The following is a 56,631-nucleotide window of genomic DNA, read 5'->3' as shown; positions in this document are numbered from 1 at the left end:
CGGGTACCCGGCGCGGCACCCCGAGTAGGTGGTGATGATGTGGGTACGGCTGCCGGCCGCCGGCTCGGGGGCGTTCTGGGCGGTGCAACCGTTGTTCCGGACGAACCTGTCGCGCAGGGCCCGGCCATTCTGGATGTTGTCATTGACCCCGTGGATGCCCATGTACGCCACCGGCGCGGTGCCGCCGCTGCATCCGCTGATCGTCCCCGGGGCTGCGATCGCCGCGACCGCACGGAACACATTCGGCCGGGAACACGCCAGCGAGTAGCTCATCGCGCCGCCGTAGCTGAAGCCGACGGAGAAGCGCTGGGTCGTGTCGACACAGAGCGCGTTGTCGATCAGGCGGATCATGTCGTCGGTGAACGTCACGTCCTCGCCACCGGAGTTGGCCCAGCCGTTGTTGAGGCCCTGCGGGGCGACGAAGATGGTGGTGTTGTTCGCCTGGGAGAGCATGCCGTAGTAGGCCCAGGGCTGTCCGTCGGTCCCGCCTGTCGCGACCTGGCTGGCGGTGCCACCCAACCAGTGGAACCCGAAGGCCAACCGGTGCGGATAGTTGTTGTCGTAGGTGTCCGGAAGCCGGAGGATGAAGCTGCGGTTCTTGCCGCCGCTCTGGATGGTGTGGTTGCCACTGTTCAGCCCGGGGGCCTTGCCGCATCCGGCGGTGGGCGCGAGGGCATTGGCGGCCAAGGGGGAAGTACCGGCCGACGCCACGTGGGTACCGGTCACAGCCAGGCCGACGACCAGAAGTCCGGCGGCGACGGTGGCGAGCAGTCCCTTGCGTCGAGAAGGGGGTCCAGCACGAAGCACGAGATACTCCAGTCCTGAATTAGTGCGCGATGGGGGTCGCGCCAACCCATTTTGCAAACATCACACGTCTCATGTCAATGACGATCATCGATGTCTACGGCTGACTGCCGCGGTGGTTGCGGGTCGCTTCGGGCCCTGCTGACGCATGGCGTCGGCGGCCACTCGCAGCACCAGGACCTGCGGCGCGCTTCGGCTCGCGATGGCAACACTGGTCGCGGTCAGACTGCGAGCCGATGTCGGTACATAAAGAGCTTCGATGGATCGGGCGGGGTGCCGGCGGCGACTCCATCAACGCCTTCTCACGGGCCCGAAAAGAGAACTCGCGTAACACTTTTCCCGGCCACGCGCACATGCTGTTCGCTGCGACGCGGTCCGAGCCGCTCGGTGGTGTCAATGTGTGCTCACTGCAGGCCCGCCACTCCTCACTGCGGGTCCGCCGCGCGCGGGTGAGCGTGTCGATGCGGTCGTCCAGCCCGCCGAGCCTGGCCCGCAGAACGTCCAGCAGTTGGGGGCAGGGTCCCAGCAAGGATTGAACGCTGATGCACCGTTGCGCCGACACCACCTCGGCGACCGGGGTCTCGTCATCGCCGTCGGCCTGGGCGTATGGGCCAGTCACTGATCGCGGCCTTCCTGCGTGCCGGACACCGGATAGTGCACGCTAACGGGTTGCCCGGTAGCGAGGCTTGGGCTTGATTGCGTCTGTCTCCTACGCTCCGCTTCCGTGAGTTCCCGATACGAATCCTTGGTGTTCGAGGCAGTCCCGGATGGCTGCAAGCGGGCCGCCGACATCGGCTGCGGCAACGGCGGACTCACCCGTGAACGGCATCGCCGAGGCATTTCAGAGATCGTGGGCCTCGATCGGGACGAGCCGACTGTCCAGCGATGCCGGAGCCATCGCGACGCAGCCGATATCCGCTACATCGTCGGGGACCTCCGCCGCACGGGCCTGACGCCGAAAGGATCGCGGCTCTATTGACGTGCGGCGGAATTCGCCGCTGCCCGACCCTCGATCCATGAACATCGCGGTTTGTGGTCGTCGACCTCGGGGCCGCCGAGCAGGTCGATCGACACCTGCAGGTCGCCTGCCCGCGGCGTCGTACACGGCGTCGATGCCCTGCGGTGCGGCCTCGCGGACCCGGTCGGCGAGGCCGGCGCCGTAGACGACCGGGATCGCCCAGCGAGCGCAGGTAGTCGGGAACGGCGGCGCGACCTGCGGCCTCCACCCGTTGCGGATTCTGGGGCGAGCGGGTTGACCCCCGCTGCCATGACCTTCAGCCGTACCTGTCCGCGTCCGGCGTGCGGCTCGTCGACCTCTTCGAGGCGAAGGACTTCCGGGCCGCCGAACTCGGTGTAGGTGATCGCCTTCATGTCTTGCTCCAGTGCTCGTCGCTCAAGGTGAAAGATCAACTTGGCCGGGACCGGTGGTGGCCGTACCGGCACGTCGATTAGTTCCGGCTCGGAGGCGCAGAACCAGTCACGTCTGTGGGCGCGGTCCAGCCGGTGGATCGGATCCACTCGGCCAGGTCGAGGGCGGCCGGCTCGATGGCCCGCAGCATCGCCAGGTTCGACGGGTGTTCCGCCGCCTTCGCGAACTGGCGGAACACCGCCCTGTCGAGGTCGCTGGGAAGCACGCTCAACGGGAGAACCTCGTAACGTGCCGGGAGCCCGGCGCGCGCGCCGAACGCTGCGGCGATCTGCGGGCCCGTCAGCTCGTCGCCGACGAGCTCGACGGCTCCGCCGGGTGCCTGCGCGGTGTCGAGCAGCAGCGCGGCGGCGACCCGGCCGACGTCCCGCACCGAGATCATCTTCAGGGCGACGTTCTCCGGCAGCGGCAGCCTCAGCACGATCTCTCCGTGCTCCAGGCTCGGTGCCATCTCCTCCATGAAGGGGGCTGGGCGAACCATCGTGGCCCTGAGGCCGGACCTCCTCAGGTGCTCCTCGATCGCGTGCTTCGAGTCATGGTTCGGCACACCCCGCTTCCGGTCCGCGCCGAAGACCGAGTTGAACACGACGTGCGGAACGCGTGCCGCGATCGCCGCGTCGACGAGCGCGGTGCCGATACTGATCTCCGTCTCCACCTCTTCGAGGTTGTTCGCCTCCGGGGTCATGAAATCGAACGCCTCGACCCCCGTCAGTGCGGCGGTCAACGACGCCGGGTCGTCGGTCCGGATGGCCGCCAGCTCGACGCCGCGGGCGGCCAGCGCCCGAGCCCGGTCGGATCGCGGGTTGCGGACCAGGGCCCGCACCGGGGCCTTGCGGGCCAGGAGCGCGTCGACCACGGCCCCGCCCTGTCGTCCTGTCGCGCCGAAGACCGCGATCGTGCCGGCCGTCTGTGTGCTCATCGCCGCCACCCTTCGCTCAGGGTGTGTGAGAGGTGATTACGACTCCGGTGTTGATCTCGGCGGTGGGTGGCGGACGACGCGGGCGCGACATCCTCGAGCTTGATCTGTTGTGACATGTCTCCACGATTGTGTCTGCCGCGCCAGGCGCGCCACCGGTATCCCGCCGGGTTTTTCCGATAACCCGCCAGCGGCGGGTAGCCTCGACAGCGTGTCCGACCCCAGCGACGAGCCGAGCTTCTGCACCGACGAGGCGCCGTTGTCGGTGGGGCTGTCCCATGGCGCCGACGTGGCCGCGCACTTCCACGACCACGGCCAGCTCCGCTACGCCGCTCGCGGCGCCCTGGTCACAGCGACCCAGGTGGGCACCTGGGTGGCGCCGGCCAGTCGGATCATGTGGGTGCCGCCGTTCGCGGTACACAGCAGCAAGGCGTACGGCGTGACGGACCTCCGGGTGCTGTCGCTGCCCGTGACGCTGACCGGACAGCTGCCGGCCGAACCGTCGACCTTCGTGGTGAGCGCGTTGCTGCGCGAGGCCTATCTGGCGCTGATGAACGAGGGCGAGCCGCTGGAGAGCCCCCGTGCGCGACTGCTGATCGACGTCGTACTCGCCGAGCTCGCCCGCGCCGTACAGGAACCGCTGCGCCTCCCGGAGCCCAGCGACCGGCGTCTCAAGGCGGTCACCGACCTGCTCCACGCGGACCCGGCAAGCCCAGCGACCCTGGCCGAGCTGGGCCACCGCACCGGCGCCGGCGAGCGCACCCTGAGCCGGCTGTTCGCCGGCGAGTTGTCGATGAGCTTCCACCAGTGGCGCACCCTGCTGCGCATCCAACGGGCGCTGATCGAGCTCAGCGACGGTGCCTCGGTCACCGGCACGGCGATCCGGCTGGGCTGGTCGAACCCCAGCAGCTTCATCGACGCCTTCACCGGGCTGGTCGGCCAGACCCCCGGCAGCTATCGCTCGTCGGCTCGGCCTTCCGCGGCTTCCGCGGGCGAGTGACGCCGCCCGGCCGGGGACGAACGGCGGGATGCGTTACGTGAGGTAGGTGCCCAGAGCGTCCAGCAGGCCTTGGGTGCCGGTCTCGCGGTTCGGTCCGTCGGCCCAGAACTGGTCGAAGAAGACGCCGTGTTCGGCGTGGGTGAACCGGGTGCCCTCGCCGACGGGCTCGAATTCCAGGGACGCCAGTGAGGTCGACATGTGAATGCCGTCAAGCCACATGTCGTACGTCGTGACGATGCGGACGTGATCGACGATGTCGGTGTAGGTGGCCTCGTACCGGGAGATCGGGCCGTGGTGGAATTTTCCCTCGGCGACGTCGCGTCCGCCGACGCGGAAGTCGAACGCCCACTCGCTGGGCTCCATCGCGTCACCCGCACCCCACCAGGCGAGCTTCTGATGCTCGTCGGCGAACGCGGCCCAGACGCGGTCGACCGGCGCGGGGTAGTCACGCGTGAGGGTGAATTCGGCGCGGGCCATTCGGCGTTCGATCGTCATCGGTGGTCCTATCGCGTGAAGGTGACGTGGATGGTCCCGCTCTCGGACGCTTCGGTGGCCATCTTGTGGGTGAGTTCGAGCCCGCGCAGGTCGTCCCAGAGCCGGATGCCGTGGCCGAGCAGGACCGGGGCGATCATGACGTGCAGGTCGTCGACCAGGCCGGCGCGCAGGAAGTCGCGCGCGGTGCCGGTCCCGCCGCCGACGCGTACGTCCATGCCGCCGGCTGACTCGGTCGCCTCGACGAGCACGTCCTCGATCGCGGCGCAGCGGAAATGAAACGTCGTGCCGCCGGCCAGCGAGATCGGCGGGCGCGGGGCGGTGTGGGTCAGTACGTAGACCGGGGTGCCGAACGGCGGCCGGTCACCCCACCAGCCCGTCCAATCGGGGTCGTCGGGGAACGTGTGCAGGCCGAACATGCCGGCCCCCATGATCTCGGCGCCGACGCCCTCGAAGTGCGCAGCGGCGTAGGACTCGTCGACCCCGGTCGTGCCGACGCCGCTGGTATCGCCGAAGACGCGCTCGTGGATCGTTCGGGTCGCGGTCCACGCCGCGGTGAGTCGTCCCCAGTCCGCACCCATCGGTTGCTCCGGGCTCTGATCGGCCGGGGCGTAGCCGTCCAGCGAGGCGAACAGGTCGATGCGTACGCGAGTCATGTCATGTTTCCTTCGGGTTGGTACGGGTCAGGTGGATGCTCAGGCGGTCGGCTTGGCGTTCCGCGGGGGTTCGTTGCTCGTCGAGCCACAGGTGCACGACGTCGAGCGCGCCCGGTCGCAGCGTCACCGTGCGCACGCGTCCGTGCTTGTGCGACACGACCAGTCCCGCGTTCTCCAAGATGCGCAGGTGCTGCATGAGCGACGGCAACGCCATCGAGAAGGGTGCCGCGAGCTCGGACACGATGGCCGGCGACCTCGCCAGGCGTTCCACGACGGCACGGCGCGTCGGATCCGCGAGAGCGCGGAGCACGGCGTCCAGCTCGTCGCGATACTTAGGCATACGCCTCACTATTGCCGACGGGCACGGCTTGGTCAACCGGTCAGGTCAGCCACCCCCGTCGGGAACAACCGCGGACCCACGTTCCGCGGACGACGGCAGACGGGGCGGCGAGAGATCCGCCCCTCCCGTCGGCCTCGAAGGCGGTGTCGGTGAAGCTGTCCGCGTCCTGCGGAGGCGACTCCTTCAGGTGAAATTGCCGGTAGCTGTCGGCATACCGCTACCCGCCTGGCCATGACCCGGATGCGTGCCGAAAAGCCTGAATCGACGCTGTGCTTTCCCTTCATCTGCGTCGATGCGCGTGTGCGAGAATTCCGGCCGTGTTGCACCGAGACGAGGCCGCCCTGGCCGCCTATCTGGCCGACCGTCCCAGTCGGGCTGTGCTGGTGCTCCGCGACACTCCCGACGACGAGACGGCCATGGCCGCCCTGCGGGCCGCAGCCGCCGCCGTCCGAGCCATCCCGCACCCCGGCGAGCCCACCGACCCCCTGCCCAACTGGGTAGACGCCCTTCTGGGCGACGACGGCCCGGCCCTCCACCTGGACCTGCAGGACCACGCCGAGCAGGCCCCGCGAGTGGTCGCGGCGGCCCTGTCCGCCCTCGACGCCAGCGGGGTGCCCGGCTGTCTGGAGCCGCTCCGCCCACCTGCGCCGCCTTACGAATACGACGCGAATGCCCACATCCTGACCGACGTGACATTCCTCGAGTCGCTCGACGAACGCGGCCTTCCACCCGCTTTCCCCGACGGTTTTCCTGGTCCCGCCGAAGCCGTTATGGTGCTGGCCCAGCAGTGCAAGTCAGACACGTGGCAGCACGCGGCCTGGCGCCGCACAAACCCATTCACCGAATACCCCGAAGTGCTGCGAGCTTTCGGTTGCGAATTGGAGCTGGTAACAGCCCGGGACGCCCTCATGACGGCCACCGGCATGACCCGGCACCTGATCCGCCACCCCACCGGCTCCGGCAGCGTCTCCTGCTACCACGAATACGGCGCGGGCAACGACCCCAACCTCTGCTACGTCAGCGTGGTGTGGCGCCCGTCCCGGTAACTCGCCATGCTGGAGTCCTATGCGGATCAGAACAGCGCTCGCCATGGTGGCCATCGGGCTCACCAGCGCCTGCGCCGGGCCGTCGACCGCCGACGAGGAGCCCGGCCGGCTGCAGTTCTCCAACTCGACGGTCGCGCCCGATACACGGCCGGTGGTGAACTACCGAGAGGCGTACGACAACGCTCACCGCTTCGCGACCATCTGGGTCCGCAAGGACCTCGATAGGGCAACTTGGCGATCTCGACTCGCCGAGCTGGCCACGTCGGACCTGCGGGGCCAGATCTACACCGACGCCTTCCCGCAGCCGGTCGCCGCCACCCTCCGCGGCGACCTCGCACCCCGGATCAGCCGGCCCGACCACATCGAGTTCGTAGTCGACACCGACGACGGCGTGACGGCCATCGTCACGGTTCCGGTGGACTCCCACTGGCGGGTCGCCCGCATTCGACCGGCTTGACCTGGGCGGCGGTGCGGGCGGCCCGCACGAAGGCCGCGACGTGCCGTGACCGGCTGCCCTTCGGCCACGCCACGACCAGCGTCGCGGGCGGGGCGTCTCGCACCGCGCGGTACGTCACGCCGCGGTAGGGCCGGTCCCGCGCCGACTCGCCGACCAGGGCCACCACCCGTCCCAGCGCGACGAGTTGCATGAGCTCGCCGGCGTCGCGCACCACCGGACCGGGGCCACGGTCGACTGCCTCCGGCCATTGCGGCATCGTCTCGCCGGCCAGATCCGCCAGACACACGCTGTCATGGGCCGCAAGCCGATGCCCGTCGGCCAGGGCGACCACCCGCCGCTCCACGCTCAGCGCCTCGCTGGCCAACCCCTGGAGGTCGTTCTGCGGATGGTGCAGCAGGCCCACGTCGGCTCGCCCGCTGCGCAGCATCGCCGCGCGTTCGCCCAGCGAGAACGCGAACTGAACCGGCAGGGCATCCGGTTCCGACTCGTACGCGGCCAGGATCCGCGGCAGCAGACCCTCGTCGCCGCCGGGCTTCATCGCGAGTACCAGCGACGGTTGCGCAGCGCCGGCCCGGCGCGATCGGCGTACTGCCGCCGATACCGCATTCAGCGCCACGCGCGCCTCACGCAGCAGCACCTCACCCGCCTCGGTGAGTTGATTGCCGCGGCTCGTACGCTCCAGCAGCTCGACACCCAGGCGATGTTCCAGCCGCCGGATCGCGCGCGACAGCGGCGGCTGCGCGATGCCGAGCCGGACCGCGGCCCGGCCGAAGTGCAGTTCCTCGGCGACCGCCACGAAGTACCGCAGCTCGCGGGTCTCGACGTCGTCCATACCCGCAACGGTATCGGGTCCCACCCGATCGATCTTGGACACGAGTCCCGCCACCCTGCTCGGATAGGGGCATGTCAACAACGAGGATCGCCCTGGTGACCGGGGCCAACCGGGGTATCGGCGCGGCGATCGCGCAGGGGCTGGCCGAGCGCGGCATGACCGTGGTCGTCGGGGCGCGCGACGCCGCCTCCGGCGAGCGGACGGCACAGCGTCTCGGCGGCCGGGCGGTGCCGCTCGACGTGACCGATGACGGCTCGGTGCGCGACGCTGTCGCTCACGTGCAGCAGTGGTACGGACGGCTCGACATCCTGGTCAACAATGCGGGCATCGCCGGCGGCGGGGTGGGTCAGCTCGCCGGCGACGTGGACCTGGCGGTCATGCGTACGGTGTTCGACACGAACCTGTTCGGCGTGGTTCGGCTCACCGAGGCGTTCTTGCCGCTGCTGCGCAAGGCGGACGGCGCCCGCGTCATCAATGTCTCCAGCGGCACCGGGTCGCTGACCTGGCAGTCCGACCCGGGCCATGCGTTCGCCTCGACGGGGGTCGCGCTCGCCTACCCGGCGTCGAAGGCGGCGCTGAACATGCTCACCGTGCTGTACGCCAAGGCCCTGGCCGCCGACGGGATCGCGGTCAACGCCGTGGCGCCTGGCGCAACGGCCACGGACTTCACCGCCGCGCTGGGCCTGTCGTTGGAGCGGACCGCCGAGCAGGGCGCCGCGATCGCCGTACACCTGGCAACCGTGCCGGCCGGCCCGACCGGCGTGTTCTTGCAGGACGACGGTCCGGTCCCGTGGTGAGCGGGTCCTCGCCGGCGAGGCGGGGTTCTTGCCACTCGGCTTTGTCCGCCTCGGTGTGACGAGCGGCGATGGTCGTGCGACGGCCGTGGTGGTGGTCAGTGGGTTTTGCGTGCTCGTGCGGCGAAGAAGATGGGGATTGCGCGATAGACGGGTTGCTGTTGTGCCAGCAGCGTTCCGGCTGTCGGTTCTTTGACGAGTTCGAGGGTGAAGCCACCGGTCAGGATGGAGTTGAGGTAGGTCGCCAGGGTGCGGTGGTGGTTACCGGCCCGGCGGACGCCTCGGGGGTTTCGTGAGGTCCAGAACCGCTCGTGCAGGTAGTCGGTGATGAGCCGGGCCGGTCGGCCGTCGGCGGTCGTGATGGTTCGCGCGTCGGGTGCCAGGAAGCAGGGGTGTCCGATGACGAACACGAACGCGCCGGCGGGCCGCAGGACCCGGTGCACAGCGGTGAGTGTGGCGGTCAGATCGGGGATGTCCATCAGGCCGAGTTGGCATGTCACGAGGTCGAATGCCGCGTCGGGCAGTGCGTGCAGCGTGGCGGCGTCCTCGACGAGGTATTCGATTCCCAGCGGTTCGTCGGCTTCGTGGCGGCGTGCGGCTGCGATCATTTCCGGTGCCAGATCGGCGCCGGTGACCGAACGCGCTCCGGCTCGTGCCAGTGCTCGGCTCGCGTGCCCTTGGCCGCAGGCGATGTCCAGGACGTCGGCGTCGGGCGCGGTTGCCGACAGTCGCAGGAGGGTTTGCACCGCGAGTTCGTGGGGACCGCTGCCGGACTGGAGCAGGTTGTCGTACCAGTCGGCGATGCCGGACCATGTTGCCGCCTGCGGCTCGGTATTCATCGGGTCTCCCTGCTTGGCCGGGCCGAGCGCTGGCACGAGGGACGAACCTCGATGGCCGAGGACACTCGGCTTGGTTGTGAGCGGATGTCGTTGCGGATCGTGTCCAGCAGGGCGCAGACGCGGGGATCGTCCAGGGCGCCGGGTCGGTGGACCGCGTGGAAGGTGACTACGGGCAGGTCGGTGATGGGTCGGACGGTGAGTCCGGGCGCCGGCGTGACACAACCGGCGACGACGGCGAGCCCTACGCCGAGCGTGGCGAAGTCGAGAGTCATGGGTAGCCCCTCGGCCTCCACCGCGATGTTCCAGGCGACCTCGGCGTCGGTGAGGGCGCGTTCCAGGCTGATGCGGTGGGGCCGGGCGGGCGGCGGGACGATCAGGTCGCTGCCGGCCAGATCCTTCAGGCGTACGGCTTTCTTGTTGGCCAGCCGGTGGGACTCGGGCATGAGCAGCATCTGCGGGTAGCTCGCGATCGGGACGGCGGTCAGGTCGGTGGGCAGGACATGCAGGTTGGAGATGCCGAGGTGGGCGCGGCCGGTGCGGACCGCGGTCTGCATCTCGGTCCGGTCGGTGTGTAGCGGGCGCAGACTTCCGGGGCGTTCGGCGAGCATCCGGCGGATCGTCGGTCCGAGTAGATACAGATAGGCGGTGTGCCCGGCGGCGGTCACCAACGGCCGGTCGGCGGGTACGCCGTGCAACTCGGTGAGGAATGCCTCCAGGCGTTGCTGATGCTCGCGGGCGTACCGAGCGACGTTCTCCCCGCCCGGCGTGAGCTCGAGGCGGTTACCGATACGTTCGTACAGCGACAGCCCGAACTCGCGGGACAGGGTGGCCAGTTTCGAGTGCAGCGCCGGCTGGCTGATGTGCAGCTGTTCGGCCGCCCGGGTGAGGTTGAGGCTGTCGGCGAACGCCGCGAACGCGGCGAGGGCATCGGAGGAGACCCGGATGTCACTCATAGAACAACCCTATAGCCAGCGGCCCAAGCCATAGTTCCCGCGAAGTCTTCCGGAAGCGATCATGAAGGTATGACAACACGGGGATGGAACCAGAATCCGGTCTCGATCGCGCAGCTGCGGATCATGCCGTTGCACGCCGTCACCGAGGTGCACGGGACACCGGGCCTGCGGCAGCGGCTCACACTCGAACTCGCCCAGCTGCCGGAGGAGCCGAGGGTGACGGTCGCCGAGGCGGCCAAGTGGGCCGCCACGTTGCACGCGGATCAGGCCCGCACACGGGAGCCGTACGTCAATCATGTGTTGCGGGTGGCCTTACGCATGCTGTGCCACTACCGGGTGACAGATCCGCAGGTGCTGGCGGCCGGATTGCTGCACGACGCGGTGGAGGACCAGCCGTGGGCGGTCGCCGGGATCACCGAGCACGGGCCGCCGCCTGTCAGGCAAGCGCTCACGGCCATCGAAGGACGTTTCGGGTCGCGGGTTGCGCGGCTCGTCGAAGCGGTGACGATGCCCGAGCGGCCGGCCGGCGTCGACCGGATCGAACACTACGTCGAGCATCTCGCGATGGTGCTCGACGTCGAGCCGTGGGCGCGGGTGATCAAGCTGTCCGACTTCACCGACAACGGCGTCGGCCTCATCCATACGATCGGGCCCAAGGTTCTCAAGTCCGCGCGAAAATACGACGCGGCCGTGCCCGTACTCCGCGAACTGCTTGATCGCGAGGACACCCCGCTCGAGTCGGACGTGAAACACCACATCCGCGGCCAGCTCGGCCTCGCCCAGCGCAGGTTTGCCGCCATCCTCGCGGCCTGAGGTCCCAGGTCAGCACCGCCCTGGAAACGTGGCGAATCGAACTGGTGCGGTGCACGCCTCTCAAGCGGACATCACCCCGGCAGGTCTTGCCCGCGGGGTTGACAACCGCCGAGATCGACCGTGGTTGCGACCATCGGTGCAGCTGATCGCTGGACCGCGAAGGCCGAACCGGCGGTGAAGATCCCGGTAGGTCAGCGCCTGCCGGGATCCACTCGCTGCCTCAGGAAGCAAGGGTCACCGAGCCACCTGTCTCAGGGGCAGGGCACCGGTGTGGCGTAGCTGGTCGCGCCCCACGAGTCGGTGTCGTTGTTCCAGACCCGGAAGACGAATCCGATGCTGTCGCCGCTGTGGCAGTACGCGAAGCCCAGCACGTCAGAGACCTGGCTGGCGCCGGCGGGCACGGTGACCGAGGCGGGCGTGTTCGGGCTCCACTGGATGCTTCCGCCGTTGACGGTGAACCCGTCGTCGAACTTGATCTTCACGGAGCTGCCGTGGTTGTTCTGGACCTTCGCGAAGCCGTCGACTCTGTGCCCGCTGCTGTTGTTGGAGTCGCAGGCTTGATATTGAATGCTGACTCGAACCGTCTTCTTCGCGCCGCACTTCGTGGCTGCTTGAGCGGGCGACGCGACGGCAAGGGGAAGTGCGACCACCAGTGAGGCCGCGATTCCCGCCAGGCCGGGACGAACAATTCGTGCGAATTTCCTCATTCGGACTCCCCGTGGGTCGGATTTTCAGCGGCAATCCGGAGCGGTTTCGGCCGGAGCCGAAAATTGCGCCGGGCATGCGCTTTTGTTTCCGTACGGAACCTTATCAATGCGTGTCAAGCCGCCGGATCTGACGGGTACCGTCGACTAAATCATTTTCTGTTCGCCGCCTGATCCTGCCCGCCGTCGGATCACCTGGAAAATCAAGAGCCTCTTCCACCCGGTTACCTGATTCAAACAATATCGAAATAGGCATTCGTCGTCGTGGTGAGTCAGATGCGGTGCCGCAGTGACGATTTCGTCGATCCGGCGGGAGCTGACGGCAGGGCTACCCGAACGGATGCCCGCGATGAGGAACCCGGGTCGTAGTCAGCCGAGACCCCGCTACGCCGCGGCGCGGTCCGGAACGGCGAACGACGTCGGCTGGCCCGTGGCCTCCAGCACGGACATCCACAGGTCGCCGTCGGGGTCGACCTGGTTCCTGGAGGCGACGGCCAGCGGGATCGGCACGTGCACGAACCGGTTCCGCCAGCTGCCGACCACCATCTCGGTGCGGCCGGCCATCGCCGCGTGCACCGCCGCCTGGGCGAGACGCAGGCAATACACGCTGTCGTACGGGTTGGCGGGGACGCTGCGGATCACGTAGCTCGGGTCGATGTACTTGAGGTTGATCTCCTGTCCGGCCGCCGCGAAGTCGGACAGGACACGGCCACGCAAGTAGATGCCGAAGTCGCCGAGGACCCGGTTGCCCGAGGCGTCCGCGCCGTCCGCCGCCAGGTACTCCTGGCCGGCGCCCTCGGCGACCACCACGAGCGCGTGCCCGCGTTCGCGGACGCGCCGGCGGAGGTGAGGCAGGAACCCGTCCAGACCGACCGGCACCTCGGGGATCAGCACGTAGTCGGCGTCGTTGTTGGCCAGGGCCGCGTAGCAGGCGATGAAACCCGAGTGCCGGCCCATCAACTGCACCAGGCCGACGCCGCCGGGCTGGGCCGTGGCCTCGGTGTGCGCGGCTCGGATCGACTCGGTCGCCTTGCCGAACGCGGTCTGGAACCCGAAGCTGTGCCCGATCCACGGGATGTCGTTGTCGATCGTCTTCGGCACGCCGACCACCGCGATCCGCCGGTCGCGGGACGTGATTTCCTGGGCGATCCGCTGGGCTCCGCGCATCGAGCCGTCGCCACCGATCACGAACAGGATGTTCACGCCGAGGTGCTCGAGGCGGTCGACGATCTCGGCCGGGTCCTGGTTGCCGCGTGAGGTGCCGAGGATGGTCCCGCCGTGCTCGTTGATGTGCTGCACCGCGGCCGGCGTCAGGTCGAGGACGTCGTGCCCGTGCCGGGCGACCAGCCCGCGGTAGCCGTTGCGGAACCCGACGATCCGCGACACGCCATAATGCGAGTTCAACTCCAGGACCAGCCCGCGGATCACGTCGTTGAGTCCCGGGCACAGCCCGCCGCAGGTCACGATGCCGACTCGGATGTTCGCCGGGTCGAAGAAGATCTGCCGCCGCGGACCGCTGGGCTCGAACGACGGCGGCGTGCCGATCCGCTCGCCGACCATGGCGAGGGTGTCGTCGAACAGCACGCGATCCGCCTCGTCGACGTAATGCTCGGTGGTGCCACGCCGGTGGAGCAACCCTTGCAAGGGTGAGTCGATCCGGCACTCGCCGAGCGTCCGCACCCGTAGATCCGCCGCCTGCACCATGGTCCGAAGACTAGGCCGCCAACGTTTCCGGTTGATGCCGCGACGGGACGTCGCCGCGTGACCGCCGCCGGCGGCCGATGGCATCGGCCGCCGGCGGTCGGAGTGGCCGGCTACCGTCCGGCGAAGCGGGCGGCGCCGGGACCGTCGTCGATGAAGCCGCGCATGCCGGTCAGCCGGTCCTCGGTGCCGAACAGCCCGGCGAATACCGACCGTTCGACCGCGAGGCCGGCGGCGAGGTCGGTCGCCAGACCCCGGTCGACGGCGGTCTTCGCGGCGTGCAGGGCCAGGGCCGGGCCGTTCTCGAAGCGCCGGGCCCACCGGACGGCGCTGTCGAGGACCTGGTCGGTCGGCTGCACCTGGTCCACCAGGCCGATCTCCAACGCCTCGACGGCGCTGAGCGCGCGGCCGGTGAAAATGAGTTCCTTGGCGCGGGCCGGCCCGATCAGCCGGGGCAGCCGTTGGGTGCCACCGGCGCCGGGGATGACGCCGAGCAGGATCTCGGGAAGCCCGATCCGCGACTCGGCGCCGCAGATGCGGGCGTCGGCGGTGAGCGCGAGTTCGCAGCCACCGCCGAGCGCGGGACCGGTGATCGCGGCCACCACCGGTTTGGGGATGACGGCGACCGCGTCGAAGGCGGCCTGGAGGACGGCTGCGTGGGCGACCATCTCGGCGTGGCTCATGGCGGCCATCTCCTTGATGTCCGCCCCGGCCGAGAACGCCTTCGGCCCCCCGTACACGACCACCGCGCGGACCCGGCTGTCGGCCGCGGCCTGCTCGGCGGCCCGGCGCAGGGCCGCCTGGGTCGCCCGGTCGAGCACATTGAGCGGTGGCCGGTCCAGGCGCAGGATGCCCACCGCGCCGTCGAGGTCCAGCCGTACGGGGGTCCGGTCCGCCCGCACGGCGGAATCGGTCGTCAGGACCACAGCAGCCCCCCGTTGACTTCGAGAACGTGGCCGTTGACGTAGCTGGCTTCCGGGCCGGCCAGGAAGACCGCGGCGTCGGCCGCCTCCTCGCCCGTACCGGGCCGGCCGAGTGAGAGCCGGGTCCGGTATTTGGACCAGATCCGGTCGTTGGCGGTGACCTGTTGTCCCATGCCCTCGTCGAGGATGCCCGGAGCCAGGGCGTTGACCAGGATGCCGCGGGGCGCCAACTCGATCGCGGAGACCCGCGTGAACATCTCCACCGCGGCCTTGGTGGCGCAGTAACCGGCGGCGCCGACGGCGACCCGGGTGGCCATGCTGGACGAGACGGTGACGATCCGGCCGGCGTCGCTGCGCTCCAGGTACGGCACGGCGGCCCGGGTGCACAGGAAGACTCCGGTCAGGTTGGTGGAAACCATGTCCCGCCAGTCGTCCAGGGCCAGCCGGTCCACCCGGCCGTCCCGGCTCACGCCCGCGTTGGCCACCAGGATGTCGACGCCGCCGAACGTGTCGACGGTCTCGGCCATCAGGGCGTCGACGGACTGGTCGCTGGTGACGTCGACCGGCAGGTACGCGCAGCGGTCGGGGTCGAGGTCGATGACCTCCTTGATGTCGTAGGGGTTGCGGGCCGCGCAGACGACCCGGGCACCCTCGCGCAGGTAGCGTTCGGCGATCGCCCGGCCGAGGCCGCGGGTCCCGCCGGTGATCACGGCGGTCTTGCCGCTGAGTCTCATCCCGATCTCCCTGGGCGGTCGGTGGGGTAGGGGAGCAGGGCGTGGCAACCGGCCGTGCCGATCACGTCGAACGGCGAACCGCAGCCGCGGCAGTCGAACGGGACCTTGCACACCGCACCGCCGAAGCTGCCGGCGCGGGCGACGTCGTCGCCGCCGCAGTACGGGCACCGCGGGGTGCTGCCGGCCACCCGGTATCCGCCGTCGCGCAGGGCCTGACGACCGTTCGCGGTGACGGCGGTGGGCTGCCAGGCACCGCGCTCCCAGACGATGTCGATGTCCTCGTCCGGGGCGGCCTCGGCGAGCGCGGAGCGTACCCGCCGCGCGATCTCGCCCTGGGCCGGGCAGGCGAGCCGGGTCGGGGCCAGGTGAACCTGGACCCGGCCGTCGGCCCGCGACACCGAGCGCAGCACACCGAGGTCGCGCAGGCCCACCTCGATTTCCGGATCGCTCACGCCGGCGACCACGTCGGCGAGCTGGTCGGGTGTCAGTGGGGCCGTCACCGGAACACCCCGGCGGCGTAACCGTCGCGGACCGAGCGGCCCCGGTTGAGCGACTCGGCCAGAGCGCTCCCGCCCCGGCCCACGGCGCGCTGCTGCGGGCTCGCCGGCAGGCGCGAGGTGGGTACGCCATCCTGCTCGATCAGCGCGGCGAGGCGTTCGTGCAACTGGGCGACCGGGGCCGGGCCGGTCGGCAACGCGCCCGACGCGATCCCCTGGGGTACGGCGCCGAACAGGTCGCCGCCGTACTCGGTCACCCGGGCGTGGACCAGTCCGAACTCCGCCGCGGTCTCGGGCCAGGTGGTCAGGGCCTGCGCCAGCCGGCGCCAGTGCTCCAGATGGACCTGTTGCTCCTGCCGGATGGCGGCGATGGGGGGCAGGTGCGCCGCGCCCGGCTCCAGTCCCAGGGTCTCGTCGGCGAGCACGGTGACGGCCGCGGCGATCAGCAGGCCGCCGGCCACCAGAGAGGGCCAGTCGAGGACCCGTTCGAGGGCCCGCGACACCTGCCACTGCTCGTGTCGCCGGTCGAAGAACCAGGCGTCCACGGCGGCCTGGTCGAAGCCGCACAACAGCAGGATCGTTCCGGCGTGCGCCACCGCCTCCTGCCCGATCGACCCGACGGCGAGGGCCTCCTCCAGGTCGATGTAGTCGGTGATGTGTGCGCCCAGGCGGTTGCCGAGGACGAACAGGTCGTCGGCGAGGGCCAGCCACAGGTCACTGAGCTCGGGTCCGCGGGCCGCCCCGAGGTCGCGGCGGGCGGTCGTGGCCTCGTCGTCCGGGCGTCGGTGACCGGCTGGATCGTCGGCCACCGCTCGGTCGGCCTGCGGATCGGCGCTCGCGACGGGTGCCGAGGAGCGGTCCCGCCGACGCGCGGTGGGGAAGCCGGGCTGGCGGTGCGGCATGCGGGTCTTGGCGGCGAGCAGGCCGCGGTCCGCCGGCTCGGAGACGATCAGGTCGGCGCGGCGCGTGACCCACAGGTTGACCAGGTCGTCGCGGCGCCCGTAGGTCTCCTTGGCCAGGTGCCAGGCGAATTCCGGCCGCGGCGAGACAAGCGAGCCGACGTGGTTGAGTCCGGTGCTCTGGCCGCTCTGGGCGAAGACCTCGTAGATGTTGGGGTCGTCGGTCGGTACCTTCGGCATTCAGGCCACCCCCCTCAGGGCACGCCGGTATCCGGCGTTGCGGTCGAGAACGCGGCGGACGTAGTCCAGTCGGCGCTGCGACGACGGGCCGCCGTTGGCGATGATCTTCTTGGTGGCGGCCCAGTCGGGCTGGGCGAACTGCCACTCGCCGGACGGCGCCTGGCTCACCAGCGAGGGATCGACGTGCACGCCGAGCTTCCGGAACACCGGAATGATCTTGGTGAGCCAGGCCTGGCGTACGGCGTCGTTGCCGTCCGGCTTCATGCCGACCTGCCACATCCGGTTACCGTGCAGCGTGTCGGTGTCCGGCGGCCCCAGGTAGGCCAGGATGCGCGGCAGCCAGAGCTCGAATCCCTGCTGCACCCGGCGGCGCTGCGTCGCGTCGCCGTGGGTCAGGATCTCGTGGGTCAGGTCCAGCGCGTGCTGGTAGTGGAACGACTCCTCGCGCTCGACCTTGCGCAGCGCCCGGGAGTAGGGCAGGTACACGCCCTTGGCCAGGGACTGAAACTGCTGGATCGCGGCCGAGTTGGTGAGCAGCAGCCCGGGGCCGAGTTCCTCCCAGGTCTGGAAGGAGTAGTGGAAGATGTTGTGGATCTTCAGTCGGCCCTCGAGGTAGTCCACGAGGATCTGTTCGCGGGGCATGCCCAGGTCCTCGGCGACCCGGGCCACCACGTGACCGTGGCCGACCTCGTCCTGGATCTTCGCCATCAGCATCTGCCGCCTGGTGTGGCTGGGCGCGCGGTCCAGCCACTCGACGTACTGGAGCACCCCCACCAGTTCATTGAGCGCCTGCACGGTGGCGAAGCGCCGGGCACCCTCGCGTACGTCGTCGGGCATCGGGTCCCACAGCTCGTAGTAGCGGTGTCCCGCCGTGGTCGCTGTCGGCATGTCTTTCTCCTCTCGCTGTGCTTGCGCGGAATCCGACGGCGGTTCAGTACCAGCGCATGACGAAGGCGCCCGCGGTCATGCCGCCGCCCACGCCGGCCAGCACCACGTGCTCGCCACGCCGGAACGGGCGGCGCTCGTGCTCCGAACTGAGCGTCAGCGGGATCGACGCCGCGGCCGTGTTGCCGAAATGCGGTGCGGTCAGCGGCACCCGGGAGGGATCGAGGCCCAGTTCACGGCCGCACTCCTCGACCATGCGGGTGTTGCCCTGGTGCAGAATCACGCGGTCGACCTGATCCAGCCGGAGCCCGGCCGCGTCCAGCGCCTCGCCGATCACCTTGGGCAGGGTGCGCATCGCGTACTCGAGGACCGGCCGGCCCTTCATCCGGAACTGGTGCTCGCCCGCCTCCTCGGCCTGGGCGTTCATGGGCTGGCGGGTGCCGCCCGCGACCACCTCGACCAGATCCCGGTGCTCGCCGTTGGCGACCAGTCGCCAGCTCAGGATGCCGTAACCGTCGGGTACCGGACCGAGCAGCGCGGCCCCGGCCCCGTCGCCGAACAGGCTGACCGTGCGCCGGTCGGTGCGGTCCATCAGTGTGGAATAGACGTCCGCACCGACGACCAGGGCATATCCGGCGGGCTGTCCGGCGGCGCCGGCCGGCGTCATCGACGCGGCGGCGGCCAGCGCGTACAGGAAGCCGCAGCACACCGCGTTGACGTCGAACGCCGCCATGCCGGGCAGCCCGAGCTTGTCCTGCAGGATCGCCGCGGTGGACGGCTGCGGCTGGTCCGGGGTCGAGGTGCCGACGATGATCAGCCCGAGCCGGTCCGCCGCTTCGGGATGCCCGGCGAGCGCCTCGCGGGCGGCTCGCAACGCGAGATCCGAGGTGGTGGTGCCCGGTTCGCGGTACCGGCGTTCCAGGATCCCGGTCCGCGCGACGATCCAGCTCTCGTCCACACCGGTCCACCCGGCGATCTGTGCGTTGTCGATGACCACCGGCGGCACGTAGCCGCCGAGGCTGAGCAGTCCGAGACCCATCACTCGCTCCTCTCCGGCACCTGGACCACGGCGCTCGACCAGGTCCAGGCCGCCCCGCCGCTGACCACCAGGGCGACGTCGCCCGGCTCCAGCGGAACGTGGTCACGCAGGTCGGCCAGGTTCGACAGGAAGTCTCCGCAGCCCAGGTGACCGGTCTTCGCGCCGAAGCGCAGCTGCTCGGCCTTCAGCGCGTCGCTGAGCACCGGCAGGTAGATGCCGTCCAGCAGGTAGTCGCCGAGCCGCGGCAGCGCGATGTACTTGATCCGGGGGTCGTCGATCTCCAGCCGCGCGTCGTGGATGCTGTCCACGACCACCTTGCGGATCATCGTGGTGGCGATCTCCCCGAACCGCTCCTTGCCGTACGCGTTCATGTAGGACTTCTTGGGTCGCTTCAGGTCGATGTAGGAGCTGTGCCACAGGGGCGTCGGGCTGAACTCGTCGCCGTGGCGCAGCATCAGCTCGAGGTCGGCGGCGGTCGCACTGGCCAGGGACACCAGCGCCCAGTCGTCGGGTTCGCCGTCGCCGTGGTGCAGCAGCGCCGCCGACCCGCCGTCACCGAAGCCCAGGCCGTAGTCACAGTTCCAGCGCTCGAAACCGGGCGGCAGGAAACGGTCGCCGCTGGTGATCAGGGCGGCGCCGATCCCCGGATCGGCCGCCAGATGCATCGCGGCCACCTGCAGCGCCTGGGCGCCGCCGTTGCAGCCCTGCTGGACGGCGTACGCCAGCGCGTCCGGCGTGCCGAGCTGGCTGGCCACGAAATGGGGTGGCGACCACATGTCGTGGCCCTGGTGGTAGATCCAGGTCTGCAGCACCAGGCCCACCCGCGAGGGGTCCCAGTTCGCCCGGGTGAGGGCCGCGCGAGCGGCCTCGACCGCCATTTCCGGACCCGACCACCGGGACGAGACCGACAGCTGGGCGACGCCGATCCGCTCCACTTCCGAGGCGGCCAGCTTGCCCGTCGCGACGGCGTCCTCGACGGTCTCGTGGTCCGGAGGTAGCCACGAGGTCGCGGTTTTGATCCGCAGATCGTCTCCGAATTTCATCGGACTCCTTCGATGCTCAGAGCAGTGGAGTGAGGGGGATGCGCCGGCCGACCACCATTGGCGGCGGCGACAACGAGTGCGCGGCCACCGGTCCGGGTCAGGACAGCGGCGGTTCCACTACTACATACCTTCGCGAAGGTATGTAGTTTGCGCAAGGGTCGGCCGCGTCGGCCGGGCAACTGTGGAGCATCTGCACTTGCTCGGCGCCGGGGACAGGCAGTCGGGGCAGCCGGCGACGGACACCACGCCGAGGTCGGCCGGCGGCAACGGAAGTACCCACGATGCCGCCGGCGGACCGCCGGGCGTGCGGATGTCGAAGCGGGTCCTGGGGTGGCGCTACTCCGCGGAGCGTGCGATCGAGGCGAACAGCCGGCGGCTCATCTCCTGCCAGCGGCGGGGCATGTCGTCGCGGTGGTTGAGGATGTCGCACAAGTGCTGCAGCCCGAAGAACCCCGACACGAGGATGTACGCGCTGGACTCCGGGTCCACGCCGTCGCGCAGCTGACCGGCGCCCTTCGCCCGGGCCAGCAGGGTCGCGATCGTCGAGATCCACTCGACGTAGGGCTCGGGCAGCGTGGTGTCCGACAGGGAGCGGTCGGCCTGCAGCCGGGCCCCGGCCTTGACGATGTCGTCCTCGAAGAACCGGTCGGCGGCGTTGTCCAGCAGCGCCTGGAGGGTTTCCAGCGGGGACACCTGCATGGCGAGCGCCTCGTCGATGCGCACCCGCCAGCGGTTGTAGAGCTCGCGCACGATCTCGGCGGCGATGGCTTCCTTGTCGCGGAAGTGGAAGTACACCGCGCCCTTGGTCATGCCGACCCGATCGGCGATCTCGGTGATCGAGGTGTACGGGTAGCCACGCTCGGCGAACAGCTGGGCCGCCACGATCAAGATGTGGTCGCGGGTCTGCACCGACCGGGCCTGCTGGGGCCGGCCGGAGGAGTGCGGGCGACGCGGAACGCTGATCCGCGGGGTGTCTGTACTCACGAGTTCAATCCGTTCGAGTGGCTACCACGAGATGATACCGCCACCAAGGTATGTTTCGCGCCATCTGATAGTCGAGCGATCGCGCATCGAGCCCGGTGCCGGCTCGGGAAGTGCCTCCCCAGCGCACAGATGCCGACTGTCCTCGACTTATGGCCGCTGGAGGCGCGCGGACGGGAAAACCCGCAATCTGGCCGAACCATAACCTTTGGTCACCAGCAACGAACTCCTCGCCTTGTTGCCAAGCCGTTACAGATTCTGTTCCATCTATCCTTGGCCCGAAAAATATACCTTCCCGGACGTATATTTGCGGCGGCCTTTGCCGGACGGCGACCCGTCTGACCGGCACTGATCGAAGGAAGATGACATGAGTGTTCAACTGCCGACGGCGCACCACGCCCGGCCATCGTCGACTCCACCGGCTCAGGGCTCGGCCGGTGACGCGCACGGCGGACTGCCCGATCCCTGCTCCGTGGCCCCCGCTCTGGTCCATCGGGCCGCGGCCGAGAGCGTGCTGGTGACCGGTGGCGTCAGCGACGGGCCGAACAGCTACCTCATCACGGCGATGCTGCCCCGCGACCAGCACCTCTACGACTCGGCCGACTTCGGCTGGGCCGATCCGATGCTGGCGGCGGAGGCCTTCCGCCAGGCCGGCTACTACATCCAGCACCGCTTCCACGGAGTGCCTGAGACCCACAAGTTCGTCCTCAGCGAACTCACCCTGCGGCTCGCCGGCACCGCTGCGCCGTCCCGGCGGTCGTGGCTCCCGATCGACCTGCGGATCGTCTGTACCCCCACGGCCAAGGCCACCAGTCGCCGGCTTTGCCTGCGACTGGATGTCGAGTTCATCGTCGACGGCGTGGTCCGCGGCCATGGCAGCCTGCTCTCGCAGGCGGTCGACGCGCGGATCTACCACGCCATCCGGGCTCGGGCGGCCACGGACGCGAGTTCCGGACCCCCGCCGCCGGTCGGCCACCCGCTCGCCCCCGAAGCCGTCGGCCGGCGCCGCGGACAGGACGTGCTGCTCGCGGCCGGTGCGGATCCGGGCAGTTGGCTGCTGCGGCTCGACCCCGGCAACGCCGAACTGCTCGACCACTCCGTCGACCACGTACCCGGCATGGCGTTGCTCGAGGCCTTCCGGCAGGCCGCGCTGGTGGCCTCCGCGCCGGTCGCCGGCCACCGACCCGCGCTCACCGGGCTGAGCGCGCAGTTTGCGAAGTTCTGCGAGTTCGACACCCCGATCCGGATCACCGCCGCGGTGGCGCCCGGCTGCCCGGTGGACCGCCGGTCGGTCCGGATCGCCGCCGAGCAGGACGGCGACGAGGTCGCCACGGGCACGATGGAACTCCGGCTGGTCCCGGACGCGACCGGCCGGGAGCACTGATGACCCTGACCGCGGTACGGCCCGGCCAGCACCTCGAGGTGACCGCGCTGGTCGGCGTCGCAGCTCGCAACGCCGCCTCGGTGGACGGTGCGCGCGGGCTTCCGGCGGAGTCGGTGGCCGGCCTGGTGGACGCGGGCTTTGCGCGCCACTTCGTGCCCGGCCGGTGGAACGGGGCCGCGGGGGGTTTCGCGGAACTGGTGGAGGCGGTGATCGAGGTGGGCACGGCCTGCACGTCGACCGCGTGGTGCGCGACGCTGTTCGCCGGGCACGGGCGGATCGCCGCCTATTTGCCGGAGCCGGCGCAGCAGGAGATCTGGGACCGCGGCCCGGACACCCTGATCTCCGCTGCCGTCATGCCGCCGGCGGGCCGGGCCACACCGGTGCCCGGTGGCTGGCGGCTGCGCGGGGAGTGGTGCCGGGCCAGCGGAGTGGGCCTCGCCGACTGGGTGCTGCTCGCCAGCCGGGCGCCGGACGACGGCGGCGAGACGGTGCGGATCTTCGCCGTTCCGGTCGCGGACTGCACGGTCCGGGAGACCTGGCGGCCGATCGGTCTGCGCGCGACGGACACCAACACGGTGGTGGTCGACGATCTGCTGGTGCCCGCGCACCGCACCGTCACCCTGCCGGCCCTGCTGGACGTCCGGCAGACCGGGCGCCCGCGCTGCCACTGCGTACCCTTCTCGCTGGTCGCGGCAGTGATGTTCGCCGCTCCCGTGGTGGGCGCCGCCGCCGGCGCGGTCGCCGACGGGCTCGACACCGGGTGGCTGACCGGGGATCCGGACGCCCGGCAGGCGCTCGCCCGCTCGGCGTCCGAGGTGTCGGCCGCTCGCCTGCTGCTGCGGGACGCCGCCACCCGCGCCGACCGGGGCATGGTCGATCCGCGGACCGTCGCCCGGAACCGGTGCGACGCGGCGGTCGCCGCCCAGCTGAGTGTCAGTGCGGTCGACCGCCTGTTCGCCGCGCGCGCCGGCCTGGGGCTGGCCGAGGACGACCCGGTACAACGGCGCTGGCGAGAGGTGCACGTCGCGATCACCCACGGCACGCTGCGGTTCGCCTCGGCGGCGGACGCCTATGCGACCGCCATGCTCGGCTGACCGACCACCCTAGGCCGAGCCCCGGTTGCCGGTGTGCGATTCGGACACGGCGCTCCACAGATCGTCGAAGCGACGGGCGACGTCCGCGTCGTCCGCCGGCGCGGGATAGGGGATCTCGAAGAACACCGACATCAGGAGCTGGGCGACGGCCCGCGGGGAATGCGCGCGGAGAACATGGTTCTCCTGCTGGGTCCGGGCCACGGCGCGGGTCAGCACCACCGACAACCGCATGATGAGCCCGGGCTCGCGCCGATCCAGGTGCGGCGCCTCCCCGGTCAGGCGCAGCGCGGACCTGGCGGAGACGTCCCGGCGAAGCTGCCGGGCGATGCGCAACACCGCCTCCCGCAGGGCCTCCAGCGCCGGCAGGCCCTCGACGCTCTGTTCCGCGCGCGCGATCAGATCGTCGCCGCCTTCCTCGATCAGAACGGCCGCCAGCTCGTCCTTGGAGGAGAAATGCCCGTACAGGGCGCCCTTTGTCATCCCGGTGCGTTCGACGACGCCGAGCAGAGTCGCGCCGTTGTAGCCATGGGCAGCGAATTCCTCGGCCGCCGAGGTGAGTATCAGGGCCCGGGTCCGCACTGCACGCGTCTGAGTCACCAAGCCTTCTTTCTCACGATACATAGGAGAAAACAATGAAAATGTACGTTGTGGGGAGTCAGCGATGAACAGCCGGGCCCGGTCCGGCCGGGTGGCCTTCTTCGATGTGGACGAGACGCTGCTGGTCGGCAAGAGCATGGTCGAGTTCCTGCGGTACTGGTCGGACTCCGAGGGCGTCTTCCGTCGTACCGTCGGTGAGCTGGAAGAGGTGGCGGGGCGGTCGGGCCGGGCCGCCGCCAACCGCGCCTACTACCTGCTGTTCGCCGGCGTCGCGAACGAGGCGCTGGCGGAGGCGGGCCGCCGCTGGTACGCGGAGCACCGGCGCCGCCCCGCGGCCTTCGTCCGGGCCACCGCGGCGGCGCTCGCCGACCACCGGGCCGCCGGCGACCAGGTGGTGCTGGTCTCCGGTTCGTGCCGGGCCATCCTCGATCCACTGGCCGCGGACGTGGCCGCCGACGAAGTGCTGTGCACCGAACTCGAGGTCGACGGCGACGGTCGGCTGACCGGTGCGGTGGCCGCTGCGATGATCGGGCCGGCCAAGGCCGACGCCGCGGCCGGGCTGCTCCGGCGTCTCGGTGTCCGCCCCGCCGACTGCTTCGCGTACGGCGACCACGCCAGCGACCTGGATCTGCTGACTGCCGTCGGCAACCCGAGGGTGGTCGGCGACGATCCGGTCCTGGGCTCGTGGGCCGGGCAGCACGGCTGGCCCGTGCTGCCCGGCCGGTGAGCGGACCGCCACCGGTCAGATCAGGCCGAGGTGTCGCAGGTCCGACACATACTTGTCGATCAGCGCGCGGGACAGGTGCGGGATGTCCGGTGCCGCTTCCCGGAACCGCGACGACGGGAAGGCCGACCCGCTCCGCGGTTCCGCGGGCTCTCGCCAGACGTGCAGCAGCGGAAGCAGGGAGTTCTGCCGCTGCTGGTCCGGCAGGGCCCGCAACGCCGCCTCGAACTGCCCGTACCACTCGCGGTAGTCGTCGATGCGCCGGATGGCGACACCGCAGCCGGCCAGCCAGTCGACGACGGTGTCCAGGGAGACGCCGTCGTCGTGCGGATTGACCACGCTGAAGGTGCGGTACCCGGACGCGGCGGAGCCGAGGGCGGCCACCGAGGCGGCGACGAAGTCCCCGGGCAGGCCGTCGTAGTGCGCCCGGCTCGCGTCCCCCCGGTAGAACGACGCCGGCGCGACACCGGTGACGATCAGGCTCAGGAGCAGGCGGGTGAACGTGTCCGGCACGTTGAGCTGCCCGGTGTAGCGGCGGTGCGCCAGGATCATCCCGGACCGGAACACGGTGACCGGCAGCCCGTACCGGTCATGCGCCTGTCGCAGCAGCACCTCACCGGCCCACTTGCTGGTGGCGTAGCCGCCCGCGTGGCGACTGTCGATCGGCCGTACGGCGTCGGCCACCCTGACGTCGCTGTCCTCGTCCAGGCTGCCGGCACCGTGCGACGCCATCGCCACGGACGACAGGAAGCTGATCGCTTTGCGGCGGGTGGTGAGTGCCAACCGGACGACCTCGGCGGTACCGACCACGTTGGACTCGAACAGCTGCCGGTACGGCAGCACATGGTTCACCAGCGCGGCCGCGTGCACCACGGTGTCCACCGTCGCCGCCAGCCGGTGCCAGGTCCGGTCGTCCAGCCCCAGGTTCGGTGCGCTGACGTCACCGGCCAGCACCTGCAGGGTGCCGGCGCCGACGGCCTCGGCGTACTCGCGCTTGAGCTCCAGATCGCCGCTGTCCAGCGACTGCTCGAGCCGCGCGCGGGCGGCCCGGTCGTCGGCCGCGCGCACCAGGCAGACGAGTTTGCCGCCGGTCGGGGCCAGCCGCCGGGACCACGCCAGGCACAGCAGCCGGCCGAGGTAGCCGTTGGCCCCGGTGAGCAGCACCGTGCTCGGGCGCTCGGCCGTCGGCGGCAGCGCCGGTGCGGTGTCCAGGGTGGCCGGGTCGATGAACTTGTCGAGGGTGAGGTCCGCCGCCCGGACCTCGGTGGCGTCTTCCCCGTGCACGCCCGCGAACGTCGCCCGGTGGCCCGGGCCGCCGCGCCGGCCCTCGATCCGGGCGGCGATGTGCTCCAGGGTGCCGGCCGGGCCCAGCATCGTCGCCACCTGGACCTCGGTGCCGAAGATGTCCTTGAGGGCGTTCGCCAGCGCCAGTGCGGTCAGCGAGTCGCCGCCGAGGTCGGTGAACCGCGCCCGGGCCTCCGGCTCGGCCACGGACGCGCCCAGCAGCGCCCGCGCGGCCCGGCGTACCGTTTCCACGACCGGGCGGTCCTCGTCGTGCCGCAGACCGCGCAGGTTGTCGACCTGCTCCTCGGCCAGCGCGGCGTACCGTCGCTCCAGCTGTTCGCCGTAGCGCTCCTTCAACCGTGGGCGCAGCTGTTTGGTCGAATCGGACAGCAGGCCGTTGTCCTGGCTGAACGGCACCGTCTCGATCAGCAGGTCGCGGGGGATCTCGTACGGCTGCAGGTCGGCTTGGGCCGCGACGTGCCGCAGCGACGCGTGGATCGCCGCCTTCAGCGCCGTCTCGTCCGACGCCCGGTCGAGCGCCTCGGGGGTCGGCACCACGACGGCGAGCAGGTACGAGCGGGAGCTGTTGCCGTAGAGGTAGATCTGGTGCACCAGAGGGCTGGTCACCAGAGCCGCCTCCAGCCTGGCCAGCGCCACGAACTCGCCCTGCGCCAGCTTCAGGACGTTGTTGCGCCGGTCGACGTAGTGCAGCCGGTCGGGTGCGACCTCGGCCATGACGTCGCCGGTGCGGTAGTAGCCGTCGTCGTCGAAGGCGGCCGCGGTGATGTCCGGCCGCCGGTAGTAGCCGGGGGTGATCAGGGCGCTCCGGACCAGCAACTCGCCGCGCGGATAGGGGGTGTCGGTGGTGCGGTACCCGAGCTCGGGGACGTCGACGAGCTTGTAGTCGCGCACGAACGCCCGCTGCACCTGGTGGTCGAGCATCACCAGCCCGGTCTCGGTCGTGCCGTAGCTGTCCAGGAAGGGCACCTCCAGGCAGGACTCGATGAACGCGGCCAGCTCGGGCGCGAGCGGCGCGGAGCCGCACGGTGTGTGGATGACGCGCCCGCCGAGTACGACGTCGCGAAAGTGCGCGCGCAGCGATTCGGCCTGGTCGGCGCCGCGCTGGTTCAGCCGGGTCTGATAGCTCTGGTGCAGCAGTTCGCAGACCCGGGGGACCAGGGCGAACTCGGTCGGCCGGATCAGTGCCAGGTCCTCCAGCAGGGTCGCGAGGTTGCTGTCGGCGACGAAGCAGGCGGTGCCGCCCAGCGCGAGCGTCTTGATCACGAGTCGCCGGGCGACGAGATGGCTCTGTGGCAGGAAGTTGGCCGTGATCATCGGGTATCGCTGCTCGGCGGGCCGCCACATCATCGAGACGGTGGACTCCGGGAAGATGACGCCCTTCGGGGTGCCGGTGCTCCCGGAGGTGTAGATGAGGGCGGACAGTACGTCGCGCGTGTCGGCGACCGGCGGCAGGGCCGGTGCCGGGCGAAGGGCGGTCCCCCGTTCGATGACGTCGGACAGCACCTCGACCGTCGTCGGCGAGGCGGCCTCGGTCAGGCGCCGGCGCGCGTCCGTGAGGCGCTCGGTGTGCGCCTCGAGCTCGGGGCAGTGGTCGAACACGATCAGCCGGACGACGGACGTGGTGCCGGCCAGCGCCTCCAGCACCGTGTCCAGCCGCTCCGTCGTCGTGGCGAAGACGCGGGGGGCGGTCTCGTCGACCAGGTGGCGGATGTGGGCCACGGTGGCGGTGTTGTGCAGGGGTACGACGACCGCGCCGACCTGACCGGCCGCGAGGTCGACGACGGTGTAGTCGATGCCGGCGAAGCCGAGGACCGCGACGAAGTCGCCCGGGCGCAACGGGTGGTCGGCGTGGTGGTACCAGTCGGCCGCGACCGCGCGCAGCCGGCGGCTGAGTTCGCGGTAGGAGATGCTGTCGAACCGGGGCGGTCGCCGCAGCTCGGTGTGTCCGGCGACGGAGACGAACTCCCTGGCCCGTTCGGCCAGCGCCGGCCGGTCGGCGTAGCCGGCCAGGGTCAGTTCGACGATCTCGGGCAACCGCAGTCCGGGTGTCGCGGTCGTGGCGAGCACCTCGGGTAGCGGCAGCCGGTCCGCGAGCTCGGGGTCGGCCCGCACCGTCTCGATGCGGCGGCTCCGATTCGCTGCCAGCCGGCCGCGGGCGGGCCGGGCCAGTACGTCATTGCTCATGGTTACCCCTTCCGGCGACTCGGGCTCGGCGGCCCGCGGTCACCGCGGTGTCGGGTGGCCTGTGCAACCGGGTACCTTCGTCGCTTGCACTGCCAGAAACATACCTCTTAGAAGGTATTGTCGGCGAGTTGATCGTGCCATCTTCGCTGCTGGAAAGCTTATCCAGAAAAATACCTTGCCGAAGGTATGTGAATCGAGCAGAGTGGTGGCAGGACACGACGGACTCAGCTGACCCAGGAGTAACGACGTGACAAATGGGGATGCAATCAACAGTGAGCGGGACGGCGACGTCAGCAGTGACATCGAGTGGATCCCGATCGCGACACTCGTTCTGACCGGTTCTCCGCGCTCCGTGAAGGACGCCGAGCACGCGAAGGTGCTCGCGGAAGTGCAGTCACAGGCGGAGCTGCCGCCCATCGTCGTACAGCGGAGCAGTCGCCGGGTGATCGACGGCCTGCACCGGGTGCGGGCCGCACAGTTGCGCGGGGAACAGCGGATCCGCGGTCGCTACTTCGACGGCGACGACGCCGACGCGTTCGTGCTGGCCGTCCGGCTGAACGTACGGCACGGGCTGCCGCTGTCCCTGGCCGACCGCAAGGCGGCCGCTCGGCACATCCTGCACCAGTACCCGGGCTGGTCGAACCGGGCGGTGGCGGTGACCTCGGGTCTGTCGCCCAAGACCGTCGGCCTGCTGCGCGAGCAGTGCCAGGCGCCGGCGGTCGAGGTCCGGATCGGCCGCGACGGCCGGCGACGCCCGGTCAGCGGGGCCGCCGGCCGGGAGCGCGTACGGGAAATCCTCATGCGCGACCCGACCTGCTCGTTGCGTACGGTCGGCGCCGCGGCCGGGGTGTCGCCGGGCACGGTGCGGGCGATCCGCACGCAACTCGACCGCGGGGCGGCGGTGACGCTCCCGCGCCAGCACGTCCCGCCGTCCGGGCCGGACGGCGACCGGCGACCCGCCGGCCGCCCGGCGACCCGGGTCGCGGCCGAGCGGACGGGCACGATCCTGCGTGCCCTGCGCTCCGACCCCTCACTGCGCTTCAAGGAGTCCGGCCGCCTGCTGCTGAGCGTTCTGGAGGTGGCCGCGATGGACGCACCGACGCAGGAACGCCTGATCGGTGACCTGCCGGAGCACTGCGTCCCGTTCGTCGCCGAGCTCGCGAGGGCGAGTGGGCAGATCTGGCAGGAACTGGCGCAGCGCCTGATCGCGCGCAGGTCCGTGGAAATGACATGAGCTCCGAGCTGGAATGGGTGATGAGACATGACAGACGTCTACTGCTTGTCGGGTAAGGGCTTGCGGCAGCAACGGATCTTGCACCAGCCGTCCGGGACGACCTTCCTCGTCCCGCTCGACCACTCGCTGGCCGACGGTCCGCTGTCCAGCGCCGCGGGCTTCGCCTCGCTGATCGCCTCGCTGGCCGTCAACGACGTGGACGGCATCATCGTCCACAAGGGACGCGTGCGGTTCCTGCCGACCGAGGCACTCGGCCGGATGGCGCTGATCGTGCACCTCAACGGCAGCACCCGGCACGCCCCCGACACGGACGCGAAGACCCTGGTCAGCAGCGTGGCCGAGGCGGTGGCGCTGGGTGCGGACGGGGTCAGCGTCCACATCAACCTGGGATCGGACACCGAGGCCGCCCAGCTGTCCGATCTCGGCCTGGTGGCCGAGCAGTGCGCGCGGTGGGGTGTCCCGCTGCTCGCCATGGTCTACCCCCGCGGCCCCCGCATCACCGACTCGGCCGACCCCACCCTGCTGGCCCACGCCGCCAACGTCGCGGCCGACCTCGGGGCCGACATCGTCAAGCTGCCCTTCACCGGATCGCCGGAAACGATGCGCGGCGTGGTGGCGGCCAGCCCGATCCCGGTCGTGACCGCCGGCGGCGGGGTGCTCGGCAACGCCGACGCCTTCGTCCGCCACATCGGCTCCGCGATGGAGTCCGGCGTGCTCGGCGTCGCGGCCGGACGCAACATCTTCCGCGCCGCGGACCCCGGGCGGATGGCCCGCTCGGTCGCCCGGCGCGTGCACGCCGGACTCGGCTCGCCGCAGTCCCTCACCTCTCTCGACCTGACTCTGTCCGCCGCGACAGCGTCCTGACCGCCAACCCCCCACAACCGAAGGGCACGAACGTGAAGTCTGCATGGATCGACCTCCGGGGCCTCGCCGTCGACCTCGCCGTCGCCGTGATCGAGGAGAGCACACACCTCGGCATCGCCACCGTCGTGTTGGACGACCCCGAACTGGCGCAGAAGGTTCCCCCGACGCTGCAGAAGGCTGCCGTCGTGACCGGTGAGACCCCGACGGTGCTGATCGACCGGCTGGTCGAGGTGGTCGACATCCTGATCGCCGAGCACGACATCGCGGAGAAGTTCGCGGACGTCCATCCGGACCTGCGCCACGGCGTCCTGATCCGCGTGCTGGGTGAGGAGACGCTGCAGCTCGCCTGCCGGATCGCGACCGAGGCGGACCTGACCCTCGTCGAGTTCCAGCAGGACCCCAGCAAGATCCCGCTGGAGATTCTGCTGGCGGCGGCCGACAAGGCCAAGGGCTCGATCGTGACCGTGGTCGAGGACGTCGAGGACGCGATGGTCACCATCGGGGTGCTGGAGCGGGGCTCCGACGCCGTCCTGCTCGCCCCGCGGCGCGTCGGCGACGCCTCCGAGCTGGTGCGGGTGTGCCAGGGCGAGGCCGAGACGCTGGGCCTGCAGGAGTTGGAGGTCGTCAAGCTGACGCACGTCGGTCTCGGCGACCGGGTCTGCGTGGACACCTGCTCCCACCTGCGGCCCAACGAGGGCATCCTGGTCGGCGCGTACGCGACCGGTCTGGTGCTGGTCAGCAGCGAAACCCACCCGCTGCCGTACATGCCGACCCGCCCGTTCCGGGTGAACGCGGCCGCACTCAGCTCGTACACCCTGACGCCGGGCAACCGCACCCGCTACCTGTCCGAGCTGCAGTGCGGCTCGGAGATCCTGGCGGTCAACACCGACGGCGGCGTACGCCGGGTGGTCGTCTGCCGGATCAAGATGGAGACCCGGCCGATGCTGAAGATCGAGGCCCGCACCGCGGGCGGCGACGTGGTGAACGTGGTCGGCCAGGACGACTGGCACGTCCGCGCGCTCGGCCCCGGCGCGAGCGTGCACAACTTCACCGAACTGCGGCCCGGTGATCGCATCCTCGGGCACACGATGACCGACCAGCGGCACGTCGGCTACGCCATCCGTGAGTTCCTGCACGAGCAGTGACGGTCGGGCCGGCTCCACCGGAGAAGGAAGAGAGTGCGGAGATATGGCGCTCATTGTGCAGAAGTACGGCGGGACCTCGCTCGCCACAGCGGAGAAGGTCATCGAGGCGGCCCGGCAGATCCTCGCGGCGCGGGCGGACGGGCACGAGGTGGTCGCGGTCGTGTCCGCGATGGGGCAGACCACCGACAAGTTGCTGCGGTTGGCGTCGGCGGTGTCGGACCGGCCGGATCCCGCCGAGCTCGATGCCCTCCTCGGCACCGGCGAGGCCGTCTCCGCCGCGCTGCTGTCCTTGGCGCTGATCCACCGGGGTGCCGCCAGCAGGTCGTTCAGCGGGGCCGAGGCCGGAATCCGCACGGACGACCGGCACGGCCGGGCGACCATCGAGGCGGTCGACCCCACCCGGCTCAGGCAGGACCTCGGTCGTGGCGTCATCCCGGTCGTCACCGGTTTCCAGGGTGAGGCGGGCGTCGGCGGACCCCGCACCACCCTGGGCCGCGGCGGCTCGGACACCACCGGCGTGGCGCTGGCCGCGGCCCTGGACGCGGACCACTGCGAGATCGTCACGGATGTCGCGGGCGTCTACACCGCCGACCCCCGTACGGTCACCGGCGCCCGGCGGCACACCACCCTGCTGTACGAAGAGGTGGCCGAACTGGCGGTGGGCGGAGCCAAGGTGCTGGCCGCGAGTTCGGTGGACTACGCGCGGATCCACGGGGTGGCCCTGAAGGTGCGCTCCAACAGCAGCCTGAACGGGCCGCAGACGTGGGTCGGGCACCGGCACCGCGCCGCCGCCGTACGGTTCGCCGACGCCTCCTGGCGGCCGGCCGGGCTCGACGAGGCGCCGGTGATCGCCGGGGTGGCCACCAAGTCCGGTCTCGTGCGCTGCGTCCTGCGCCGGATCACCGCGGACCACGCGTTCGCGATCCTGCACGCGCTGGCCGCCTCCGGGATCGAGGTGGAACTGCGCCGCTACGGCAATCTCGGCACCGAGGACGTCAGCGACGTCGCGTTGACCCTGTCCGCGGACGACGTGGACGAGGTGCGTGCGCTGCTGGCCGAGATCCAGCCGAGAACCGGTGTCGAGGAGGTGCACTGGACCTCGAACCTGGCGCGGCTGTCGGTCGTCGGTCTCGGTATCGGCCAGCGGCCGGACGCGTCGCTGCACCTGCTCGGTGCGCTGCGGTCGGTCGGCGCCGCGCGTACCGATCTGCTCGTCACCTCGAACCGGCTCAGCGTGCTGACCGGGCAGGGCTGCCTGGCCGCGGCGACCCAGCGGGTGCACGACGTCTTCGTCCACGAGACACCGGTCTCCGCGCTCGCCGCCACCTGGTGGGCCGACGACCGCGGGCGGCTGAACACCCCGGTACCCGCACTGACCGCGGCCGACTGAACCGCCCCCCGGACTGTGCCGGCCGGTTCCCCCGGCCGGCCGGCACAGCGCCAAGCGGATGAGAAGCACGAGCGGAGCGACCCATGACCACACCGACATTCGACCCGACGTCCGACGGGCAACTGGCCGACCCGTACCCGACCTACACGTCCATGCGCGATCGCTGCCCGGTCCTGCACGAGCGGAACCGGAACGTCCTCGTCGTCACCCGGCACGAGGACGTCCTGCGGGTGCTGCACGATCCGGCCACGTACTCGTCGGAGAGCGCGGTGAAGGCGGCCGCGGGACCGGAGGCCGACGAGGTCAAACAGGTCCTGGCCGAAGGCTGGTCGCTGACGCCCAACCTGACCGAGAGCGACGGCGCGGAGCACACCCGGCTGCGGGTGGCGGTGAACCGCGTGTTCACGCCGCGGCGGGTGGCCGCGTGGGAGCCCTTCATCAGGCAGACCGCCGAGGACCTGATCGGGCGGTTCGCCGCCGACGGCGAGACCGACATCATCGGTAGCTTCGCGTGGCCGTTCCCGCTGCACGTGGTGGCGGGGATCCTCGGCATCCCGCCGGGCGACGTGCCGCTGCTGCGGCAGTGGAGCCACAGTTGGCTGAGGCTCTCCGTCGGCGGCGGTGAGGTGGCCGAGCGGGTCGAGTGCGCCCGCGACACCATCGCCATGCAGAACTACGTGATGGCGATGCTGCGGGACCCGGGCACGGCCGGCGAAGGGCTGGTCGCCTCGCTCGCGGCCGACCGCGGCCCGGACGGCCTCGACGACGTGGAACTCATGCGCGTCGTGATGAACCTGATCATCGCGGGCCACGTCACCGTCACCCGCTCGATCGGCAACGGTCTGGTGAGCCTTCTCGAGCACCCGTCCCAGCTCGCGGCGCTGCGCGACGGCTCGGTGCCGGCCGAGGCGATGGTCGAGGAGATCCTGCGGTTCGAGTCGCCGGTCCAGGGACTCTTCCGCACCGTCACCAGGCCGACCGAGCTGGCCGGCCGCCCGTTACGGCCGGGCGACCGGCTGATGGTGCACTTCGGGTCCGCGAACCGGGACGACCGCGCGCTCGCGAACCCGGACACGTTCGACATCGGGCCCCGGGCCGGCCGAAACATGCTGGCCTTCGGCCACGGCATCCACAGTTGCCTCGGCGCCGGCCTGGCCCGGCTCCAACTGCGGGTCGCCATCCCGCTGCTGTTCGACCGCCTGCCCGGCCTGCGCCTGGGCCCGCCGGACGGGCGCCGCCGGGAGCGGCTGGTGATCGCCCGCGGATACGACGAACTCCGCCTGTGCTGGGAGGTTCCGTGAGCTACGACGTCATCGTGGTCGGTGGCGGCTCGGCCGGCTGTGTCCTGGCCAATCGCCTGTCGGCCGACCCTCGGTTGTCGGTCCTGCTGCTGGAGGCGGGCCCGGACTTCCCGTCCGTCGATCAGTTGCCGGCGGAGGTCGCCGACGCGTCCCGCGCGCCGTACACCTATGACTGGGGCTACGCCGCGGTGCCGGACTCGTTCGGCAACGAGGTGCCGGTGCCCCGGGGTCGCATCATCGGCGGATCCTCCTCGGTGAACGTCTGCGTCGCGATGCGTGCCCGGCCCGCAGACCACCACACCTGGGCGCGGCTGGCCGGTCCGGCCTGGGACTACCCGCAGATGCTGCCGTTCTACAGGGAGATGGAGCATTACCCGTACGGCGAGGAGAAGTTCCACGGCGTCGACGGGCCGTACCGCATGACGGTGAGCACGAGCGCGGACCTCGGCCCGCACGTCGTGGCGATGGCGGAGGCGAGCGCGCGGCTCGGCTACCCGCGGGTCGACGACTTCAACGCGCCGGGCCTGCCGGGCTTCGCGCACACCCCGCTCAGCGCCGCCGACGGGGTGCGGCTGAGCACCGCCATCGGCTACCTCAACCCGGTTCGCGACCGGCCGAACCTGACCGTACGCGGCGACACGCTGGTCGACCGGGTGCTGCTGAGCGGCGAGCGGGCGTACGGGGTCCGGCTGGTCACCGGGGAGGAGATCGGCGCCGCGCACGTGGTGCTCAGCGCCGGCGCCCACAACAGCCCGGCCATCGCGATGCGCTCCGGGATCGGCGAGCGGGCCGAGCTCGCGCGGCACGGCATCGACGTCGTGACCGAGCTCCCCGGGGTGGGCCGCAACCTGGCCGAACACCCCGCCTTCTGGAACATCCACGTCGCGAAGCCGCCACCGGCGGGTGCCCGGCAGATGTTCGGCAGCGTGCTCAGCGTCGCCACCGGACGCGGGGAGCCGGACTACGACGTGCAGATCCTGCCCTCGGCGGCGATGCCGACCGGGGATCTGCCGGCCGCGTTCGTCCCGCCGGCCGAGAACCACCCGACGGGCTGGGACATGGTGTTCTTCGTGTCCTGCGTCCAGCCGCGCTCGCGGGGGACCGTACGGCTCGCCACCCGCGACCCGGCCGACGCACCCGTCATCGACCTCGGGCTCTACACGGCGGCCGAGGACGCCGAGCGGGTCGCCGACGCGGTGCGCATCGCGCGCCGGATCGCGCGTACCCGGCCGCTGGCCGACCTGCTGCTGGACGAGCGGGTGCCGGGACCGGACGTCAGCGACCGCGACCTGGCCGACGCGGTCCGGCGGGCGCCGGCCCACTACAACCACGGCAGCTCCACGATGCGGATGGGCCCGCGCCGGGACCCCGACGCCGTCGTCGACGGGGACGGCGCCGTGTACGGCATCGAGGGCCTCACCGTCGCGGACGCCTCGGTGATCCCGGCCATACCCCGCGTGGCCACCAACGTTCCCACCATTGTGATCGCCGAGCGGATCGCCTCGGTGCTGAAAGCGAGGATGTCATGACCACGATCATCGACTCGGCTCCGCTGATGAGGACCCGGTGGTCCGGGCCGGCCGACGCCGAGCGGTTCACCGTCCACAACCCGGCGACCGGCCGGCCGCTGGCGGTCATCGCGGGCGCCGGCCCGGAACAGGTCGACCAGGCGGTCCGGGCCGCGTACGAGGGACACCTCGCGTGGAAGGCCCGCACACCCCGCGAGCGCGGCAAGTGGCTGTGGAAGGTCGCCCAGGCGATCCGGGAGAACGCCGACGAGATCGCGGCGCTGGAGTCCAGCGACAACGGCAAGCCGGTGACCCAGGCCCGCAACTTCGACCTGGAGGGGGCACCGACGATCTTCGAGATGTTCGCCGGACTGTGCGAGGCGATCCCGAGCCAGGCCCGGGACTCCGGCAGCATGCTGGACATCACGCTGCGCCAGCCGTTCGGCGTCATCGCCGCGATCATCCCGTTCAACTGGCCGCCGCTGCACACCGCCGGCAAGATCGCCCCCGCCCTGGCCGCGGGCAACGCCGTGGTCATCAAGCCACCGGAGCAGGCTCCGCTGTCGGTGCTGCGGGTGGCCGAACTGGCCCAGTCCATCCTGCCGGACGACATCGTGCACGTGCTGCCCGGCACCGGTGCCGTCGGCGCGCAGCTCGCCGGGCACCCACTGGTGGGCAAGGTGTCCTTCACCGGCTCACCCACCGCCGGCCAGGCGGTGATCCGGACGGCCGCGCAGAACCTGACCCCGACCCTGATGGAGCTCGGCGGCAAGAACGCTCTGGTGATCTTCGAGGATGCGGACCTCGACTCGGCCGTGCCGTGGGCGGTCGAAGGCGGCTACTTCAACCAGGGCGAGGCGTGCACCGCGGCGTCGCGCGTACTGGTGCACGTCGACCGCTACGAGGAGGTCGTCCGGCGGCTCACGGCGGCGGTCGGCCGGCTGAAGGTGGGCAACGGGGCCGACGCCGACACGCACGTCGGTCCGCTGGTGACCCCGGCCCAGCAGCAGCGGGTGCTCGACTACCTCGAGCTCGGCGTCCGCGAAGGCGCCACCGTCGCGGCGCAGGCGCCGGTGCCCACCGACCCGGACCTGGCCGGCGGCTACTGGGTCCCGCCCACGCTGTTCACCGGCGTCACCCCGCAGATGCGGATCGCGTCCGAGGAAATCTTCGGCCCGGTCGTGTGCGTGATCCCGTTCCGCGACGAGGCGGAGGCGGTCCGGATCGCCAACGGCACCGACTTCGGCCTGGTCGCCGGCGTGTTCACCGGCGAGACCGAGCGGGCCATGCGGGTCAGCCGGGCCCTGCGCGTCGGCATCGTGTTCGTCAACCACTACAACCGTTCGTTCACCGGTACCCCGTTCGGCGGGGTGGGCGCCAGCGGCTACGGCCGCGAGCACGCCGTCGAGACGCTCCAGGAGTACAGCTACGCGCACAGCCTGCGGTTGCCCTCGGGCACCGGCGAGATCCCGCGCTGGGCCCCCTCGCTCGAGGTCACCGGCGGCTGATCGACATGGACACCACGATGCGCGCGGCGGTGTGCACCCGGCCGGGCGGCCCGGAGGTCCTGGAACTGCGGGACCTGCCGGTGCCCCCGGTCCGTCCGGGCTGGAGCCTGGTCCGGGTACACGGCGCCGGCCTCAACCGCTCCGAGCTGCGGACCCGGCAGGGGCATTCGCCGGCCGTGACCTTCCCCCGGGTGCTCGGCATCGAGTGCGTGGGAACGGTCGCGGCCACGACCGATCCGGAGCTGCCGGTGGGGCAGACCGTCGCGGCGGTGATGGGGGAGATGGGCCGCGCCTTCGACGGCGGGTACGCGCAGTACGCGCTGCTGCCGAACCCCCTGCTGATCCCCCTCACCACCACCCTGCCGTGGGAGGTGCTCGCGGCGCTGCCGGAGACGTACCTGACCGCCCAGGGGGCGCTGGACACGCTGGACGTCGGGGCGGGCGACCCCGGCCGGCTGCTGATCCGCGGCGGAACCTCGTCGGTCGGCCTGGCGGCGGCATCGCTGGCGTCGGCCCTCGGCGTGGTCACCGCGGCCACCACCCGCAGCAAGGAGAAGGCGGACGCGCTGACCGCGATCGGCGTCGACCACGTTCTGCTGGACGACGGCGAGAACCTGGCCGACCGCGTACGGGAGATCTGGCCCGACGGTCCGGACCGGGTGCTCGACCTGGTCGGCACGAGCACCGTGATCGACTCGCTGCGCGTGGTCCGCATCGGCGGAACGGTCTGCGTGGCCGGCTCGCTCAGTGGTTGGCTGCTGCCGCGGTTCGAGCCGATCGCGATGATCCCGCCCGGCACCAAGCTGACCGCCTTCCACAGCGACAGCGTCAAGGGCGCCGCCGGTGCGCCGGTGCTGCAACGGATCGTGGACCAGGTCCAGGCCGGCGTGCTGCGGCCGACCGTCGACCGGGTCTTCGGCCTCGGCGACATCGTCCAGGCGCACCGCCACATGGAGAACGACCAGGCCGTCGGGAAGCTGGTCGTGCTGCCGTGGCCCGACCGGTCCACCGGACCGGCAACGGAAAGCTGATTTCTCAGTCGCGGACAGCGCGGAGAGGGGAGGAACGGATGGGCACCGACTATGTGGAGACCGTGGTCGTCGGCGGAGGCCAGCAGGGATGCTCGGTCGCGGGCGCACTCGCACGCCTGGGTTATGAGGCGCTGGTCGTCGAGCGCGGCGAGATCGGACAGGCGTGGGCCAACGAACGGTGGGACAGCCTCCGGGTCAACACACCGAACCGGACGGTCGTCTTCCCCGACTGGCCGTACGACGGAGACGACCCCGAGGGCTACATGCCGGCCCGTGAGGTGGCCTCGCGGCTGCGGAGCTATGTGGCCGCGACCGGCATCCGGGTCCGTGAGCACACCGGCGTGCGGATGGTCGAATCACCGGTGCACGACGCGGTCCACCCCGACGCGCGCTTCCGGGTCCACCTCGACGACGGCACGACGATCGAGGCCCGCAACGTCGTCGCCGCGTTGGGCGGGTACTCCGCACCCCGGGTGCCGGACGTCGCGGCGAGCGTGGACCCCTCGGTCACTCAGCTGCACACGCGGTACTACCGCAATCCGCAGTCCCTGCCGGCCGGCGCCGTCCTGGTCGTCGGCGCCGGCAACAGCGGCCAGCAGATCGCCGACGAGCTGCGCGACGCCGGCCGGGACGTCTATCTGGCCGTCGGCCGGCACAAGACCTCGCCCCGGCACTACCGCGGCGCCCAGGTCCTCGACTGGCTGCAACTGCTGCTGCCGGAACAGAATCTGGAGACCGGTTCGGCCGGCCGCGGAGACTCCCGCGCGTTGCCGGGAGTGTCCGTGCTCACCGGCAAGAACGGCGGCCAGGACCTGAGCCTGCCGATCCTGGCCGCCAAGGGCGTCACGCTCGTCGGCTCGGTGCGTACGGCCCGGGGCGGGGTGCTGCGGCTGGAGGACAACGTCCGGGCCGTGGTCCAGGCCGCGGCCGATCAACAGGCCGAGCTGCTGACCGCCATCGACGCGGCGATCGACCAGCGGGGACTGCCGGTGCCCGCGGCCGACGCCGCCGCCGGCCACGACCCCGGGCTCGTCCGGGACTACGGCAGCGTGCTCGATCTCGGCGCCACCGGCATCACGACGATCATCTGGGCCACCGGATTCGTTGCGGACTACGGGATCCTTCCCTCCGCCGCGCTCGACGAGAACGGCATGCCGTTGTGCCGCCGGGGTTTGGGCGCGCTGCCCGGCCTGTACTACGCGGGCCTGCCGGCCGGTGGCTCGGTGATGCCGTTGCTCGTCGCCGCCACCCGCGAGCAGGCCGGTGTCGTCGCCCGGCACATCCGGATGGACAACACTCTGCGCTTCGATTCCACCGCGGCAATCGGTCTGTTGTGGACCTGACGAACGCCGTAGCCCACGAAATTCGTCCTGACATCAACTCTTCCAGGGAGGGCACCGTGCCGGACAGCGCGAACCGCCGACGCTTTCTGATCCTCTACATCTGCTGCTCGAGCCTGGTCCTGGTCGGCATCGACAACACCGGCGTGAACGTGGCCCTGCCGGCCATCCAGCGCGGTCTGCACACGTCGGTGTCCGGCCTGCAGTGGACCGTCGACGCCTATCTGCTCACCCTCGCCTCCGGGTTGATCCTGGCCGGCTCGCTCGGCGACCGGTTCGGCCGCCGCCGCGTGTTCGTCACCGGGCTCACCCTGTTCACCGTCGGGTCCGCGCTGTGCGCCCTCGCCCCCAGCCTCGGGGCGCTCGTCGGTGCCCGCGCCCTGCAGGGCGCGGGCGGGGCCATGATGAACCCGGTCGCCATGTCGATCATCACCAACGTGTTCACCGGCAGCAAGGACCGGCCGCGCGCCATCGGCGTCTGGGCGGCCGCGGGCGGCATCAGCATGGCCATCGGCCCGGTGATCGGCGGTCTGCTGCTCGCCGTCACCGACTGGCGCGGCATCTTCTGGATCAACGTGCCGCTCGGGCTGGCCGCCATCGCCGCCACACTGACCCTCGTACCGGAATCGAAGGCGCCGACCGCGCGCCGGCTGGACCCGGTCGGCCAGGTGCTGGCCATCGTGTTCCTGGTCGGCATCACCTACGCGATCATCGAGGCGCCGCACGCCGGCTGGCTGTCGGCGCGTACGGGCGGCGTGCTCGCGGTGGCCCTGGCCTCCGTCGTCGGGCTGGTCCTCTTCGAACTGCGGCGTGAGCAGCCGCTGATCGACCCCCGGTTCTTCAGCAGCCTGCCGTTCTCCGGCGCGACGCTGATGGCGGTCGCCGGCTTCATGGCGGTGGCCGGGTTCCTGTTCATGAACACCCTGTACCTGCAGAACACCCTCGGCTACAGCGCGCTCAAGACCGGACTGCTGATGCTGCCGATCGCGATCGCCAGCACTCTGATCGGGCCGCGCGCCGGGCGCTACGTCGGCCACCACGGTCCCCGCCGGCCGCTGCTGCTGGCCGGGGCCCTGTTCGTGGTCAGCGCGCTGCTGCTGACCCGGCTGTCGGCAACGACGCCGGTGTGGGTGCTGCTGGCGTCCTACGCGCTGCTGGGTGCCGCCTTCGGCGCCGTGAACCCGCCGCTCACCAACACCGCGGTGGCCGGCATGCCGCGGGCGCAGGCCGGGGTGGCGGCGGCGGTGGCCACCACGAGCCGGCAGATCGGTCAGACGCTGGGCGTCGCGGTGCTCGGCTCGGTGGTGGTGGCCCGGGTGCACGGCCCGATCGGCGCCGGGCTGCCCGCCGCCAGCCACGCCGGCTGGTGGATTCTCGTCGGCTGCGGCCTGGTGGTGCTCGTGCTCGGCGTGCTCACCACCGGCAAGCGGGCGGCCGAGACCGCGGCACGTACCGCGGAACGGCTCGCCGAGCCGACGCCCGACCTCGCGACCGCTACCCCCGCACACCGATGAAGAAGCAGCTCAACCGCGTCGTCATCCGGTTCGCCGGTGACTCGGGTGATGGGATGCAGCTGACCGGTGACCGGTTCACCTCGGAGACCGCGCAGTGGGGCAACGACATCTCGACGTTGCCCAACTTCCCGGCCGAGATCCGGGCGCCGGCGGGCACGCTGCCGGGGGTGTCGAGTTTTCAGGTGCATTTCGCCGATCACGACATCCTGACGCCGGGCGACGCGCCGGACGTTCTGGTGGCGATGAACCCGGCGGCGTTGAAGGCGAACGTCGCCGATCTGCCGCCGGGTGCGGACATCATCGTCAACACCGACGAGTTCACCCGCCGCAACCTGGCCAAGGTGGGCTACGTCGGTAGCCCGCTGGAGGACGGATCACTCGACGCGTACGCGGTGCATCCGGTTGCTCTGACCTCGATGACGGTCGGGGCGCTGGCCGACTCGGGGATGCCGAAGAAGGACGCCGAGCGGGCCAAGAACATGTTCGCGCTCGGCCTGTTGAGCTGGATGTACTCACGTCCGTTCGAGTCGACTCTGCGGTTCCTGGAGCGCAAGTTCGCCAAGCGGCCGGAGCTGGTGGCGGCGAACAAGGCGGCCTTTCGGGCCGGGTGGAGCTTCGGGGAGACGACCGAGGACTTCGCGGTGCGCTACGAGGTGAAGCCGGCCCGGATGCGGCCGGGCACCTACCGCAACATCACCGGGAACCAGGCGCTGGCCCTGGGACTGGTGGCCGCCGCGGTGCGGGCGAAGTTGCCGCTGTTCCTCGGTGCGTACCCGATCACCCCGGCCTCGGACGTGCTGCACGAGTTGTCCAAGCACAAGCGGTTCGGTGTCACGACGATGCAGGCCGAGGACGAGATCGCGGCGGTCGGCGCGGCCCTGGGCGCGGCCTACGGCGGAGCGTTGGGCGTGACCACCACGTCCGGCCCCGGCGTGGCGCTGAAGAGCGAGACGATCTCGCTGGCCATCGCGTTGGAGTTGCCGTTGGTCGTCGTGGATGTGCAACGGGCCGGACCGTCGACCGGGATGCCGACCAAGACCGAGCAGGCCGACCTCAACATGGCCCTGTCCGGCCGGCACGGTGAGGCGCCGCTGGCGGTGATCGCGCCGAGGTCGCCGTCGGACTGTTTCCACGCGGCGATCGAGGCGGCGCGGATCGCGTTGACCCATCGCACCCCGGTGATCCTGCTGTCGGACAATTACGTGGCCAACGGTTCCGAGCCGTGGTTGTTGCCCTCGGTCGACGAGCTGCCCGACCTCTCGGTCTCGTTCGCCACCGAGCCCAACGGCGAGAACGGCCGCTTCCTGCCCTACCTTCGGGATCCGGAGACGATGGCCCGGCCGTGGGCGATCCCCGGCACGCCCGGCCTCGAGCACCGCATCGGCGGCCTGGAGAAGGCCGACAAGACCGGCGACATCTCGTACGACCCGGCCAACCACGAGTTGATGGTGCGCACCCGGGCGGCCCGCATCGAAGCGATCGAGGTGCCCGACGTCGCGGTGGAGGACCCGGACGACGACGCGAGTGTGCTGGTGCTCGGCTGGGGTTCCACGTACGGACCGATCGGCGCGGCGTGCCGGGCGTTGCGCCAGCGGGGGCTGCCGGTCGCGCAGGCCCATCTGCGGCAGCTGGCTCCGCTGCCGGCCAACCTCGGTGTGGTGCTCACGGCGTACCCGAAGGTGGTCGTTCCTGAAATGAACCTGGGCCAGCTCGCCCACCTCATCCGGGGGAGATATCTGGTCGACGCGATTCCCGTCAACCAGATCAACGGCCTGCCGTTCACCGCCGCCACGTTGGAAGACCGGCTCGAGGATGTCGTCAAAAATGGATAGTTCGACTGTGCCGGTGAACCGGGTCCCGCTCACGCTGACCGCCAAGGACTTCAAGAGCGACCAGGAGGTCCGGTGGTGCCCGGGGTGCGGGGACTACTCGATCCTCGCCGCGATGCAGCGGTTCATGCCCGAGCTGGGCATCCCGCGGGAGCGGATCGTCTTCATCTCCGGGATCGGTTGTTCGTCGCGCTTCCCGTACTACATGAACACGTACGGGATGCACTCGATCCATGGGCGGGCGCCGGCGATCGCGACCGGCCTGTCGGTGTCGCGCCCGGACCTGTCGGTGTGGGTGGTGACCGGGGACGGCGACGCGTTGTCGATCGGCGGCAACCACCTGATCCACGCGCTGCGGCGCAACGTCAACCTGAAGATCCTGCTGTTCAACAACCGGATCTACGGCCTGACCAAGGGGCAGTACTCACCGACCTCGGAACTCGGCAAGATCACCAAGTCGACGCCGGCCGGTTCCGCGGACGCCCCGTTCAACCCGCTGTCGCTGGCCCTCGGCGCCGAGGCCACGTTCGTGGCCCGCACCATCGACTCCGACACCCGGCATCTGCAGTCGGTGCTGCGCCGGGCCGCCGAGCACAAGGGCAGCGCGTTCGTCGAGATCTACCAGAACTGCAACATCTTCAACGACGGCGCGTTCGAGTTGCTCAAGGACCCGAGCACCCGCGACGACCACCTGATCCGCCTCGAACAGGGCCAGCCGGTCACCTTCGGCCCGGACGGCGGGTTCTCCGTCGTCCACCCCGAGGGCAGCTTCGGCCTGAAGGTACAGCCGGGCGGACCCGCGATCGTCCACGACGCGACGGTCGACGACCCCGCCTACGCCTTCGCCCTCACCCGGCTCTCCGGCTCCGACCTGTCCACCACCCCGATCGGGGTGTTCCGCGACGTCGCCCGGCCCACCTACGACGACCTGATCCGCAAGCAACTCACCGACGCGCAGGCCACGGCCACCGGCACCCCCGACGAGATGCTCGCCGACCTGCTCAACACCGCCGACACCTGGACCATCCGACCGTAGGTGCGCGCCCCGGCTTTGCCCCGGGGCGAGCAGGCCGGCAGACCAGCAACTCTTGCTTCGCTGAGGCTGCGCGCCGCTTACGGAGATCGGCCTGGTGGGGGTGGAACGGCGCTCGGCGTCACTGCACCGAACCGGCAGTGGAAATTCGATCCGGGTAGCAGCGAGATAGTGCATGACCCGAGGCACTCGGTTCCGTGTCGTAACTGAGCACGTATTACCAGATGCGGGTGGCCCGGCGTGCCGCGTCGTGGATTGCGTCCAGGTCGAGACGCACGTCTCGCTGTGGCAGGTCCTGATCTGGCCACGACGCCGTCAAATGCAGGGTCGTGCTCGCGGCGGGAAGGGCTAGCCAGGCGATGTACTCATAGCTTCCGTCACCGCCTCCACCGCTGGCATACACCGGGAGATTGGTAGTGCCTCCCTGGCGATCGGTGACCCGCGCACCGACACTCAAATCGCCTGGCTCGATGAGTTCCGGCAGGTCGGCGAAGGCAATGTTCGGCGGCGGATTCGGCGGTTGCCCGTCTGCGCCTCTGACCTTGACGAGTAGCTGGAAGACGACTGCTCCCGGCAGAGCCCGGAAGGCAATCGCGGCTACATGAGCGTTTTCGCCGACCAGCAACACCCGGTCCGCTTCGGGCACACTGACCGGAAGCGTGGAAACGGCCGGCGTGAACGGTGGGTTGGCGACTGAGAACTCAGGAACAGGCACGTCGGTAACCGTACTTGCGGTTGTTGCCCGCGCCGGCTGCTTGCCCGGCGTGGCCATGCGAAGGCCTAGACGGACAGATCGACGCTGATCAGGGCCGACCGTGCGGACCGCGAGGGGGATGGAGGATCGCTCGGCGGTCACGTCCCGAGGTCGGCCGGGGCGGTGGTGGCGCCGTCGAGGCGCGGACGAGGAGCTCGACCGGCTGGTCGGCCGCCGGCGCCACCTCGGCTTCCGGGTTCTCGATCACGTGTATCAGCAGCGCGAGGCCCTGCCGCGCGAGTCCGTCGAGCGGCTGTCGCAGGGTAGTGAGCGGGGGAGTGACGTAGGCGGCGAGCGGGATGTCGTCGAAACCGACGACGCTGATGTCCTCGGGCACCCGGCGGCCGGCCTCCAGCTGTGCGCGGATGAGACCGATCGCCATGTCGTCGTTCGCGGCGAACACCGCGGTCACGGTGTCGTCGCCGGCCAGTTCCCGGCCCGCCGCGTAGCCGGACGCGGCCGACCAGTCGCCCTCGACGACCGGCGGCTCGTCCGCGCCGTGGGCTCGCAGCGCCTGGCGCCAGCCGGCGAGGCGGTCCCGGGCCGAATACCACCGCTGCGGGCCGGCCAGGTGATGAACGGTCGCGTGCCCCAACTCCAGCAGGTGCTCGGTCGCGGCGCGTGCGTGCACGTCCGCGCCGACCCTGGCCGTCACCACCCGCGGAGCGGCGAAGTTGGGCGGCGCGCCGAGGACCAGGACCGGAACGTCGACGCTGATGAGGCCGGCGCCCTCGTCGATCGGCTCGGAGATGACGACGCCGTCCACGCCCTGGTCCAGCAACGACGCCAGGGCGCCCGCGATGCCACCTGGATCGCCCTCGACCGTGGCGGCCACCCGCAGCGTGTAGCCTGCCTCCCGGACCACCCGCTCGATGCCCACGAGCAGCGACGTCGGCCCGTACAAGGCGGTGCCGAGCGTCACCACGCCGATCGACCGGGTCCGCCCGGAGGCCAGCGCCCGGGCCGCCTGGTTGCGTCGATAACCGAGATCCTGGGCGGCGCCCAGGACCCGTCGGCGCAAGTCGGCCGAGACGTACGGCTCGTCGTTGAGGACTCTGGACACCGTCTTCTGGGAGACACCGGCCAGCCGCGCGACGTCCACGCTGCGCGGCGTCGGAGCGCTTCCACCCGGTCTCGCCATTCGCATCGAGGCACCCCCGTCGCCGGTTGCAACGTGTTTGACTGCGCGATCATGTCTACGCAATCAGACGTTCGCCGTCAAGCGCGTCCCGAAATTCAAGGAGATTGTTCGAATTCCCGGCCACCCTGACTTGGTGTCCGTCCGAAAACCGGTGGGTCTGACTGATCGGACGGCACGGTCGTTACACATTTTTCGGTACAAGACATCGACAAGTTTCGCTTGACGCTTCGATTTGGCCCAGCTTATCGTTCTGTCGAATCGATTCGGACAGGATCGCTCACCGACTGATCTCGTGCCCCGCAGGAATGACGATGGTCATTTCGGCGGGGCCGGCGGGTGGTGACGAGGGGTCCGGTGATCGGTGTATCCCCGTAGACGCGACACCCGCGAAAGGGATTTCTTCATGCGTCAGAAAAGTCCTCGTACGCTATTGCAGCGCTACGCACGCGGAGCGCTGGCCGGCGCGATGCTCCTCGCGATCATCGGCACGGCACAGCCCGCCGTCGCCACACAGCCCGCCGCCGCACAGCCCGCCGCCGCCGCACAGCCGGCTCCCGCGGCCGCGGGAGCAACTGCGGCCGCTGTCACCTCGATCGATCTGGCCGGGACCTGGAGTTTCACGCCGGCGGGCCGAGGGACGACCTCGATCTCGGTGCCCGGCGGCGGCTGGTACAAGCAGGGGTTCACCGACGTGAACGAAGCGGTGTACTCGCGCACCGTCACGGTGCCCGACTCGGGTCAGCCGCAGTCGGCGTGGATCGAGTTCGGGGCGGTCAATCACCAGGCGACACTCTCGGTCGACGGCCGGGCGGTGGCGACGCAGACCACGGCGTTCACGCCGTCGAACTTCGACATCACCGCCTACGCGGCCCCCGGCAGCACCCACACGATCAGCGTCGCCGTGAAGGGCCGCGGCGCGCTGAAGGCATCCAACGGCCGGTACCTGGTGCCCGACGCCGCCACGTGGTCCGAGGCGATCCCCCAGGGGATCTTCGGGTCCGCGTTCCTGCGGGTGTACCCGGCGGTGTACGTCAGCGACACCTTCGTGCGTACGTCGGTGGCGAACAAGACGCTGACCTACGACGTGACGGTGCGTAACACGTCGGGCAGTTCCCGATCGGTGACGTTGACCGGGTCGCTGTCGTCCACCAACGGAACGGCTTTCAGCTACCCGGAACTGCCCAGCCGTACGGTCACCGTGGCGGCCCGCTCGACCGCGACCGTGACCGTCGGGCCGGTCGCGTGGAACCTCGACAGCACCTCGTACTGGTGGCCCAACGTGCCGTACCGGTCGGGCTACCGGGCGCAGCTGCACGGGCTGACGGTGCACGCCGTCACCGACGACGGCCGGACGAGCGACGCCGAGTACCGGTTCGGGTTCCGGGAAGCCACCCAGAACGGTGACTACTACTACCTCAACGGCGTGCGCGTGAACTTCCGCGGCGACAACCTCCAGGGTGGCGACTACGACCGGATCAACAACGGCGGCAAGGGCGACGCGTACCACACCCTGCCCGGCTTCCTGCCCCCGTCGTCCGGCAACGGCGGCTGGCCGCAGACGGTGGACAACTACCAGCGCCTCAACTACAACGTGATCCGCGTCCATCAGGAGCCCGCGAGTCCGTACATGTTGGATGTCGCCGACGAGATGGGCCTGATGATCATCGACGAGGTCGCGATTCGCGGTTCTCAGTCCTCGCAGGAGTGGAAGGACTCCGTCGGGCACGACAACATGGTCAACCACGCCCGTGCCCTGGTCCTGCGCGACCGCAACCACCCCGCGATCATCCGCTGGAGCCAGAACAACGAGCCGAACCAGAGCGGCCAGGACTCCGAACAGTTCGAGAAGGAGCTGTACGCGGCGATGAACGGCGCCGACGGCACCAGGCCGGTCATCGTCGAGGTGGGTGTCGGCAACAATGTCAGTTTGTATCCCGGGATGACGTACGCCAACTTCGCGGTGATCCCGCACTACGTCGACGGCTTCGGCCGGTACGGGGAGGGCCTGGTCACCGTGAACGGGCGACCCGACGGCGAGGGCGAGTTCATCTGGCCGGCCTGCAACAACAAGCAAGGCTTCGAGTGGTTCGCCACGGCAACCCTGGCCAAGCGCGGCAAGGGCGCCACCGACCTGCGCCCGTACACGCTGCTCTCCGCCTGGGCCGGCGTCGTGCCCGGCGTGCGGTCCACCGACTTCACCCCGGAGGAGGGCGGTCACCCGATCTACGGAGCGGACAACCTCCCCGACCCGTGGAGCAACCCGCAGATCCAGCGCGTGCAGGCGGCGTTCAACCCGGTTGCCGCGGTCGACCTGCCGTACTGGTCCGCCTCCGGCAACTCGGACGCCAACGGCACCTTCCCGCTGCCGCAGGCCGTGCCCACCTACGCCCAGAACGCCACGGTCACCCGCAACATCACCGTCTTCAACGACGACTTCGCCGACCCCTCGGTGGGCTTCACCTGGACGGCACGGCTCGACAGCCCGACCGGCGCGGTCGTCGCGTCCGGAAGCACGACCCTGACCGTGCCGCTGGGCTCACGAGTCACCCAGCCGGTGACCTTCACCGCCCCGGCCACCGGCAGCCGCGTGTACCTGCAGCTGTCGACCACGAAGGCCGGCAGCCCCGTCTTCACCGACGCGGTGGAGTACTTCAACCTCGCCGGAGGCGGCGGAACCGGGCCCGCACCGGGCACCTACCGCATCGTCAACCGCAACAGCGGCAAGCCGCTTGCTATCGCGGGCAACTCCACCGCGGACGGCGCCAAGGCGGTCCAGCAGAGCGGCTCTCCCGCCTGGACCATCGCCACGGCCTCTGACGGCTCCTACACCCTCCGGTACGTCGCGAGCGGAAAGATGCTCGACGTCAACGCCGGCAGCAGCACGGCCGGGCTGCAACTGCAGCAGTGGACGGCCAACGGCGGCACCAACCAGATGTGGTACCTGCGGCCTACCGGCAACGGCTACTACACCATCGCCGCCCGCAGCAGCGGCCTGGTGGCCGATGTCTCCGGCGCGTCGACCAGTGACGGGGCACAGGTCGTGCAGTGGTCCGCCAACGGCGGCGCCAACCAGCAGTGGCAACTGAACGGGGTCTGACCGGACGACCTGGTTCGTGTGCTCGTGGCTTGATCCCAGCTGGCCCGTCCTGGCCAGCTGGGATGCTGCCGCGGGCGCCCTGGTAGCCCTTGTCCGCGAGAGTCATTACGTCTGCGCTGCTCAGAGCGTCGATGATGCCATGAGTGCGGGCGGCGGTCAGGTCATGTGTCGCACCGGGCAGCGTGCCGGAGGCCCAGACGAGACGGCCGATTACCGATCCAACGTTTCCTGGAGCAAGTCTCTGCGCGCATGGAACGGCCTAACACCATCCGGATCTGCCGCTGGTAATCGCTAGTCACGTCACAGGTCGTTGTTTTCAATAGTGACTCGTTGTTGCTCGTCGCGTGGTTCGGGTAGCCCGGAAGTGGCTGGGTGATCGGTCGGCTGGGTCGTTGAATCGGGTCGCGGGCAGCGCTTCGAGCCCCTACGGTGGCGTGCGATGACGGATGACGAGAACTGGTCCTACGCCGGTTCGAGGACGGTGCTGGGTGCGGTGCAACGCGGGCTGGGCCGGGCCGTGTTCCGGGTGGCGAGCAAGCCCGGCGGGACCGAACTGGTGCTGCGATGTGTGGTGCAGGATTATCGGTGGGACCGGCAGGTCGACGAGCGTGCTGTCTATCTCGCGCGGCTGGTCCGGCAGACGAAGGTACTGGTCACGGTGCTGTTGTCGCTCCTCGATGAGCATCCCGTCGACAACGGCGAGAACACCTTCGACAACGCGCTGAGTACTCGTTCGGTCCTCGGCCGCGGTGATGTTCCGGAGGCGATCGATGGGCTACGTGCCTATGTCGGTGCCGGACCCCGCTGGGTGGAGGTACTCGAACAGGTCGCCGGTGACTGGCCGCGTGAGCTGTGGGATGACCTGTTGCCGGTAGCTCAAGCCCGGCTCGCTGACAGCGCGGACGACGTGGTTGGAAACGGCGCGCCATGGAAGGACTGGGCCACGGTCGACGACCGGATCGCCGCCGTGATCAACTCCCGGCGCGGCCCGTCGTGCCCGAGACCGTTGCGGTCGGCACCGACCGATGACCTGCTCGCCGCTGTAGCGACTGACAACGTCGGCCGGCAGGACACGGCGCTGCGGGAACTGAACCGTCGCGGGCCGCAGCCGGGCCTGCTGCCGATGCTGGACGCGCTTGCTGTAGACGATCTGTACTTCCCGGTGGGCCGGGCCGTGACCCTTCTTGGTGCCCAGGCGTTACCTGTTGCCCGGCTGTGGGCGTCGGTGCCGGGGCATCCGATGAGGTGGAGCGGTTATCGGGCATTGGCCGCGCACGGTGACGACTCTGACGTGCCGGCGTTGCTGGCCGGTTGGGACTGGCTGGACAGCCGACCGGACGACCTTTGCGGATACGACGAACTCGCGACCGGCCTGGCCCACATCGGCGGCGATTCCGTCCGCGCAGTGGTCCCGCGGCTGCGCCGTCTCTGGGGTAGTCCACACACCTACGAACGTGCGGCCTACCTACGCGCGCTGCTCGTTCTCGACTTGGAACGGGTGCACCTACCTCTGGCCGAGGGCCTCTGGGACTGTGAGGCTGACGTACGGCAACTCGCCGCCGAAATGGCTCCGCTGGAACCGGAGGTCGAAGCGAGATTGGCCGTCCTGCGCGACGACAAGATGGAGACCACTCAGGTACGCGCCGCCGCACGCGCACGGCTCGGATAGACGAACCTGGTCGAGGCGAGGGTCGTCGGATCCGCAGCAACCTCATCTGCGGCAGCCAAGGCGCGGTGGCCGGCGGAGAGCTCTCACACGCTGTGACACCGGTCGGAGAAGGCCCGCCGCACGCTCGTGCCGAAAGTAGTGCATCGGGTGGCATTGTCCGGAGCACCTACGTCGGTCCGGGGTGCTGAGGTCCGTACTGTTGAAAGCCGCGGAGCAGGGCTTGCAGTCCTGGTTCGAAATGGTCGTCCGGTGTGGTCTCGTCGGCTGCTTGCGCCAGCAGGTTGTACAGCGGGCTGCTTTTGTCAGGTTTCCTGCTTCGTGACTGTGCGCCCGTTTGAAGGATGGACACGCTGAGCGCGTGCCCGATGGTGAATTCCCGCAGGCATCGGAGGATCTGCAGTGCGGCGGCGGGCGTCAGGCCGGCGTTCTGCAGCTTTGCTACCGCGCGTACACCCATCTCGATCGACGCCGATGACCGCACGGGTCGGGTGGCGAACACCGGAACGGCGTTCGGGTGCTGCAGTAGCACGTCGCGTAGCCGGCGGCAGTACTGCGCGGCCAGTTCTGGCCACGGCGCCTGCCATGGCAGTGAGTCGGTGTCCATCTCGGCGACCAGCACCTCGGCGATGCCGTCGAACAACGCCTCCTGATCCGCGAAGTGGCGGTAAGCGGCCATCGGGTCAACGCCAAGGACCGCACCGAGGCGGCGCATGGAGAACTTGCGCAGCCCTTCGGCGTCGATCAGTGTGAGCGCGGCCGTGGCGAGGTATTCGCGGTTGAGTGTCGGACGCGTCGGGGGTGGCGGCACGGCGGGTGTGCTCATCCGGGGAAACCTTCGAGGATGTTCGTGAGGGCTTCGGTGAACTGGTCCGGCTGTTGGATGTAGACGGTGTGTCCACCGGGGAACTCCTCGCACGGCACGCCGAGCCGCTCGGCGAGCAGGTGCGCCGGTCGGTAGTACGGCTTGCCGACGCTGTCCCGGCCGGTGGCCGGCCGCCAGGGCACGGCGACCTCGCGCAGCGCGGGCAGGTCCGGTTGGTAATCGAGGCTGATCAGCGGCAGTTCCCGCCGCAGCAGCAGGTCGGCATTGCCGAGCTGGCGCGTCATCGAGCTGGGCTTGCGGCCGGTGACCCGGCGCAGGGCCGCGCCGGCCGGTAGGGCGGCCCGGGAGGCGGCTGCGACCAGGGCCTGTCCCACGGCCGAGCGGAACAGCCAGGGCGGATCGTTCATGGTCATGGCGCCGAAGGCCGCGTACGCCCGCAAGGGGCTCTTCTCGCGGGCGATGCGGGCGATCTCGGCGAGCGCCCGCCGCTCCGGGCTGTCGTCCGGGAGGATCGAGACCAGCGGTGGTTCGTGCGCCACCACACCGGATAGCCGGTCGGGGTGGTGGGCCAGCAGGTCGAGCGCGATGATCGCGCCGCTGCTGCCGCCGAAGACGTACGCCTTCTTCACCCCGTGGTGGTCGAGGACCGCGACGGCGTCGTTCGCCTGCACCGCGACCCCGATCGCGGCCTGCGGGTCGGTGAACCGGCTGCGCGAATTGCCCCGCCGGTCGTAGGTGAACACGGTGTAGTGGCGCGCGAGAAGCGGGACGACTTCCTCGTACATTCCCGCGTCGCCGCCGCCGCCCGAAATGAGCAGCAGCGGGACGCCGACGCCAGCCCGCTCCGTGTAGAGCTGAGCCCCGGGAACTGTCACAAATGCCGAAGTCATGCTCGCCGCCCCTGTCAGCTCGCGACCATCATACGCCAAGTCTACGTCGTAGATATTATCTACGGCGTAGACGGAAACTCAAGACGAAGCTGGATGGTGTGCTCGCTGCTCCCACTCTTTCCCGACGAGACGCACACTCATCTAGCCGCGAGCCGCGCGGTGGGCCTCGGTCTGATCGCGAGCCGGTCGCCGGCGTTGACATGGTCGATGACCATGGCGATGTTGTGCTTGGTCGGCTTGAGTCCGGGACGTGCGTCGGGTGGCGTCGCGTGGCACGGCGGCCGTGGGGCGGGCCGATTCGGCTGCTCGAGTTCGCGCAGGAGCCGTTCAACCTGTTCTGGCGGTGTCGGCGCCGGTGTGGTTTCTGCTCGCTGGGATCGCGTTCGTGGTGGTCGGCGTGGTGGTGCGGGCGTTCTTGGGCCGGTGGTTCGTGGTGGCTCGCCAGTTGGCCGGCGACGAGTACGAGCCTTGCTGTGCGGGGGGGTGGGGCCGGGACGTGCCGGATGAGCTCATCCGGCGGTGGTGACGCGATATCGAAGTGCACGGGCGCCCGGTCGCCGCGCCGCCGCCGTACTCGGGGTAGGGGTCCGCGGAGGCGAGCGTGGTGCGGCTGCGGTCGGTAAGGCGGACACGCCAGTCGGGCAGCCTCGACGCAAGGGCGCCCGGATCTGCCGCCGAGCGTGCGCGAGGGCCGACGGCGAGTCGTCACGGGGCATCACATGGACGGGACTCGTCCGCCACACGTTCATCCTGAGGCGCGCGAAATTGGATCATGTGGTGACAGGTTGTCGGTGACGAAGGTCGACGAAGCCATGGCAGCGTCGGCGGGCGATTGAGGTGGCGTCGAAAGCCCGCGCTCGGGGGAGGACGTGGTGGCGGCGCGGGGTGAGCCCGCGGTTGCCGTTAGCCGGTGATCAGGGCGCCGTGCAGGAAGAGGTCGATGACCTGTGCGGCCGGCAGCGGCTGTACTTCGTTCGAGACCCGGGTGCACAACCGGGACATGCCGAGGAAGATCTCTGCGAGGGCTTCGGCGGGAAGACGCAGGCGCTGCTCGTCCGGCTTCAGCAGCTTCGCGACGGCCTGCTGAATCTCGGGCAGGCTACCCAGAGACCGAAGGTCATTTCGACTGAATGGTCGGGTGCTTTCGTCAGAAGCCGTGCTATCGCCCGCGAAGCAGGCTTGCTCAAAGGCTTCGATGTCAGCGCGGACACGAGTGAAATAGGCGCCGAGGATGTCGACCACTTCGAGGAGGCGCAGCCCGACAGGCTGATCAACCCGGATCGCGTCCAGCTTGCGTATCTCCTCGGCCGGGTCCATCACCACGCTCATCCGCGCCATGAACATGGACGACCAAGCCTGGAAGACAGCCTCTTTGGCGGGGAAGACCGCCAGAAGGTCGGCTTCGCTGATTCCTGCGGCCTCGGCAATCCTGGCCATGGTCAGGGTCTCGTACTCGCCTAGGAGGGAAACAGTTGTCCGCACGATCCTCTGGCGCAGTTGCTCAGAACTCATTACGGCCACCAGTTGGTTCCGGGTCACTTCACTGCACGCTAGAACGTGAAGGCAACCACGGCCGGGACCGAGCCGGACCCAATGAAACGCGGGTGGAGTGCGACGCTGCTGCTGCACAGCGGGGCGGGATCTTCCCGCCTGACATGATCACCCGTCCGAATTTGCCGCGAACAATGCGCGCCACTACGCGTATCGCGCCGTGTGCGACGAGCCGGCGAGCGGGTGCGGGAACAATTCCCCGCCGGCCAGCGCAACGGTACGGGGTCAAGCCCCTCCCAGGCGCACTGACATGCCGCGATGCGCGCGAAGTGGCTCGTCGTGCGAGGTCACGGACCGCGCCTTTCACGGACTGGCCTGCCGTCATCATCGTGGGCGTAGCTGATATCGATATCGGGCAGCTCGTTCTGGAGTTCGTAGGCGAGTTTGAGACCCTCCTGGACCCAGCGCCGCTCGTCCTCTGGGCTTGCGAACTCGAAGTCGGTCAGAGCGGTCCCTTGGTACTGCCTGTTCCACGCTCTCAGCCGCCGGGCAAGTCCTGCAGTTATGCATAGGTCGTCGAGGGTGACTGGACCGTGGCGATCCGGGTCGGCGTCCCAGACGCCGTCATCGCCGATATGTTCAGCCATGACGCGCAGAGCGAATGGTCGGTACGGCTCGTCCACCTAGCGATCATGGCAGCGCTACGGTTGGCTCGCCGGCAACACAGCGGTCAGCACTCGGCCGACAGCGGACTCCGCCGGCCCAGGGCGGCATCCGCTTCTGCCGCCGAGCGCGCTCGGGGGCCTGGCTGGCCGTCACGCTGCGTACGCCCAGTGCGGCGGCGGACGCGCGAACTTGCCGATGATAGTGCGCCGACGCCAGCGCAAAGTCGTATCTTCCGTCAGTCCAGCGCTTAGTATTTTGTCAGATCTGGACCTATAATATCGCTTTCATTTTGTGAAATGAGGCCAACGGACGTCTAAGGGACTCCGTCAGCACGGGTCAGCCGGAATTAGTAGCGAAAATATCCAAACCAACCATCCTGGGGCCGCAAACGATGTATTCTGCGAGCTCACGACGAGGTTGCACCTGAAAGGATTTACCGTGGCGGCGCTTGGGCTCGACTCCCTGCTGCATTTTGGAACTAGTATCGGCCTTTCCGATTCACGTGGGAGACATGTCGTTCCGGATCTACTTCTATATACGATTCAAGCCTCCGGGTCCGAGATGAACGACTTGGCTCCGCGCATCGGTCTACGTCCAGGTAAGACCCTGAAGGCTCCGATCTCGACTGATCTCCTACACGTCACAATTAAGGGCGAGAGCGGGAGCCGTGGGCTCGATGTGGTCACGTTGGAGCTAGAGGGCGATGGTTGCACCGTAGAGTTGACGAACATCGACAAAGTATCCGAATTCGCCAAGAACGCGGAGGGCTCAGGCTTCGTGAGGATCATCCTTGGAATCCCTCCATCGGCAGGCGCGATCCAGACACTCGAAGACTTCGTAAACTATTTGAATCACGATGAGGAGCTATGCGCAAAGGGGAAATCCGTGGCGTCGCCGCGGGTGGATATATAGGTTCGATATTTGTTCGGGCTTCTTGTTGAGAGTGGCTTTGTCCTGGATGGAGTGCACACCCTTGCCGCTGCCGACCCCGTCACCCTCGCATGGCGCTCTCGTGCGTGCTCGCGCCGATATATGCGGTAGAGCACACGGGGGTAGGTTTCCAGCAATAAGGTAAGAGCATGGCTAAGCGAAACACGCAGAACTACCTAGGCGACCTGGGTGAAGCCGAGGCCTACATCGAGCTCCTTCGAATCGGTGCGGGGATAAACTCCCTTACGCAGTCCGATAGCGGCTGGGACCTACATCTTCATCTTCCGGCTAAGCCGATGATTCTCACGAGCACCGGAAGCGCATCGTGGGAGTTGGGAGGCCGTGCCGCCCACGTTCAAGTGAAGAAACAGACATCGCGTAGTGCCCCGAAGCTAGGTATCGGTACCGCGAGAGGCTGGATCACGGGAACCGTTGCAGGAACGCCGAGTTTTCTTTTCATAGTCGACGGTAAAAAGAACATTCAGTATGCAACACCTTGCGGCATATCAGATTGGCTAGAGGGGCGCCATTCGATGCCGAACGAGAATCGCCGAGCAATCGCGGGCATGAAACTGAACGCCTTCGAGGCGTCTAGATTTAGTCGCATATCTCACCTCTGGTCGGCTTACCCAAACGTCCTGTTAGGCCTCAGTGGACTAGATCGTGCACTTCATGGGTGTTTGCATCCAGATTGGACTGATGTCTCTGGATGGATTAGCGAGATAGCGTTGGGATGGTTCAATGTGGCGAGCATTGGGAATGACGACACGGGTTACTGGTGGAGTAAAGGAAGCGATTTCTTCGACACTGCAGCCCGCGCTATGAGGTTAGATGAACCCGGGCTCGAAGAAGTTTATCAAAGTCTAGAGGAAATGACCCAGCAGGCGCTCGCTCCTAGGTGGTCAACTGGATGGGACTTGGGGCTCCCTGTGGGCGTCTACACGAAGAAGGCCGATCCGGACTCGTGCCGTACTGATGCGGTAAATATGATTGAAGAGGTATTCTCAGCGTTGCCGAGGCCAGCGCGCCGGAAAACGAAAAGGCGCCATTTCTTCCCTGGCGCTTGATGCTTACGGCTATAGATTTATTCGGAGTATCCGAACTGGTTAGTGCGTTCGCCGAGTTTCACTCTCATGCCGCGATGAACTCGCGGCGGAGCGGGCGGCTGCTT

The 56,631-nt window shown here is 69.7% G+C and carries 52 protein-coding genes and 1 pseudogene (1 of these 53 only partly in view); 26 read left to right on the top strand and 27 right to left on the bottom strand.

What is annotated here, in order from left to right; genetic code table 11:
- Positions 1-807, bottom strand: the 5' portion of a protein-coding gene (locus Afe05nite_RS24690; RefSeq protein WP_203819570.1) for a CE1 family esterase. 519 nt of this gene lie to the left of the window's left edge; the window shows 807 of its 1,326 coding nt (coding positions 1-807); the start codon lies at positions 805-807; its stop codon lies beyond the left edge, outside the window.
- A 745-nt stretch (positions 808-1,552) separates the two neighbouring features.
- Between Afe05nite_RS24690 and Afe05nite_RS24685 the strand changes: the two genes are divergently transcribed.
- Complete coding sequence (locus Afe05nite_RS24685; RefSeq protein ID WP_203819569.1) at positions 1,553-1,783, top strand: class I SAM-dependent methyltransferase; 231 nt, start codon at positions 1,553-1,555, stop codon at positions 1,781-1,783.
- A gap of 469 nt (positions 1,784-2,252) precedes the next feature.
- On the opposite strand, the gene Afe05nite_RS24680 is transcribed toward Afe05nite_RS24685, so the two are convergent.
- Entirely contained in the window at positions 2,253-3,149 is an 897-nt protein-coding gene (locus tag Afe05nite_RS24680; RefSeq protein WP_203819568.1) for an NmrA/HSCARG family protein, read from the bottom strand.
- A 208-nt stretch (positions 3,150-3,357) separates the two neighbouring features.
- Between Afe05nite_RS24680 and Afe05nite_RS24675 the strand changes: the two genes are divergently transcribed.
- Complete coding sequence (locus Afe05nite_RS24675) at positions 3,358-4,146, top strand: AraC family transcriptional regulator (RefSeq protein ID WP_203819567.1); 789 nt, start codon at positions 3,358-3,360, stop codon at positions 4,144-4,146.
- A 33-nt stretch (positions 4,147-4,179) separates the two neighbouring features.
- On the opposite strand, the gene Afe05nite_RS24670 is transcribed toward Afe05nite_RS24675, so the two are convergent.
- The 3 genes from Afe05nite_RS24670 to Afe05nite_RS24660 are packed head-to-tail and all read right to left on the bottom strand — an operon-like array spanning position 4,180 to position 5,634.
- A complete protein-coding gene (locus Afe05nite_RS24670) occupies positions 4,180-4,641 on the bottom strand; it encodes an SRPBCC domain-containing protein (RefSeq protein ID WP_203819566.1) in 462 nt (153 codons plus the stop codon).
- Between the two features lie 8 nt (positions 4,642-4,649).
- A complete protein-coding gene (locus tag Afe05nite_RS24665; RefSeq protein ID WP_203819565.1) occupies positions 4,650-5,294 on the bottom strand; it encodes a dihydrofolate reductase family protein in 645 nt (214 codons plus the stop codon).
- 1 nt (position 5,295) lies between these two features.
- Positions 5,296-5,634: an ArsR/SmtB family transcription factor gene (locus Afe05nite_RS24660; protein WP_203819564.1), complete on the bottom strand. Its 339-nt coding sequence runs from the start codon at positions 5,632-5,634 to the stop codon at positions 5,296-5,298.
- Positions 5,635-5,951: 317 nt separating this feature from the next.
- Between Afe05nite_RS24660 and Afe05nite_RS24655 the strand changes: the two genes are divergently transcribed.
- The gene (locus Afe05nite_RS24655; protein WP_203819563.1) at positions 5,952-6,680 is read left to right on the top strand and encodes a hypothetical protein; all 729 of its coding nucleotides are present in this window, start codon (positions 5,952-5,954) and stop codon (positions 6,678-6,680) included.
- A gap of 19 nt (positions 6,681-6,699) precedes the next feature.
- Positions 6,700-7,137 carry a hypothetical protein gene (locus Afe05nite_RS24650; RefSeq protein ID WP_203819562.1) on the top strand — a complete coding sequence of 146 codons (438 nt, stop codon included), beginning with the start codon at positions 6,700-6,702 and terminating at the stop codon, positions 7,135-7,137.
- Here the strand turns inward: Afe05nite_RS24650 and Afe05nite_RS24645 are convergent.
- Positions 7,085-7,969 (bottom strand): LysR family transcriptional regulator, encoded by an 885-nt coding sequence (locus tag Afe05nite_RS24645; RefSeq protein WP_203819561.1) that lies wholly within the window; start codon positions 7,967-7,969, stop codon positions 7,085-7,087. The genes Afe05nite_RS24650 and Afe05nite_RS24645 overlap by 53 nt on opposite strands.
- Before the next feature lie 71 nt (positions 7,970-8,040).
- On the opposite strand from Afe05nite_RS24645, the gene Afe05nite_RS24640 reads away from it, so the two are divergent.
- A complete protein-coding gene (locus tag Afe05nite_RS24640) occupies positions 8,041-8,766 on the top strand; it encodes an SDR family NAD(P)-dependent oxidoreductase (RefSeq protein ID WP_203819560.1) in 726 nt (241 codons plus the stop codon).
- Positions 8,767-8,861: 95 nt separating this feature from the next.
- Here Afe05nite_RS24640 and Afe05nite_RS24635 read toward each other — a convergent pair whose 3' ends face one another.
- A complete protein-coding gene (locus tag Afe05nite_RS24635) occupies positions 8,862-9,602 on the bottom strand; it encodes a class I SAM-dependent methyltransferase (protein ID WP_203819559.1) in 741 nt (246 codons plus the stop codon).
- The gene (locus Afe05nite_RS24630) at positions 9,599-10,555 is read right to left on the bottom strand and encodes a LysR family transcriptional regulator (protein ID WP_203819558.1); all 957 of its coding nucleotides are present in this window, start codon (positions 10,553-10,555) and stop codon (positions 9,599-9,601) included. Before Afe05nite_RS24630 ends, Afe05nite_RS24635 begins: the two co-directional genes overlap by 4 nt.
- Before the next feature lie 216 nt (positions 10,556-10,771).
- Here Afe05nite_RS24630 and Afe05nite_RS24625 point away from each other — a divergent pair, with 216 nt between their 5' ends.
- Positions 10,772-11,368, top strand: coding sequence for an HD domain-containing protein (locus Afe05nite_RS24625; protein WP_307835648.1), 597 nt, complete (start codon positions 10,772-10,774; stop codon positions 11,366-11,368).
- Positions 11,369-11,619: 251 nt separating this feature from the next.
- Here the strand turns inward: Afe05nite_RS24625 and Afe05nite_RS24620 are convergent, their stop codons facing one another.
- From Afe05nite_RS24620 to Afe05nite_RS24575, 10 genes are all read right to left on the bottom strand, one after another.
- Positions 11,620-12,075: a hypothetical protein gene (locus tag Afe05nite_RS24620; protein WP_203819557.1), complete on the bottom strand. Its 456-nt coding sequence runs from the start codon at positions 12,073-12,075 to the stop codon at positions 11,620-11,622.
- Between the two features lie 381 nt (positions 12,076-12,456).
- On the bottom strand, positions 12,457-13,776 hold the full coding sequence (locus tag Afe05nite_RS24615) for an ATP-dependent 6-phosphofructokinase (RefSeq protein WP_203819556.1): 1,320 nt from the start codon (positions 13,774-13,776) through the stop codon (positions 12,457-12,459).
- Between the two features lie 110 nt (positions 13,777-13,886).
- Entirely contained in the window at positions 13,887-14,699 is an 813-nt protein-coding gene (locus tag Afe05nite_RS24610) for an enoyl-CoA hydratase/isomerase family protein (protein WP_239118166.1), read from the bottom strand.
- Positions 14,690-15,430 carry an SDR family NAD(P)-dependent oxidoreductase gene (locus Afe05nite_RS24605; RefSeq protein WP_203819555.1) on the bottom strand — a complete coding sequence of 247 codons (741 nt, stop codon included), beginning with the start codon at positions 15,428-15,430 and terminating at the stop codon, positions 14,690-14,692. The genes Afe05nite_RS24610 and Afe05nite_RS24605 overlap by 10 nt, the downstream gene beginning before the upstream one ends.
- Positions 15,427-15,930, bottom strand: coding sequence for an iron-sulfur cluster assembly protein (locus tag Afe05nite_RS24600; protein WP_203819554.1), 504 nt, complete (start codon positions 15,928-15,930; stop codon positions 15,427-15,429). The genes Afe05nite_RS24605 and Afe05nite_RS24600 overlap by 4 nt, the downstream gene beginning before the upstream one ends.
- Complete coding sequence (locus tag Afe05nite_RS24595; RefSeq protein WP_203819553.1) at positions 15,927-17,066, bottom strand: hypothetical protein; 1,140 nt, start codon at positions 17,064-17,066, stop codon at positions 15,927-15,929. The genes Afe05nite_RS24600 and Afe05nite_RS24595 overlap by 4 nt, the downstream gene beginning before the upstream one ends.
- Complete coding sequence (locus Afe05nite_RS24590; RefSeq protein ID WP_203819552.1) at positions 17,067-17,954, bottom strand: Phenylacetic acid catabolic protein; 888 nt, start codon at positions 17,952-17,954, stop codon at positions 17,067-17,069.
- A 43-nt stretch (positions 17,955-17,997) separates the two neighbouring features.
- Complete coding sequence (locus tag Afe05nite_RS24585) at positions 17,998-18,990, bottom strand: 3-oxoacyl-ACP synthase III family protein (protein ID WP_203819551.1); 993 nt, start codon at positions 18,988-18,990, stop codon at positions 17,998-18,000.
- A complete protein-coding gene (locus tag Afe05nite_RS24580; RefSeq protein WP_203819550.1) occupies positions 18,990-20,033 on the bottom strand; it encodes a ketoacyl-ACP synthase III family protein in 1,044 nt (347 codons plus the stop codon). Before Afe05nite_RS24580 ends, Afe05nite_RS24585 begins: the two co-directional genes overlap by 1 nt.
- A gap of 336 nt (positions 20,034-20,369) precedes the next feature.
- Positions 20,370-21,017, bottom strand: coding sequence for a ScbR family autoregulator-binding transcription factor (locus Afe05nite_RS24575; RefSeq protein WP_203819549.1), 648 nt, complete (start codon positions 21,015-21,017; stop codon positions 20,370-20,372).
- Between the two features lie 364 nt (positions 21,018-21,381).
- Between Afe05nite_RS24575 and Afe05nite_RS24570 the strand changes: the two genes are divergently transcribed.
- A complete protein-coding gene (locus Afe05nite_RS24570; RefSeq protein ID WP_203819548.1) occupies positions 21,382-22,398 on the top strand; it encodes a ScbA/BarX family gamma-butyrolactone biosynthesis protein in 1,017 nt (338 codons plus the stop codon).
- Positions 22,398-23,492: an acyl-CoA dehydrogenase family protein gene (locus tag Afe05nite_RS24565; RefSeq protein ID WP_203819547.1), complete on the top strand. Its 1,095-nt coding sequence runs from the start codon at positions 22,398-22,400 to the stop codon at positions 23,490-23,492. Before Afe05nite_RS24570 ends, Afe05nite_RS24565 begins: the two co-directional genes overlap by 1 nt.
- A gap of 9 nt (positions 23,493-23,501) precedes the next feature.
- On the opposite strand, the gene Afe05nite_RS24560 is transcribed toward Afe05nite_RS24565, so the two are convergent.
- Complete coding sequence (locus tag Afe05nite_RS24560) at positions 23,502-24,089, bottom strand: TetR family transcriptional regulator (protein WP_203819546.1); 588 nt, start codon at positions 24,087-24,089, stop codon at positions 23,502-23,504.
- A 64-nt stretch (positions 24,090-24,153) separates the two neighbouring features.
- On the opposite strand from Afe05nite_RS24560, the gene Afe05nite_RS24555 reads away from it, so the two are divergent.
- A complete protein-coding gene (locus Afe05nite_RS24555) occupies positions 24,154-24,816 on the top strand; it encodes an HAD family hydrolase (RefSeq protein ID WP_203819545.1) in 663 nt (220 codons plus the stop codon).
- Between the two features lie 15 nt (positions 24,817-24,831).
- Here Afe05nite_RS24555 and car read toward each other — a convergent pair whose 3' ends face one another.
- Positions 24,832-28,302 carry a carboxylic acid reductase gene (gene car, locus Afe05nite_RS24550; protein ID WP_203819544.1) on the bottom strand — a complete coding sequence of 1,157 codons (3,471 nt, stop codon included), beginning with the start codon at positions 28,300-28,302 and terminating at the stop codon, positions 24,832-24,834.
- Between the two features lie 247 nt (positions 28,303-28,549).
- On the opposite strand from car, the gene Afe05nite_RS24545 reads away from it, so the two are divergent.
- The 12 genes from Afe05nite_RS24545 to Afe05nite_RS24490 all read left to right on the top strand — a co-directional run bounded on the left by Afe05nite_RS24545 (position 28,550) and on the right by Afe05nite_RS24490 (position 44,002).
- The gene (locus tag Afe05nite_RS24545) at positions 28,550-29,536 is read left to right on the top strand and encodes a ParB/RepB/Spo0J family partition protein (protein ID WP_203819543.1); all 987 of its coding nucleotides are present in this window, start codon (positions 28,550-28,552) and stop codon (positions 29,534-29,536) included.
- Positions 29,537-29,563: 27 nt separating this feature from the next.
- Complete coding sequence (locus Afe05nite_RS24540) at positions 29,564-30,400, top strand: 2-amino-3,7-dideoxy-D-threo-hept-6-ulosonate synthase (RefSeq protein WP_203819542.1); 837 nt, start codon at positions 29,564-29,566, stop codon at positions 30,398-30,400.
- 32 nt (positions 30,401-30,432) lie between these two features.
- Positions 30,433-31,545: a 3-dehydroquinate synthase II family protein gene (locus Afe05nite_RS24535; RefSeq protein ID WP_203819541.1), complete on the top strand. Its 1,113-nt coding sequence runs from the start codon at positions 30,433-30,435 to the stop codon at positions 31,543-31,545.
- 43 nt (positions 31,546-31,588) lie between these two features.
- A complete protein-coding gene (locus tag Afe05nite_RS24530; protein ID WP_203819540.1) occupies positions 31,589-32,935 on the top strand; it encodes an aspartate kinase in 1,347 nt (448 codons plus the stop codon).
- 83 nt (positions 32,936-33,018) lie between these two features.
- Positions 33,019-34,236, top strand: a complete 1,218-nt coding sequence (locus tag Afe05nite_RS24525; protein ID WP_203819539.1) for a cytochrome P450 — start codon at positions 33,019-33,021, stop codon at positions 34,234-34,236.
- On the top strand, positions 34,233-35,765 hold the full coding sequence (locus Afe05nite_RS24520) for a GMC family oxidoreductase (protein WP_203819538.1): 1,533 nt from the start codon (positions 34,233-34,235) through the stop codon (positions 35,763-35,765). The genes Afe05nite_RS24525 and Afe05nite_RS24520 overlap by 4 nt, the downstream gene beginning before the upstream one ends.
- Positions 35,762-37,252, top strand: a complete 1,491-nt coding sequence (locus tag Afe05nite_RS24515) for an aldehyde dehydrogenase family protein (RefSeq protein WP_203819537.1) — start codon at positions 35,762-35,764, stop codon at positions 37,250-37,252. Before Afe05nite_RS24520 ends, Afe05nite_RS24515 begins: the two co-directional genes overlap by 4 nt.
- A 5-nt stretch (positions 37,253-37,257) precedes the next feature.
- Positions 37,258-38,283, top strand: coding sequence for a zinc-binding dehydrogenase (locus Afe05nite_RS24510; protein ID WP_203819536.1), 1,026 nt, complete (start codon positions 37,258-37,260; stop codon positions 38,281-38,283).
- 38 nt (positions 38,284-38,321) lie between these two features.
- A complete protein-coding gene (locus tag Afe05nite_RS24505) occupies positions 38,322-39,626 on the top strand; it encodes a flavin-containing monooxygenase (RefSeq protein WP_203819535.1) in 1,305 nt (434 codons plus the stop codon).
- Positions 39,627-39,682: 56 nt separating this feature from the next.
- Positions 39,683-41,137, top strand: a complete 1,455-nt coding sequence (locus tag Afe05nite_RS24500) for an MFS transporter (protein WP_203819534.1) — start codon at positions 39,683-39,685, stop codon at positions 41,135-41,137.
- On the top strand, positions 41,134-42,969 hold the full coding sequence (locus tag Afe05nite_RS24495; protein WP_203819533.1) for a 2-oxoacid:acceptor oxidoreductase subunit alpha: 1,836 nt from the start codon (positions 41,134-41,136) through the stop codon (positions 42,967-42,969). Before Afe05nite_RS24500 ends, Afe05nite_RS24495 begins: the two co-directional genes overlap by 4 nt.
- Positions 42,962-44,002: a 2-oxoacid:ferredoxin oxidoreductase subunit beta gene (locus Afe05nite_RS24490; RefSeq protein WP_203819532.1), complete on the top strand. Its 1,041-nt coding sequence runs from the start codon at positions 42,962-42,964 to the stop codon at positions 44,000-44,002. The genes Afe05nite_RS24495 and Afe05nite_RS24490 overlap by 8 nt, the downstream gene beginning before the upstream one ends.
- A gap of 214 nt (positions 44,003-44,216) precedes the next feature.
- On the opposite strand, the gene Afe05nite_RS24485 is transcribed toward Afe05nite_RS24490, so the two are convergent.
- Together Afe05nite_RS24485 and Afe05nite_RS24480 are read right to left on the bottom strand one after the other, a co-directional pair.
- Positions 44,217-44,714 (bottom strand): hypothetical protein, encoded by a 498-nt coding sequence (locus Afe05nite_RS24485; protein WP_203819531.1) that lies wholly within the window; start codon positions 44,712-44,714, stop codon positions 44,217-44,219.
- A gap of 88 nt (positions 44,715-44,802) precedes the next feature.
- Positions 44,803-45,900 (bottom strand): LacI family DNA-binding transcriptional regulator, encoded by a 1,098-nt coding sequence (locus Afe05nite_RS24480; protein WP_203819530.1) that lies wholly within the window; start codon positions 45,898-45,900, stop codon positions 44,803-44,805.
- Between the two features lie 397 nt (positions 45,901-46,297).
- Here Afe05nite_RS24480 and Afe05nite_RS24475 point away from each other — a divergent pair, with 397 nt between their 5' ends.
- Positions 46,298-48,991: an RICIN domain-containing protein gene (locus Afe05nite_RS24475; protein ID WP_239118163.1), complete on the top strand. Its 2,694-nt coding sequence runs from the start codon at positions 46,298-46,300 to the stop codon at positions 48,989-48,991.
- Between the two features lie 66 nt (positions 48,992-49,057).
- On the opposite strand, the pseudogene Afe05nite_RS24470 reads toward Afe05nite_RS24475, so the two are convergent.
- Positions 49,058-49,202, bottom strand: a pseudogene (locus Afe05nite_RS24470) (transposase family protein); the annotation flags it as partial.
- 228 nt (positions 49,203-49,430) lie between these two features.
- Between Afe05nite_RS24470 and Afe05nite_RS24465 the strand changes: the two are divergent.
- Positions 49,431-50,660, top strand: a complete 1,230-nt coding sequence (locus Afe05nite_RS24465) for a hypothetical protein (protein WP_203819529.1) — start codon at positions 49,431-49,433, stop codon at positions 50,658-50,660.
- A gap of 166 nt (positions 50,661-50,826) precedes the next feature.
- On the opposite strand, the gene Afe05nite_RS24460 is transcribed toward Afe05nite_RS24465, so the two are convergent.
- Together Afe05nite_RS24460 and Afe05nite_RS24455 are read right to left on the bottom strand one after the other, a co-directional pair.
- Positions 50,827-51,483 (bottom strand): TetR/AcrR family transcriptional regulator C-terminal domain-containing protein, encoded by a 657-nt coding sequence (locus Afe05nite_RS24460; RefSeq protein WP_203819528.1) that lies wholly within the window; start codon positions 51,481-51,483, stop codon positions 50,827-50,829.
- Complete coding sequence (locus Afe05nite_RS24455; protein ID WP_203819527.1) at positions 51,480-52,373, bottom strand: alpha/beta fold hydrolase; 894 nt, start codon at positions 52,371-52,373, stop codon at positions 51,480-51,482. Before Afe05nite_RS24455 ends, Afe05nite_RS24460 begins: the two co-directional genes overlap by 4 nt.
- Before the next feature lie 343 nt (positions 52,374-52,716).
- Between Afe05nite_RS24455 and Afe05nite_RS24450 the strand changes: the two genes are divergently transcribed.
- Positions 52,717-52,899 (top strand): hypothetical protein, encoded by a 183-nt coding sequence (locus tag Afe05nite_RS24450; protein WP_203819526.1) that lies wholly within the window; start codon positions 52,717-52,719, stop codon positions 52,897-52,899.
- 377 nt (positions 52,900-53,276) lie between these two features.
- On the opposite strand, the gene Afe05nite_RS24445 is transcribed toward Afe05nite_RS24450, so the two are convergent.
- On the bottom strand, positions 53,277-53,912 hold the full coding sequence (locus tag Afe05nite_RS24445; protein ID WP_203819525.1) for a TetR/AcrR family transcriptional regulator: 636 nt from the start codon (positions 53,910-53,912) through the stop codon (positions 53,277-53,279).
- Between the two features lie 299 nt (positions 53,913-54,211).
- Positions 54,212-54,547, bottom strand: a complete 336-nt coding sequence (locus tag Afe05nite_RS24440; RefSeq protein WP_203819524.1) for an immunity protein CdiI family protein — start codon at positions 54,545-54,547, stop codon at positions 54,212-54,214.
- A 421-nt stretch (positions 54,548-54,968) separates the two neighbouring features.
- Here Afe05nite_RS24440 and Afe05nite_RS24435 point away from each other — a divergent pair, with 421 nt between their 5' ends.
- Positions 54,969-55,442 carry a hypothetical protein gene (locus Afe05nite_RS24435; RefSeq protein ID WP_203819523.1) on the top strand — a complete coding sequence of 158 codons (474 nt, stop codon included), beginning with the start codon at positions 54,969-54,971 and terminating at the stop codon, positions 55,440-55,442.
- 167 nt (positions 55,443-55,609) lie between these two features.
- Entirely contained in the window at positions 55,610-56,527 is a 918-nt protein-coding gene (locus Afe05nite_RS24430) for a hypothetical protein (protein WP_203819522.1), read from the top strand.
- The last annotated feature ends 104 nt before the right edge of the window (positions 56,528-56,631 follow it).

Origin of the sequence: Paractinoplanes ferrugineus (assembly GCF_016862195.1) — a bacterium.
Lineage (GTDB): Bacteria > Actinomycetota > Actinomycetes > Mycobacteriales > Micromonosporaceae > Actinoplanes > Actinoplanes ferrugineus.
Note: the sequence above shows the minus strand (reverse complement) of the source record. Positions and strands in the feature narration are given on the sequence as shown.

Bases quoted from the DNA above. Each gene is read 5' to 3' on its own strand.
- Afe05nite_RS24680 (WP_203819568.1), bottom strand. From the start codon at position 3,149: ATGAGCACACAGACGGCCGGCACGATCGCGGTCTTCGGCGCGACAGGA.
- Afe05nite_RS24670 (WP_203819566.1), bottom strand. From the start codon at position 4,641: ATGACGATCGAACGCCGAATGGCCCGCGCCGAATTCACCCTCACGCGT.
- Afe05nite_RS24665 (WP_203819565.1), bottom strand. From the start codon at position 5,294: ATGACTCGCGTACGCATCGACCTGTTCGCCTCGCTGGACGGCTACGCC.
- Afe05nite_RS24660 (WP_203819564.1), bottom strand. From the start codon at position 5,634: ATGCCTAAGTATCGCGACGAGCTGGACGCCGTGCTCCGCGCTCTCGCG.
- Afe05nite_RS24650 (WP_203819562.1), top strand. From the start codon at position 6,700: ATGCGGATCAGAACAGCGCTCGCCATGGTGGCCATCGGGCTCACCAGC.
- Afe05nite_RS24645 (WP_203819561.1), bottom strand. From the start codon at position 7,969: ATGGACGACGTCGAGACCCGCGAGCTGCGGTACTTCGTGGCGGTCGCC.
- Afe05nite_RS24640 (WP_203819560.1), top strand. From the start codon at position 8,041: ATGTCAACAACGAGGATCGCCCTGGTGACCGGGGCCAACCGGGGTATC.
- Afe05nite_RS24635 (WP_203819559.1), bottom strand. From the start codon at position 9,602: ATGAATACCGAGCCGCAGGCGGCAACATGGTCCGGCATCGCCGACTGG.
- Afe05nite_RS24630 (WP_203819558.1), bottom strand. From the start codon at position 10,555: ATGAGTGACATCCGGGTCTCCTCCGATGCCCTCGCCGCGTTCGCGGCG.
- Afe05nite_RS24620 (WP_203819557.1), bottom strand. From the start codon at position 12,075: ATGAGGAAATTCGCACGAATTGTTCGTCCCGGCCTGGCGGGAATCGCG.
- Afe05nite_RS24615 (WP_203819556.1), bottom strand. From the start codon at position 13,776: ATGGTGCAGGCGGCGGATCTACGGGTGCGGACGCTCGGCGAGTGCCGG.
- Afe05nite_RS24605 (WP_203819555.1), bottom strand. From the start codon at position 15,430: ATGAGACTCAGCGGCAAGACCGCCGTGATCACCGGCGGGACCCGCGGC.
- Afe05nite_RS24595 (WP_203819553.1), bottom strand. From the start codon at position 17,066: ATGCCGAAGGTACCGACCGACGACCCCAACATCTACGAGGTCTTCGCC.
- Afe05nite_RS24590 (WP_203819552.1), bottom strand. From the start codon at position 17,954: ATGCCGACAGCGACCACGGCGGGACACCGCTACTACGAGCTGTGGGAC.
- Afe05nite_RS24585 (WP_203819551.1), bottom strand. From the start codon at position 18,990: ATGGGTCTCGGACTGCTCAGCCTCGGCGGCTACGTGCCGCCGGTGGTC.
- Afe05nite_RS24580 (WP_203819550.1), bottom strand. From the start codon at position 20,033: ATGAAATTCGGAGACGATCTGCGGATCAAAACCGCGACCTCGTGGCTA.
- Afe05nite_RS24570 (WP_203819548.1), top strand. From the start codon at position 21,382: ATGAGTGTTCAACTGCCGACGGCGCACCACGCCCGGCCATCGTCGACT.
- Afe05nite_RS24565 (WP_203819547.1), top strand. From the start codon at position 22,398: ATGACCCTGACCGCGGTACGGCCCGGCCAGCACCTCGAGGTGACCGCG.
- Afe05nite_RS24555 (WP_203819545.1), top strand. From the start codon at position 24,154: ATGAACAGCCGGGCCCGGTCCGGCCGGGTGGCCTTCTTCGATGTGGAC.
- car (WP_203819544.1), bottom strand. From the start codon at position 28,302: ATGAGCAATGACGTACTGGCCCGGCCCGCCCGCGGCCGGCTGGCAGCG.
- Afe05nite_RS24540 (WP_203819542.1), top strand. From the start codon at position 29,564: ATGACAGACGTCTACTGCTTGTCGGGTAAGGGCTTGCGGCAGCAACGG.
- Afe05nite_RS24530 (WP_203819540.1), top strand. From the start codon at position 31,589: ATGGCGCTCATTGTGCAGAAGTACGGCGGGACCTCGCTCGCCACAGCG.
- Afe05nite_RS24525 (WP_203819539.1), top strand. From the start codon at position 33,019: ATGACCACACCGACATTCGACCCGACGTCCGACGGGCAACTGGCCGAC.
- Afe05nite_RS24515 (WP_203819537.1), top strand. From the start codon at position 35,762: ATGACCACGATCATCGACTCGGCTCCGCTGATGAGGACCCGGTGGTCC.
- Afe05nite_RS24510 (WP_203819536.1), top strand. From the start codon at position 37,258: ATGGACACCACGATGCGCGCGGCGGTGTGCACCCGGCCGGGCGGCCCG.
- Afe05nite_RS24505 (WP_203819535.1), top strand. From the start codon at position 38,322: ATGGGCACCGACTATGTGGAGACCGTGGTCGTCGGCGGAGGCCAGCAG.
- Afe05nite_RS24495 (WP_203819533.1), top strand. From the start codon at position 41,134: ATGAAGAAGCAGCTCAACCGCGTCGTCATCCGGTTCGCCGGTGACTCG.
- Afe05nite_RS24490 (WP_203819532.1), top strand. From the start codon at position 42,962: ATGGATAGTTCGACTGTGCCGGTGAACCGGGTCCCGCTCACGCTGACC.
- Afe05nite_RS24480 (WP_203819530.1), bottom strand. From the start codon at position 45,900: ATGCGAATGGCGAGACCGGGTGGAAGCGCTCCGACGCCGCGCAGCGTG.
- Afe05nite_RS24475 (WP_239118163.1), top strand. From the start codon at position 46,298: ATGCGTCAGAAAAGTCCTCGTACGCTATTGCAGCGCTACGCACGCGGA.
- Afe05nite_RS24465 (WP_203819529.1), top strand. From the start codon at position 49,431: ATGACGGATGACGAGAACTGGTCCTACGCCGGTTCGAGGACGGTGCTG.
- Afe05nite_RS24460 (WP_203819528.1), bottom strand. From the start codon at position 51,483: ATGAGCACACCCGCCGTGCCGCCACCCCCGACGCGTCCGACACTCAAC.
- Afe05nite_RS24455 (WP_203819527.1), bottom strand. From the start codon at position 52,373: ATGACTTCGGCATTTGTGACAGTTCCCGGGGCTCAGCTCTACACGGAG.
- Afe05nite_RS24430 (WP_203819522.1), top strand. From the start codon at position 55,610: ATGGCTAAGCGAAACACGCAGAACTACCTAGGCGACCTGGGTGAAGCC.